Here is a 57671-nt window from a genome sequence, read left to right on the forward strand (position 1 = left end):
CCAAGACTTGAGGTGATAGGTATTGAATCTGATTTTCTAATAATTAAAGGATTATTTTCTATAGCACCGCGCAAATTTTCTCCGATTATTTCAGCGTCTTTAAAGGAGGTGTTAGGTAATAATATAATAAATTCTTCACCACCAAAACGACCTAAAATATGATTTTTACTTAGATTTTCTAAGCAAATTTTCGAAATACGTTTTAAAACTAAGTCTCCAGTATGGTGGCCTAGGCAATCATTAATTTTTTTAAAATCGTCAATGTCAATCATAATGGATGAAATAGGTTGTAACAATAATTTAGCTTTATCAAAGCTTATATTTGCAAGCTCAAAAAAACTTCGTCTGTTATACAAATTAGTTAGAGGGTCAATGCAAGCTAGCTTTTTAGCTTTGCCATGCAAGGTAGCATTTTCTATAGCCATTCCTGCATGGTGGGAAAAGGATAAGGCTATGTCACAGTGATTCTTAGTATAAATGTTTTTTTGAACTGAATCTAATGTTAAGATGCCAATAATTTTATTTTTAAAGATTATAGGTATGCCCATCCAACTTTCAATATTGGGTAGACCTATATAGTGCGTAAAACGAGGATCTTGTTTAACATTAGAAACTAATAAAATAGTATTAGTTTCATATATTTCTTTAAATAGCTTATCATCTTTTTTATTGATGTGAATTTTGTGTATCTCATTTATGTTTTTGAAACCAGTTCCCGCCATAATATTGAAATGGTTGTTTTCTTCCATGAAAAATGATGCGCTATCATAAGGCACTAATTTTTTTAAACCTTTTAATAATTTATCTAAAACTTCGTCTAAATTCAAGGTTGAATTTAGAAGAAAGGTAGATTCTCTAAGCTTTTCTCTTAAAAGACATTCTTCGTTTTCCTTGGATAAATTCTCGATTTTTCTATATGCTTTAGAATGATTCATTGCCAATATAAAAGCATTTAAAAGTATGATAATGAAGAATCCTAATAAAGAATAGTCATTTAAATTATTTATACCTAGATAATGTAGTATGGATATAGCGCATATTGCGATAGTTATTAAGTAAGCAATTGTAAGAATTAAGAGCCTTTGTTTTTTGCTATGATATGATTTTAATATAGCAAAAATAGTATACGTAATGGTTAACAAAGTGAATATTTGAAATATCCTAACGAGCTTTGAAGCAATTAGTGGGGAAATAAAAACAGTAGTAACTATAAAGAATAGGAAAAAAAAGTTATAGCTTCTTATAATTTTTTTTGAGTAATTTTGTTTGAAAACTACACATGTGTAAATTATTATAAAATAAACTGCCGCATAGAAAGTTAAGTAATCCAGTTTAAGAGCTAGGCTATAACTTACGTTATCATATAAGGTTAAAAAATACTTGTTACCAACAGTTAAGGCCCTTAAAGATACAATGATGCAAAGAGAACCAAAATAAAGCTTAGAAGTATCATCTATTCTAAAAGCATATAACCATAAGTGATATAATCCCATTATAAGCAGTATACCAAAGTAAAAAATTTCAAGTGCAATTGATGCTTCTTCTTTATTCGCCATTTGGGACTGCAATCCTAGATAAATATTGTCGCGGGTACCTCCATATCTAAAGTTATGATTTGAAATTTGAAGTACTAAATGTATTTTGTCATTATTATTCATAAAATAACTGGTAATTGGAAGAGATTTAGGAAGCTCGGTAGAACTACTTTTGCCAACAATACCATTAGATGAAAAGAGCTGTCCATTCACCCATAATTTATATGAAGATAATATGGGAGGAACACTTATACCTAAAAGTGTATCTTTATATTTTGAATTTAAATTTATGGTTAAACTATATGTAGCATAACCATTAGAATCATAATTTTTATTATATTTATTCCAAGGCATTGGCATTTCTATATAAGTGGGAACGGGAGAACTATTAGTAAAATCTTCTGGCGATAATAATTGCTGCCAGTAAAATTCCCATTGCCCTTCAAGGGCAGTATATCCATCTTTATGAAAATCCCAATTTGAAAGTTCCAATACACCTTTTTGCGAAGGGATATTTGAAGATGTATTGGGCGTAGCCAATTTATTTAAGGAGAAAATCACATATAATAATGCTACTAAAATAATAATGGAGAGAGTGATAATCAATGGTTTTTCTTTTTTTAGCATTATATATATAACCTCCTTTTAAGTGTAAGTATCTTATTTTACATATTATAGTTACTATATTACCTTAGTATAGTAAAAATGTCATTATTTTATCTATAACTTAACTGTATGATATGTTGAGATTCATAATAAATATATGAATTTAATATTTAAGAATAGAAAATCACCGAAAAATTTATAAAGACTGAAATCCATTACTTATAAAATTCTATGGTATACTTAAATTGTTTCTAAGAAATGTTTTTAACACGGAGGTAATGAATGTATAAATTAATAGCACTAGATATGGATGGAACATTATTAAATGATAAAAAACAAATTTCCCAAGTGAATTTTGATGCAATACAACAAGCAAGAAAAAATGGAGTAAAAGTTGTACTAGCATCAGGAAGACCTTTAGTTGGGTTTAAAAGATATTTAGAAGAACTTAACTTAATTTCAGAGGATAATTATGCAGTAGCATTTAATGGAGCTTTAGTTCAAAGTACTGAAGGCAACAAAACTATAGCTAAAACAACATTAACTATCGAAGATTATAAATATTTGTACGAATTAAGCAAAGAGTTAAAGGTGAATATACATGCATTAACAGAGACTACGGTGATTTCGCCTAAAGATACTAAATACACTAGAAATGAAGCAGAAATGAACCATATTTCTAATGAGGTAATACCTGTTGAGGATGTAGAAGAAGGTACTACTATAGTTAAGGTTATGTTTGTTGATGAGCCAGATATTATAGAGGAAATAATGCAAAGGATTCCGGAAGAGGTAAGCAGTAAGTATACAATAGTTAGAAGTGCACCTTTCTATTTAGAGTTTCTTCATAAATCAGTTAATAAAGGAGCAGGGGTAGCGGCTCTAGCAGAAAAGCTAAATATTAAGCAAGAAGAGGTTATATGCATAGGAGATGCAGGTAATGATATTCATATGATTAAATATGCTGGCTTAGGAGTTGCCATGGGGAATGCATTCCCAGAGGTTAAAAGAATTGCAAATTTTATAACTAAAACTAATGAGCAAGATGGGGTTGCACATATTATTAATAAGTTCATTATAAATGGCGAAGAAGAATTTGCAGTATAAAAATATTAATTAATAATAGTTATTGACGAGTAATTGAAATTAATATATAATAACACTATAGAAACTTCTAATACATATAGCATTAATAATCTTTATCCCCCAAGAAAGAGACTGAATTAATGCTAGAACCCAATCCCTTTATTTAAACAAATATAAAAAAGCTAGCAAAATTTAATTTTGCTAGCTTTTTATTTTTTTGTATTGGATATTCTTTCAGTTTTTTCTCTTGCCTTACTGACCTTTTCTAATGATGCAATATTATAGTGCTAGTTAAGGCATCGCTCGGTTCTAGTAGGACTTTTTCTAAGTTTTGGAGATCCTCTATTTTATTAGCTTTTTCTATTTTATCACGGTCTTCATCGTAATATATATTGTCTTTGTGTGGCATTAAAATTCCTCCTTTTTAAAATTTGATTATTAATGTTATTATCTTAGGCTTTTTAGCTCGTCGTAATACTATGAAATTTTTGGAATATAATGTACAAAACATAACGGTGAATATATTATGTATACTTTGGATTTAAATTGAAAATAGAGTTAGTAGTTCTTAGCGAAGTGCATGTATTAATAGTGATATATAGTTTTTTATTTTTTATTTTAGCTATTAATCTGATATAATTATGGTTATGTTAATAATAAATGGGGAAATAAGCAATAATATTTTTTGTTGTATCCGGAGAAAGGCTGGGGGATTTAAAATGTTAAAAAAGAAAAAAATAATATTAGCGTTCATGTGTTTAGCTATTTTGTGTGGTGCATTATACAGTAAAGACTACACCAGGAAAAAAGATGAAAAATCTGTACAAGCTATGAAGATTAAAGAAGAGGCGTTAACTAAAGATAAAGAAGAAAAATTAGCGAAAGAAGAAGCAGCGCTAAAAGTGAAAGAAGAAGCATTAGATAAGGCCAAAAAAGAGGAATTAGCTAAGGCGAAAAAAGAAGAATTAGCGAAAGAAGAAGCAAAAGCAAAAGCTTTGATAGAGAAGAAATCACAGGTTAAAACTGATGAAGATAAGAAAGGCTCAACTGGAAGTTCTCAAAAAGTTGTTGTTATAGATCCAGGACATGGCAGTGTTACTAGTAGTAAAAAAGAGCAACAAGATCCAGGTTCAAGTATAATGAAAATAATTGAACCAGGTGGTGCTCAGGGCGTTACTACAAGAACTCCTGAATACGTGGTTAATATGGCGGTAGCAGTTAAACTCAAAAGTGCACTACAGGAAAAAGGATATACTGTAAAAATGACTAAAACGCAGAATAACATAGTTATGGGAAGTAAGGCAAGAGCTGAGTTCAGCAATGATAATCAGGCGGATTTAGTTATAAGAATCCATGCGGATGGAAATGATAATTCATCTGTTAAAGGAGCATCAATGCTTGTACCTGCAGATACTAAAAATACAAATGCCATATATAAAACAAGTAAAAAATATGGAGAGATAGTTTTTAACAGTTTAATTAATAAGGTTGGTATGAATGATAGAGGCGTTGTGGAAAGAGACGATATGACAGGGTTTAATTGGTCTAAGGTACCTGTTATTTTAGTGGAAATGGGTTTTCAATCTAATGTGAGCGAGGACAAACTTCTTGCAAGTGACTCTTACCAAGATAAGATAGCGAAGGCATTGGCAGCGGGGATTGATCAGGCGTTAAAGTAAAGAAAGATATACAATTCTCCATAGTGCATTGCAATATGAGCTCGAAATGTGAAATTTTATTAAGGAATTCTAATCTTTTGCGAATATAAAATCCTCTGTCGCTCACATTCGGCTTCCTGCCCCAGGTTCGCTAGCCTGACGTCCTGTCAGGCTTACGAGGATTTTACATTGGCAAAAGAAGAATTTCTAAATGGAATTTCAATGTTTTTTCGCTTCTTATTGCAAGGCACCCTGGAGAAAAACTATACTCATTATTTAACTAAGAAAGAGGTAAAACAGAAGGCAAAGTAGAAGATGCAACAAATCTATTTAAATTAGGAGTTAGTATAGATATAATAATTAAAGCTACAGGTCTTTCTGAGGAAAAGGTGAAACAGATAAAGAAAGTCCTCAAGTGATTGAAAATCAATCATTTGAGGACTTTTTAAAGTTGAAAAACATTTATACGAATTATAGCTTTAACTCCCACTTATAGAAGTGGGAGACTTTCATTCTGAAATGTCGTTAAATTAAATTTTCCTTTAGTACTTCACCTAGTGATTTTGACTCTTCAATGTCACTTATTAGTTTGGCGGAGGATTTGTTGTCTCCAATTATAATTCCACCGGTTAGGATGTCTTTATTGAAGAATAATTTTTTGTATAGGTTGTTTTCACTATCTTTCGAGCTAATAGCTTTAAATTGATTCTTTGAAATCTCACCTACAGATAATAGTTCTAGGCCCATGGCGTTAAAGGATATAACACCAAGTGCGTGCACATAGGCTTTATTATCTCCTACTGCGTTTATACCTGCAATCTTACCCATGTCTACAGCGGCAGGCCAATTTCCATATACGGTGCCTTCAAATTCTGCAATGTCACCGCAGGCATATATGCCACTAATATTAGTTTCCATATTTTCATTGACTAGTATGCCTCTGTTAGTTTTTATATTAGTGTTATCAGCTATGTTTTTATTTGGTGCAATACCTGTTGAAAATAGTACTAAGTCTGCATCTATTGTTTTTCCACTTTTGAGTGTAACTGATGTAACACCGTTTTCACCGTTTATAAGATTTACTGAATCCCCCAATATAACTTCAATATTTTCGTTTTCAACTGCAGATTTAAGTATAAGGCTACCTTCATTATCCAATTGCTTAACAAGTAGGGAATCACTAAATTCCACTACGGAAACTTTGAGACCAGCCTTTTTTATTTCATATGCAGCTTCAAGACCTAAAAGTCCACCACCTACAATAACTGCGCTTTTGGAGGTCTTCATCTTATTCTTAATAGATTCTAAATCCTTTAGACTTCGCAGCGTGAATACTCCTTGTTTATCTACTCCTTCTACAGGAATCATATGGTTTTTACTCCCATTTGCTAATATTAGTTTATCGTAACTTATAGCGGTACCACCCTCAAGTAATATTTGCTTTTCTTCAGGGTTTAAGCTTTGAACTTGCACTCCTAAGGTAAGTCTTATATTGTTATCCACATACCATTCTTTTGGAGAGAGGTAGAAAGTATCATCTTTAAGGTCTTCACTTATGCCATCGGAAATGGAAGGTCTGTAATAGGTTAATTGTGATTCATTTGAAATCATTTCTATTTCACATTGTTTGTTTCTTTTTCTTATGGCATCAGCAGCATAATATCCAGCGGCACCGTTACCAATAATTAAATATTTTTCTTCTTTATCAGAACTAAAGGTAATTACATCTTCTGATACTTGGATAAATTGATCAGCACTTGCACCACAAGCAGGACATATTTCAGGTGGTTTTTCTCCATCAAATTCTTCGCCACAAACGATGCATTTCCATCGTTTCTCTGTAGAAGGTTTAGCTGGACTTTTTTTTATTTTAATTTTTTCAGCTATTTTCTCCGCAAAACTTTCTCCAAATTTAAAGGCAAAGTTTAAATCTTTTTCAGAAGGTTTAAATTTAAATTTCATAGAAGGATATAAATCTAGATTAATTTGTTTTAATCTATCCTCTATATTTGAAACAGCTTCACCACTCCAACCATAAGAACCAAATGCGGAAGCTACTTTTCCACCATGAACTATAGGATTTAAATTTACTAAAATATCCCATATTGGTTTTAGAGCGTCTCCATTTATGGTAGGAGAACCAAAAATTACTCCCACAGATTTATCTATGCTTTTTAAAATATCATTCATATCATGATAGATAACATCATACATGTTAACTTTGAAATTACTATTAGATTTTATACCTTCTTCTATTTTTTTAGCTACAGTTTCAGTATAGCCATAAGCTGAAACGTAGCATAAGGTAACCTGTGCTTCGCCTTGGGCTGATTTTTCTGGAAGGCTCCACTGTTTGTATTGATTTACTATACTTAAGGGGTCTTCTCTTAAAATGGGACCATGACCTGGGCATATTATATCTATTGGAAGGTCCTTTATTTTATCTATAGCTTTTAACACATAAGGTTTAAAGGGTCCCATAATAGAGTCAAAGTAATATTTTAAGGCTTCGCAATAATCTTCTTGGTTTCGGTTTAAATCATTATACATCGCATCACTTGCGTAGTGACTTCCAAAGGAATCACAAGTGATAAGTAGCTTGTCTTGTGAAACATAGGTATAAATTGAATCTGGCCAGTGAAGAAAAGGTGCTGAAATAAAAGATAAGGTTTTATTTCCAAGACTTATACTATCTCCATCCCCTACAGTTATATATTCAAAATCTCTATTTATGATTTCTTTAAGAAATTCAATTGCTGCAGGTGATCCTACTACTTTAGCGTTTTTAGCAATTTCTAAAAGTTTTCCTACTGAGCCTGCATGGTCTGGCTCAGTATGATCTACTACTATATAGTCAATGTTTTCTATATTAATGTGTAAAGATTTTAATCTTTCCAGATATTCATCAAAAAATTTCTCTTTTACCGTTTCAAATACTGCAGTTTTTTCACTACCTTTAACTACATAAGAGTTATAAGTAGTACCAAAAGGGGTATACATAATTATATCAAAAATTCTAAGATTGGGGTCTAGTGCGCCTACCCAGTAAATATTCTTTGTCACTTCTAATGCATTCATTTATATCACTCCTTTAATAACTATTCGAAAATAATAGTTATTGTTTAAAGTATAGTATAGGAATATTTAGAAAGCAATAACAAATTACCCAAACTGTGCAATTTTATTTTACAGTAAACGCTTTTTATGCTATAGTTTCTAAAGGATTGTGTAACAAATTTGAAGAATTATAAAGAAAAATAGCAAAACATTTTTTTATGTTAAAAAGATGTATTTTCCTTCTGAAAGGTTGCCACAATAAGATTAATATAAAACGTAGGAGGAATGCAAATGAGAGATTTTGTTATTATGACAGATTCTTGCTGTGATTTGCCCAAGGAATATATTTACGGTAATAATATCCCTTTTGCTATGTTGTCATTTAGTTACAATGGTAGAGAGTACTTAGATGATTTAGGACAAAGCCTAAGTCATAAACAATTTTTTGATGACCTTCGTGATGGAGCATTACCTAATACCTCTCAAGCAAATTCTGAAAGCTTCTATAAAATTTTCAAATCAGCTGTAGAAAATGGTAAGGATGTAATTTATATTGGAGTGTCTTCAGGTCTTAGTGGTACTTATAACAGTGCTAATATTGGTAAAACTGCTATATTAGAAGAGTTCCCTAATGCTTGTATACATATTATTGATGTGTTAACAGCGTCACTGGGTCAAGGACTTATGGTTATGAAAGCTGTGGAAATGAAAAATGAAGGATTTAGCGTGGAAAAGATTGCATGCGAAATAGAAGAAAACATACAAAATTTAAATACTTACATAACTGTGCAGGATTTGAATTTTTTAAAAAGAGGTGGAAGGATATCTAATGTAGCGGCTACTCTAGGGCTAGTACTACATATAAAGCCTATACTTACTATTAACCAGGTCGGACGTGTAATGCCAGTACTCAAGGTTCGCGGGCGTAAAAAATCTCTAACTAAACTTGCAGAAATAGTGAAGGAGAAGATTAAAAATCCTGAAACTCAAACTATAGCTATCTGCCATGCAGATTGTTATGATGAAGCTGTAAGACTTAAAGAGGAAATACTCTCAAAGGTTGTGGTTAAAGAAGTAATTATTCATTATATCGGACCAGTGGTTGGAAGATTTAGTGGTCCAGGGGCTTTGGCAGTGTTTTTCATTGGTGAGAGCAGACAACATCATGTAATAGATATTTAAAATTTTGAAAAATAATTACGTAGATAATTTATAAATAAGGAGAGTTTATATGAATTGGTTAAAAGTATTATTGCTAGCGGCAGTACCTCTTATTGAACAGAAAGGATCTATACCGCTTGGAATAAATGTGTATCATATTAATCCAATGGCAGTATTCCTACTAAGCTTTTTTGGAAGTTTGCTTCCGGTTCCTTTTGTGTTGATATGCTTTAATAAAATATTTGAATGGCTAGGAAAATATAAGTTATTTAGTGGAATATATAATTTAATCCAAAGAAAGATAAATAAGAATAAGTCTAAATTTGAAAAGTTTGAAGAAATAGCACTTATAACTTTTATTGCAATACCTCTTCCTACCACAGGAGTTTGGACAGGGACCGCGATAGCTGCTTTTTTAAAGTTGGATTTTAAAAAATCCGTCATGTGCGCTGTTGTAGGATCTTTTCTATGTGGACTTATTATTACAGGATTATCTGTAGCCTTCCCAGCTTTTTTAAAGATGATATAAGTTATGACCTCTTACATAAAGGTAAGGGGTTATTTATTTTAACGACATTTCAGAAGGAAAGTCTCCTACTTCTATAAGTGAGAGTTACATGCCCTAACAAATAGAAAGCTTCAGTGGGATTAGAAATTTCCTTCTGAAGTCGTTAATTTATCTTCTGCGAAGCTGTGCAGCTCCGCAGGAGATGATTTCATTGAGGATTATGTTAAAAATTCACAAAAAACATGATGACATTAAAGAATAGGGAAAATAGTGAATAGAATATATGATTATCATGACAAAAATTTACAATAAAATCATAATTTTCATAATGTGAAGGTATCTATAAAGAATATTTCTAATTTGTTAAAAAATATTCAATATTATATTCAATACTTTTATCTATATTTATTTTAATTTCGACATAATAATCTAGTGCATATATATGCAGGTGGTTTACTATTCTTTATTAATCGTGGCATTATGGGTGGAAAGGGTTTAAGTTGTCACTTTAAAGAGATAATATATGTGAAACGAATTTCATAAAGTGACAGATTATTTTGAAAAGTAATGTTAATGTATTCTCATAACATAAGTATAGGGGGAAAACATATATGGTAGTTATAGAGAATTTATTAAGAAAAGTAACAAATGGTGATGTAAATCATAGCTATTTTTATAGGTTAGTAAAAAGTCAAATTTCCGTTTCAATGTATGGTGAACTTACTGAAATACAAGCTTATGGTATTGAAATAGAAAGACAAGACATAGTTGATGGATCAGTTGTAGGGATACAAAGAGATTGCGTAGAAAACATAAGTCCACAAAGACATAAAGTTAAGAATCTTTTAAAAATGCTATATGACAATACGGTATCACCTATTCACATGATTGACATATTGGGTGATTATATTGATGAATATACTAGTGATTTTGATGAGATGTTAAAAAATATAGCTAATTGTTAATATTGTGAATTAGTCTAACATATCGAGGAGACTGAACCTCTTCCTGGGGAGAATGCTCCTCTTTTTGGTTTACAATGGAAAGGTAGTATAATAAATAATCAAAATTTTATTATATTATTGTAGTAGGAGTAGTATTATATATAGATATCTAATGATAAAATTAACAGCTGTGTTTTACGAAATACAAAAATTAAACTTATAATATAGATCAATAAGTAGGAGTGATAGTTATGATTCTTGGTGTAGGTACTGATATTGTTGAAATACGACGAATAAAAAAGGCTATGGAGAGCAATGAGAAGTTTTTAGAGAAGATTTTCACAACAATTGAATTAGAATATCTTAAAAGCAGAAATTTAAGGGCTGAATATGTGGCTGGAAGGTTTGCTGCTAAAGAGGCAGTAGCAAAAGCTTTAGGGACAGGATTTAGAGGATTTGATTTTAAAGATATTGAAATTGACAGGACAACTCTTGGAAAACCAGTAGTTAGTTTAAAAGGGAAAGCAAAGTTAATAGCTAAAAAAGAAGGAGAATACAATGTTCATCTTAGTATATCTCATGGAGAAGATAGTGCTGTGGCTTATGCTATAGTGGAAGCTACAAAAAAGATTGAAGAAGTTTGTGAATAGTGAGGTAAACTGATTTATTGTAATTAGTTATTTTAGTAATAGTATGCAGCTATTAGTAATAGATTAGTAGTAGAATATTTTGTTAGATATCTAACAATTGAGAATTCTTTTGCATCTCTAGAGAAATGCTAGGAGGATAACAATGAAAAGAAATTCACTATTAATTTTAAGTTTTTTGCTAATTTTAAGCTCCCTATTATTAACTTCATGCCATAAGAAACCAGAGGATACTAATGATATTGCAACCTTTTTAAAAAACATGGAAAGTTATACTACAGAAATGAATATGGATGTAAAGAATGATAAACAGACAATTAATTATAAGGCAAAACAATCCTATATAAGGGGAGGCGGATACAAGCTAGAGCTAAACAAAAACAGAGTGTTTATTTTTAAAACAGATGATAAAATCTATATTAGTGACAAAAACAATGGAACAAAGTATGTACAGAGCAAAGATTTTGATGAAGTCCTTAAATCAAGTTTTATTGGCGAATACATAGGATTATTATATACTAATGAGAAAATAGAATATGATATAAAAACCATTAACGGTATTGAATACACAGTAATTAATTTATTTATTCCTGGTAATAATAAAAACATTAATAAGGCATTGCTTTATGTTAATACTAAAAGTATGCTACCAGCTAGAATGATTATTTACGATATTAATGGTAAAGAAAAAATTGAGATAACATATACTAATTTCCTTCCTAACGTAAAAATTGAACAGTCAGAGCTTTCAGTTCCGTAGTACTAATTAAATTGAAATAACAAATGAGGTGAAGGCATGTTTAAACATTTAAGACCCGTGTGGGCAGAAATTGACTTAGATAAATTAGCCCATAATATGAGAGAAATTAGGCGGATCGCTAGAAGCGAGAATATTATAGCGGTTGTAAAGGCAGATGCCTATGGGCATGGAGCTATAGACGTAGCTCCAGTGCTCCTTAAAAACGGTGCCAATAGATTAGCAGTAGCAGAGCAAAGTGAAGCGGTGGAACTTAGACGATCAGGTATAGAATGCCCAATAATGATTTTGGGGTTTACACCACCAAATTTAATTGATAATTTATTGAAATATGATATTGAACAAACGGTATTCTCTTATAAATTTGCAATCAAACTGTCAAGGATGGCTCAAAAGAAAAATAAGGTAGCTAGAATTCACATAGCAGTAGACACAGGTATGGGGAGGATAGGCTATCTACCAAATGAGGAAAGCGCTGAAGAGGTATATAATATCAGCAAGCTACCCAACATAATCATAGAAGGGGTATTTTGTCATTTTTCTACAGCGGATGAAAAAGATAAGACCTATACTTATGATCAAGTAAAAAAATACGACGCTTTTTATGAAAAGTTAAAAGAGAAAAAAGTGTACATAAAAATGAGGCATATTGCTAATAGTGCTGCTATCATAGATTTGCCAGAAACTCATTATGAGGCAGTGCGGCCAGGGATAATAGTATATGGCTATTATCCGTCAGGCGAGGTAAATAAGGAAAACATAAGTTTAAAACCTGTAATGACATTAAAAACAAATGTAGTGCACATAAAAAAACTACCTGCTGGAGAATATGTGAGTTACGGAAGAAAGTATAAAACAGAGAAGGAAAGTATTATAGCTACACTTCCAATTGGATATGCTGATGGGTATACAAGGCTCTTATTTCAAAAGGGAAAGGTTATATTGAGGGGGAAATTCGCTCCAGTAATAGGTAAGATTTGTATGGACCAGTGCATGATTGATGTTACTGAAATTGATGGAGCAAAAATTGGTGATGAGGTAATACTAATAGGTGAGGATGAAAATAATAAATTTACAGCAGACATAGTAGCAGAATTAATAGGGACGATAAGCTACGAAGTAGTTTGCATGATTGGCAAAAGAGTTCCAAGAGTTTATGTTAGTAAAGGTAAGGTTGTAAAAATAAAAACATATGTATGATATTCATGTATTATATGTAGAATAAACCATTTAAGCATAAAATTACTTGTCGAAAAAAAACGAAAATACGAATAATTTCTTTGACAGATTGACATAGGTTGAATTATAATATATTCATACATATTGTTGCTTTACTTATTAGGAGGTATTAAATTTTCTATGTCAACTTCAAAGAAATTAGTAATAAACCTCTCAAAAAAACTTTACATTGAATTTAATACGATACTTGCGAAAGATTGTAAAAAAAGAAGTGAATTTATTCGGGAAGCTATAATACTATATATTGAGGGAAAGAAAAATCTTAAATATATAGATAAAATGAAACAAGGATATTTAGAAATGGCGGAGTTAAATTTAGAAATGGCTAATATGGGTTTTGAAATTGATATTAAAGATTTTAAAGAATACGAAGTTAAGCTTTCGGAGAGTGATTTGTCAAATGACAACAATAGTAAAAAGAGGAGATATATTTTATGCTGATTTGAGTCCGGTTGTAGGCTCAGAGCAAGGCGGGATTAGACCTGTAATTATACTTCAAAATGATATTGGTAACAAGTATAGTCCCACTATTATTATTGCAGCTATTACTTCCCAGATAAATAAGGCAAAACTCCCTACTCATGTTGAAATTTCTTCAGAAGAGTATGGATTAAATAAAGATTCTGTAGTTTTGCTAGAACAAATAAGAACATTAGATAAAAAAAGATTAAAAGAAAAAATTGGTCATATGACTGATGGAGATATGAAAAAAGTAGATACTGCACTTTTAATTAGTGTAGGGTTATAAATAGGTAAGGGCATTTATTGCCCTTATTTTTATTGTATTTTATAAAAGGTTTAAAAATTATGTTATAATAATTAAATAAGATAAATAGGAATACAGGTAGATAACAATTATTGGTTCTTATCTACACCAAAGCAATATTAGGAGGAGACACATGGAGAAAACATTAGAACAATTAAAAGCAATTGCTAAAGAAGTTAGGAAAGATATCGTAACTATGATTACAAAGTCAGCGTCTGGGCACCCAGGTGGATCGTTATCTGCTGTAGAAATTATAACTGCTTTATATTTTAATGAGATGAATGCAAGTCCAGAAAATAAGAATGATCTAGACAGAGATAGGTTTGTACTTTCAAAGGGACATGCCGCACCAGCATTATATAGCGTGCTTGCTAGAAAGGGATACTTTGATAAAAGTGAATTAATGGGACTAAGAAAGCTCGGATCAATGCTTCAAGGACATCCTAATATGAATACTGTTCCCGGAGTAGATATGTCTACAGGTTCTTTAGGCCAAGGAATTTCTGCTGCAGTAGGAATGGCATTAGCTGGTAAACTTGATAAAAAAGGATACAGAGTGTATTCACTACTTGGAGATGGCGAACTTGCAGAAGGTCAAGTATGGGAAGCAACTATGTCAGCTGCACACTACAAGCTTGATAATCTAACCGCTTTTGTAGATCATAATAGACTACAAATAGATGGTAAGGTTTCGGAAGTTATGGGTTCTGATCCAATAGATGCTAAATTTGCAGCTTTTGGATGGAACGTTATTTCTATCGATGGACATGATTTTGATTCAATTAAAAGTGCTTTAGAAGAAGCTAAAAAAACAAAAGGAAAACCAACAGTTATAATTTGCGAAACTATAAAGGGTAAAGGTGTATCCTTCATGGAAAATGAAGCTAGTTGGCATGGTAGCGCTCCAAGTAAAGAACAATGCCAAGAAGCAATAGACGAAATTGGAGGTACTGTATAATGGGTAAAGTAGCAACAAGAGAAGCTTATGGTAAGGCCTTAGCCAAATTAGGATTAGAAAATGAAAATATAGTTGTTTTAGATGCGGATTTATCTAAATCCACTAAAACTGCAGATTTTAAAAAAGTGGCTCCAGAAAGATTTATTAATATGGGTATTGCTGAAGGAAATATGATGTCCGTAGCTGCAGGACTTGCTAGTTGCGGAAAAATTCCTTTTGCAAGTACTTTTGCTATATTTGCAGCAGGAAGAGCTTTTGAACAAATAAGAAACTCCATTTGTTATCCAAAATTAAATGTTAAAATTTGTGCAACACACGCAGGCTTAACAGTAGGAGAAGATGGAGCATCTCATCAAGCAATAGAAGATATAGCTTTAATGAGAAGTATACCAAATATGGTGGTTATAAGCCCTAGTGATGATGTTGAAACGGAAGCTGCTATAAAAGCTATTATAAAGTACCACGGACCTTGCTATGTAAGGCTCGGAAGATCAGGTGTTTGCACAATAAATAATAATCCTGAGTATAAATTCGAATTGGGAAAAGCTGTAATGCTTAGAAAAGGCCATGATGCAACTATAATAGCTACGGGTATTATGGTAGATGCTGCTTTGGAAGCTTATAACATTTTAGCTGAAGAAGGAATAAAGGTTAGGGTGATTAATATACACACTATTAAACCTATTGATGAAGAGGCAATTATTGTTGCAGCTAGAGAAACTGGATTAATTGTTACCGCTGAAGAACATAGCATTATAGGCGGACTTGGCTCAGCAGTTGCTGAGGTTGTTACGTCTAACCATCCAGTACCAGTTATGAGAGTTGGAGTTAAAGATACCTTTGGTGAGAGTGGTAAGCCAGAAGAACTTTTAAAAGCTTATGGATTAACTGCAGATGAAATAGTTAAAGCTCTTAAAAAGGGCCTTTCCTTAAAATAAATTTAGAGGCTTTTATGCGTGTATGTATGAAAGCCTTTAAATAGTTTATACAATAATATTGCTTTAAACTATAATAATTTTTGTTTTTTAGGAAATCATAAAGAGAAATTTATTTAATATAATATTCACGGAAATTTTATATTAAAAATTATTACAGGCTTAATCATTATGTTATAATGTTGTTAATGATTTTACTGAAATAAATTACATAAGTATAGTAAGGAGAGTTTAATATGATACAATTAAAAAAAGTAACTAAGATTTATGATAATAATGTTATAGCTTTGTCGAATATTGACATAACTATTGAAAAAGGGGAATTTATATTCATTGTAGGTCCTAGTGGAGCAGGGAAATCTACTTTTGTTAAAATACTTTTAAAAGAGATCGAACCAACTACAGGAAATGTTATTATAAATGATACAGATATAACAAAATTACCTAGAAGAAAGGTACCTTATTATAGAAGAAAAATTGGAGTAGTTTTTCAAGATTTTAGATTAATTGATTCTTTAAATGTTTATGAAAATGTGGCGTTTGCACTAAGGGCTACAGAATGTTCTGCAAAGGACATCAAGAAAAAAGTACCTTCGGTATTAGATTTAGTTGGATTATCAAAAAAACATATGGCTTTTCCTCATGAGATTTCAGGTGGAGAGAAACAAAGAGTTTCCCTTGCTAGAGCTATAGTAAATAATCCTACTTTGCTAATAGCAGATGAACCAACAGGAAACTTAGATCCTGAAACTGCATTAGGTATTATGGATATTTTAAATGATATTAATAAGTCTGGTACCACAGTAGTTATGGCAACGCATGCAAAGAATATAGTAGACTCTATGAAGAAGAGGGTAATAGCTATAGAAAAAGGTGTCATAGTTAGAGATGAGCAAAGGGGAAGATACGGTTATGAAGATTAGTACAGTTAAATATTTTGTTGTAGATGCTTTAAAAAGCTTAAAAAGAAATAGAACAGTTAGTATAGCGTCAGTGGCTACAGTGGCCGCTACTCTATTTATTTTAGGGGTGTTCCTATTAATTGTTTTTAATGTTAATGCAGGAGTCCAAGAACTAGGAGCTAAGTTAGAAGTGAAAATTTATCTTAAGGATGATATAACAATAGCAGATAAATCAGCTATTGAAAATGCCTTAAGCAAAGTACAGGGAGTAACAGATGTTAAATTTGAAGATAAGGGCGATGCACTAGAAAAAGTAAAGAAACAATTCGGAAAAGATAGTCAATCCTTATTACAAGGAATGGAAAAGAATAACCCTTATCCGACTGCATACGTTGTAAGCGTAACAAAACCTGAAGTGGTAAATAGTGTAGTTAAATCTGCTGAAAAACTAAAAGGTGTAGATGAGATTAAAGATGTTAGAGAAATTGTTGACAAAATTATAAAGATAACAAATACTCTTAAAATAATAGGAATTGCATTATTTGCAATTTTAATAAGTGTTTCTTTATTCTTAATAGGAAACACAATTAAACTTACAGTTTACTCTAGAAAAAAAGAAGTAGGTATTATGAAATTTGTTGGTGCTACGGATTGGTTTATAAGATGGCCATTTATTATCGAAGGCATGGTTTTAGGTTTATCAGGAGCACTTATTTCTACTGGAGTACTATATTATGCTTATAAATTAGCTTTCTTAAAGGTTACTAATGGATTATTAGGAGTTACTCTTATAAACCCTCATATGATATTAAGTACTACTTTATGGCAATTTATGTTGGGTGGCTTAGTTATTGGAGCCATAGGAAGTGCTATATCCATAAGAAAATTCTTGATTGTATAGTATAAAAGCATCTCCTGCGGAGCTGAAATAGCTCCGCAGGAGATGCTTTGACGACTTCAGAAGGAGATTTATACTTTCACTGAATTTCTGTATTTATTATAGTGTGTAACATATACTTATAGAAGTGGGAGACTTTCCTTCTGAAATGTCGTTAAATTTATTTATTTTCTTATTAGTGTTATAAATTTATTATATTTACATAAATAATATATAGATAATATATAGATAATATATAATAATATATAGATTATAGTAAAGAGGTGTATAAAATGGGCGATGAAAATAAGCCTGAAAAATTTAGAACTTTAGAAAATGGTAGTGAAAAACCTAAAGCAAAGAAAATTAAGTGTATTATATGGATTATAGTTTTAGTGCTTATTACTAATACCATAACTTTATTTGTCTCAACTCAAATTTCATTAGGTATTCCTAATGGAAAAGTAGCTATTGGAAGAGAAGCTTATGACCAGGTACTAAAGTTTCAAAAACTATTTTTAGTCAGAAATAAATTGTATGAGTATTATGATGGCAAAATTAGTGACGATGTTTTAGTTGAAGGAGCTATAAAGGGCATGACTGATTCCCTAAAGGATCCTTATACAACTTTTATGAACAAAAAAGAGTTTTCAGACTTTAATTCTCAAACAGAAGGAGCTTATGTTGGTCTTGGAATACAAGTGGGAGTTAAAGACGATAAGATAGTTGTAATTGCACCCTTTGACGGATCACCAGCTAAAAAAGCAGGATTAATTTCTGGAGATATTATAGAGAAGGTTAATTCAACAGAAGTGCCTGGAAAAGAACTAGAAAAAGCTGTTACAATGATGAAGGGCAAGGCAAATGAGTCAGTTACCTTAACTATTAATCGAAAAGGAAAAGGTAGTTTTGACGTTAGTATGAAACGTGCTAAGATCGATTTGATAACAGTTAAAGGTGAAATGCTAGAAGATAAAGTTGGGTATATTCAACTTACAATGTTTGATGAAAATACTGCTAAGAATTTTGAAAAGAAATTATCAGAATTACAAGGCAAGGGTATGAAAAGTCTAATAGTAGATGTAAGAGGAAACCCTGGCGGACTTTTAGATCAGGTTGTAGATTTAACATCTAACTTTGTACCTAAAGGAAAGGTTATTGTATCTACAATAGATAAGAATAAGAAAAAAACTGAAGATAAATCTAAGGGAGGCCTCGCAATAGGCATGCCATTAACAGTATTAACAGATGAAGGTTCAGCAAGTGCTTCAGAAATTTTTGCAGGTGCTATAAGGGACTATAAAGTTGGTACTTTAGTGGGAGAAAAGACCTTTGGTAAAGGCATAGTTCAAAGGATGTTTTACAGAAGCGTTGATGGTTTTGATGATGGTACAGCATTAAAAATTACTATATCAAAATATTATACTCCAAGTGGTGAGAATATACATCATATTGGAATAAAGCCAGAAGTGCCGGTTGTGTATCCACAAGAACTTAAGGAAAAAGCGTATGATAGAACTTTGGATCCACAGTTTAAGAAAGCTTTAGAGATAGCTAAAGATAAAATCAAGTAATAATATAAGAAAATTTATTTAAGTATCTACCAATAGATTTGGTAGATACTTGGTTTTTAACGACATTTCAGAAGGGAAGTCTCGTACTTCTATAATCGTAAGTTATATAATATAACAAAGAGAAGTTCAGTGGGAATATAAATCACCTTCTGGAGTCGTTAATATTGAGCACCGCAGGTGATGATTTGACGACATTTTAATAGCTTATAATATTACGTGTTTCATAGTGATATGAAAGGAGAATTTTAATCAATGGAAATTGCAATACATACTTTAAGAGCAGTTGCTTTTGCAATTGTTGACCCTTCAAATGCTTTTATTTTAATAATGATTGCAGTAATTTTTTATAATAAAAATAAGAAGACTGCAGCTATGCAGAAAATGATAATGGGAGAAAGTTTAGATTCGCCTTTTGAACTAACTATATCTCAAATTGTAATAGGAATTATTGCCGGTGCTGTGGCAAGTCTATTATTTACATTTTCAGGATTAGTTTTTGATGAAAATTCAAATATTTATTTATTGTTTATGGTGTCGTTATTTTTTATGGCATTTAAGCCTAGATTTATTTGCTTTTCTTATTCTGGTGCAGTTCTGGGCATGGCGAGCCTGGTGTTTAAATATGCAGCAAGTACATTACATATGCCACAATTGAATATTATAAACATAGATATTCTTACATTAATGACACTGGTTGGAATATTACATATTATAGAGGGGATTTTAGTAATGATAGACGGCTCAAGAGGAGCTATTCCTGTGTTTACTAATAGAGATCAAAAAATTGTTGGTGGGTTCGCCTTAAAGAGATATTGGGCACTACCAATTGCTTTACTTATACTTTTAAGTGCGAATTCAGCAGAATTAGTTCTTGTACAGAACGTCATGATGCCTGAGTGGATGGGGATAATAAAAGGGGATATAGTCAATAAAATTGTAAAAAATTCGGTTATAGCTTCTATGGCTTTGTATGGAGTTATTGGATATAGCAGTATTACATTTACAAAGCTTAAGAAAAAGAAGGCGCTTACTTCGGGAGCCTTAGTATTGACTTATGGTATAGCACTAACAGCTGTATCACAATTAGCAGTATTAGGGGTAGCTTTTCAATTATTTATTTTGATATTTGCGGCTACATTGCATGAGGCAATGTTACGACTAGAAAAGTACATGGAGCTCACTTTAAAACCAAGATTTATGAGTAGTGAAGAGGGAATTATGGTGCTGGAAGTAGCGCCTAACTCTCCTGCTTTTGAAATGGGGATTAAAAGTGGAGATTTAATAGTGCAGATTAATGAGAAGAAAATAGAGGATGAACAAGAAATTGTTAATATAATTAAAGGAAAATTTAATGCAATATCTCTTAAAATTAAAAAACCTTCCGGAGAACTAAATGACACCAGTTATAGCAATATGGCTGCTAACAAAAGACTAGGTATAGTAATTGTACCAAGGGAGCTACCAAAAGATACTGCTATAGTAAAGGTGGATAACGAAACCTTTAAAGATGTGATGAACAAAATGAGCGGTAAAGAAAAGGACAATAAATAAAGAGAAGTATGAAATTTATCCGGCGTGACTTGCAATAAGAGTTTGAAACGAGAGATTTTATTAAGGAATTCTAATCTTTTGCGAATATTAAATTCTCTAGCACTCACATTCGGCGTCCTGCCTCAGGTTCGCTAGCCTGTCGTCCTGACAGGCTCACGAGAATTTTATATTGGCAAAAGAAGAATTTCTAAATGAAATTTTAATGTTTCTGCACTTCTTATTACGAGTCAATTCGGAGAAATTTATACTTATTATTTTATTTCTTAGTAAAATCCGAACGATAAAAAAGATCTCAAAAGAGTGATATAGTCGTTTGTATTTATTAAATTCACTCTACATCCATATGGGCGTAGCCCTTAAGAAGTAATGAGAGTGCTATTGATTAACTAGTTGCCATTGGTAACTAGTATTTTTTTTTTTATTTGTGTTACATAAAATAGGATTGATATCCCTGTCTTAATAGCTAAATTTAATTATAAGCACTGGAGCAATAGTATTAGTTTCTGTAATTCTAAAAACATAAAAATACATATCTATTAAAACTGTTATGAGCCTATTTGCGCTATGATAATTTAAGGAGTATATACCATTTTTACCTTTATGGGTATATGTTTTTGTTGAAGTGAATTTTAACATATTGTAACAATTTCATCATTGAATAAATACTTTGAATATGTTAAAATTAGTAAGAATTAAATTGATTTATGCGGCTATAATCGTTAACAGATACTAATTTTAGTGAGGTGGCTATGAAAAAAAAATATTATTTTGAAAGAATCAGCACAATAGTATGTTTATCGTTAATTTTATTTTCCACCTGGCAACAATTTCGATATAACCATACTTCTTTAATTGTTGCATTCGTAATTGTGTATTCGTTACTAAAAAATAAATTTTTTAAAAATGCAGAATATGAAAATGAAAAAGATTATATTTTTAATATAATAAATGTACTTTTACTTTTACCAACTTTATTTTTGATTATCTATATGGTGATTAATAGATAAAATTAATATCTATATTATTAGAACTGTTTTCCATACTTCTAACCACTTTAAAAAAAAGAATTTCTAATACCCCTATTCGTTTGTTTCCATCTACAAAACCATGATTTTTAACAAGTCCATGAGTAATAGCTGAAATCTTCTCCTCAACGTCCTTATACAAATCAATACCATCAAAAGTTGAATAACCTCTATTTAATCCACTCTCAATTAAGCCTAAATCTCTTATTTCTTCACTGCCACCAGTCTGCTCCACTATCTTTTTATGAAACAACAATACATTATCAATATCTATACTTTTCATTATTTGCTTAACTCCTTAAGCGCTTCATTATTTTCTATAATAACTAAATCCATCATATTTTCTAATTTTTTTTGATTCTTATTTTTTAAAAAATCAACAAAGTCTATTACTTCTATTTTTTTATCTTCCGGAAGTGTTTCAAAATCTTTTATTAGTTTTTCTGCTAAACTCATTAACTTCACCTCGCTTTATAACTCTTTATACTAATTATATACCATAGTGAAATAAAATACTCACATAATTTCTAAGTTTAAATCTACTCAAAGTTATAGTTTTCTAACAGATTAAATATAAGGTTAGATAAAAAAGTACGGAATTTATCATGAGTGCCTAGAAAATTTAGATGATTAAAGACTTTTACCATCGCGTAAAAATAACCAAACAAGATATCCTCCGCCTATTTCAAATATACCTGCTAGCACAAAATAAAAAACTGACTTTATAATTTCCAAGTGTAGATCCCCTTACCTATTTTTGATTTTAAGACACATTTAAATATTATATCATGAAGAGATACATGTTTAATTATAATAATATTGGAAATATCTATTAAAATTCGATATAATGTAGCAAGATGTAATAGCATATTAAGAAAAATTAAGGAAGACGGAGGGGAGTATATGTCTAAACAAGTAATAATTGTTTTAATTCTTACGGTTATCATTTCCATAATTTCAACACTGGCCTATTCTGTAAGAATTGTTGGTGTACGAACGGGAAGAATAGCGGTATCTTTTGCGGTATTTAATATTTTTTCGTTAATTTCTAGAACTGCAAATACAGTACAAGCACCATTACTAGCTAAAAGGATTGAAGAGACTATAAAAGCCGGGGACCCTCAAAGTTTATTATCTACATTTAGATGGATTCTATTTTCTACAACAATAGCAACAATTATTGGCGCAGCACTCATGCCAACATTTATAAAAATTTTTGGAAAACTTGTAGAATCATTTAGTTATAATCGTTCTATAGCTAAATTGTTATTACACTCGTTTTCAAAATCAGGAATAGAGCAGTTTAAAAGTAGTGTTACAAAACCTAGAAAAGAAAATTTGGGACAATTTAAAAGTTTTAAAATGATACCTAAGAAAATAGTTTTAATTAACACCATAGCCTTTTCAATATTAACTGTTGGTGTTTTAGCATCATTGTATGCAGGATGTTTAAATCCAGAACTAAGAAGTACATGCAGTACATTATCAGGTGTGATAACGGGCATGGCAGCAATACTTATGGTTATATTCGTAGATCCATATATATCGATTCTGACAGACGATGTAATAAAAGGAGAATGTAGTCAATTGCAATTTGATAGATGTATAATTTTTATTGTTGGAGGATTGATAGTAGGTACGATTTTTGCACAGTTTTTATTAGTTCCAGCAGCACATATAATATCTTTTATAGCTAAAATAATTTAAAATAAAATTTAAAAACACGAATCAACAATTCTTATTTATAAAAAAATGACAAGTGTGTTGTTTTGATGAGGGAAGAGTATGTATGATATAAAGGCATACTTTATGTTATAATTAAAACTCAATTGTAACTTAATATATCATAATATTAAAAAAAAAATTTTGTTTAGATTCTAAAATATAAAATATAATTTGTATGAAAGGTGAAATTCTAATGAAGAAAAAGCATCTATTAATAATAGCTTTAATAATTAGTTTACTGTTCGGAACTTATAATTTTCTTGGGTTAAAGCAGCGAGAAAAAACTGCAACTGAATTATTTATATTTAGTTTAAATGAAGCACAATCTTGTTTTGGGTCGGACTATAGTAAATTGGATGAAAATACTAAGATTAATTATTATATCAAGGCATCATCTAACTTGTATATAGCTTTAAATATATTAAATTCGACTTCATATGCTAATATTGAAAATCGAAATGAATTATCTAATGCAATACGTGAACTTCATTCCTGTATATCAGAAATTAATACAACTAATAGTAGGTGGAGAGCTGTTACTGAAAAGCGTGAACTTATATATAATTATTTGCATTGTATAATTATAAATCCTAATGATAAAAATAATTGTGAAGCACTTTCTAAACTTGCGAGTAATTTACTTTTAAACGTTGAAAATGTCTTGATTAATTATGAAGGCAAGAGTCCCAATTGGGATGTAGGCTATAAAATTGATGGTACTGAGAACTCACATGATACTTATTATACATTCAAGTACATTGGGAAAGCTGGCGACTCAGTAAAGGATGTAAAATACTCAATAGATACAAGGAATGAAGGAGAAAGTGGTGAATTTAAAATTGACAATACTAAGGTTTATACTGGCAAACTAATAATAACTGCAGGGCTTCCCAAACCTACTGATAGAGATATGATAGTAAAGATAGAATGGAATGGGAAAAAAGAGTCGTTAATATTAAAAAAGTCTAAATAAGGGTTGAGCTATAGAGTAAAAAAGAAATATAGAAAGGAAGTGAATATTTAGTGGGTTTTAGTACTTATTGTACACTTTCTCACTAATGATAAATTATGTTAAATGAAATGGATAGACAATATATTAAAATGGCAGAGAAAATTATTAAAAAAGGATATTATGACCAAAATCGTACAGGGGTTGCAACTTTAAAGCTTCCTCACCAAATTATGCAATTTGATTTGGAAGAAGAATTTCCAATATTAACAACTAAATTTGTTGCATTTAAAACTGCAGTAAAAGAATTGCTTTGGATTTTCAAAGACCAATCTAATGATGTCAAAAAACTTCAAGAACAAAATGTACATATATGGGACGAATGGGAGTTAGAAGATGGCACGATAGGGAAGGCGTATGGGTTTCAAATAGCTAAGTATCACCAAATTGATACACTTATTGATGCTTTAAAAAATAATCCTCAAGACAGAAGAATGATGATGAACTTATGGAATATAGAAGATCTTCCTGAAATGGCGCTTCAACCTTGCTGTTTTTTAACTATGTGGGATGTAACTGATGGAAGGCTGAATTGTATGTTAATACAAAGGTCTGGAGATACGGCCTTGGGAATTCCATTTAACACAAGCCAATATGCAGCATTAGTTCATATGATTGCACAAGTTACAGGACTCAAAGCAGGATTATTTACTCATGTTATAAATAATGCACATGTATATGAAAATCATATTGAAGGTTTAAAATTACAGATTTCAAGAAAAGAAGAAGCTTTAGAAGCACCTAAGATTTGGATTAATCCAGAAATTAAAAACTTTTATGACTTTACACCTGAAGATGTTAAACTAATAGATTATAAACACCTTGGGAAAATAAATATGGGGAGTGTGGCTGTATAATGCTTACGTGTATTGTTGCTATTGGAGAAAATTTTGCTATAGGGAAAAATAATAAATTACTTTGGCACTTTTCAAAAGATCTAAAAAGGTTCAAACAGATTACAAGTGGAAATACTATTATAATGGGAAGAAAGACATTTGAGTCTCTTCCGGGTATTCTTCCTCAAAGACACCATATAGTCATTACTCAAAATAAGGATTTTGTAGTAAATGATGAACGAGTTACTGTTTTAAATTCTAAGGAAGAATTATTAGAATCTTTAGAAGATAGTAAAGAATATTTTGTTATAGGGGGAGGAGAGATTTATAAGTTATTATTGCCTTATTGTAATAAAATACACTTAACAAAAGTGCATAAGGAATATGATGCTGAGATATTCTTCCCAGAGCTAAATTATTTGGAGTGGAATATTAGAGAAGAAGAAACTGGTTATATTGATGATGATAAAACAACACCATACAGTTTTTTAACATTGGAACGTATTACTTTAGTAAAATAATAGTTTATAAAATAACAAAATGACTTAGAGAAATCTAAGGTATTTTGTTATAATGTTTTCGATTACATTATATATTAGCTACATAGCCATTAATAGGTAATCACATAAATGAGTATAAAAGGAAGAAGGTGAATATATGGAGATAAAAGAAATAAAGGGAAATACATTTTGTATTGATACTGGAATGACATACATACCTTTTTATAAAATTAATCATGAAGAAATCATTATGTTGGATTCAGGATGGGCACAAGGAGAAAGAGAAGGAATAGAGGAGCTTCTTTTAAAAAACAACTTTAAGGTAGTCGCCATAATTTGCAGCCATGCTCATATAGACCATGTAGGAAATAATGCATATTTGAAGGGAAAATATAACTGTATTATTGCTATGCCATCCTATGAAGCTCTTATTTGCAGTTCAACGATAGATCTCAAGCTTTATTATAGTAGCCAAACATTAGCCGATGTTACAGAGCATTTTGGAGAGATGGTTTGTGAAACAGATATTATGATTTTGGATAACCAAGATAGCATAACGGTATGCGGTGTTAAATTTAAAATTATTCATACACCAGGTCACAGCCCTGCACATATATGCATTACTACTCCTGATGATGTTGCGTATTTAGGAGATTCACTCATAAGCTATGAAGTCATGAGGGGGGCTAAAATGCCTTACGCTTATATACTTAGTGTGGACTTGGAAAGTAAATTAAAGCTTTATGATCTAAAATATAGCAAATACGTAGTGGCACACAAAGGTATATATGACGATATTACAAAACTTATAGCTGACAATATAAGTTTTTATAAGGATAGAGCATTAAGAATATATAATGTTATAGATGGTACTATGACAATGGAGGATATCCTAAAGGCTGTTATTAAAAATTTTAATATTAATGTAAAAAGCAAATACAGATATACTACGATAGAAAGAATGTTAAAGTCCTATGTTGAATATTTAAATGAAACAGGAATGATAGTGTTAAATATGGATAAGGGGTTTCTTAAATATTCAAAAGCGGTGATTTTAGATATATAAATTTTAAAAATTTTTATTAAATACATCCCTATAACATAACTGCAGTTCATTATGGGAATATTAATAAATAGGTGATGCTTATGACTAAAAAAATAATAGCAATTATGTTCTTATTTATTATGCTTTTACATTCAACAATGGTTCGTGCTGAAGAATTAAAATATATCGAAATTTTTGATCCAAAGCAAGAAAAGGTGGTGAAAGTAGTTCAGTTAAATCCAGAAATTCATAATATGGTTGAAAGCTTTATAAAGAATGTGGATAATATCTACGGTAAAAGTAATCCTCTTACAAATGATGGGTATGCAATTAGAATCCCGCTTTACCCGGCTGTTAAGGTACAAAGAGAATGTTTAAATGCACTTGTATATGAAGTCTATATAATAATACCTGAAAAGGATCCACCATTTTTTATGATTTTTGAAGATGAAAACAAACTACTTTGTTTCCCATTTAAAGGAGATATAAATTCGTTGTCAAAAATTTTAGATTTTAAACTAAGAGGCAAATAAGGGTCTAGTTAGGATTACTGTAAAAGTAGAATAATAAAATCTATAATTGTTTAGCACTGGCTGAAGCTGGTGCTATCTTTTTATTAATAGATTTATAAAACCCACAGCAATATGAATGTTAGAAAATATTATTGACTTGTCTTAAATGAACAAGTCAATTTTTATAGGATTATACCCTTAAATTTATAGAAAATATTATCGTTTCTTTAATCCATCATTTAAGCTATTTATTTTCTGTGAAACCTTACTGAAATCCACAATTTCTGAGTTTGAAATTCGCACAAATGATTCATTTGGAGGATTTTCCTCAATCTCATATAAACGGTTTTTTAACTTAAATAATCCTCGCGAGGACCGTGCAAGTATTTTTGTGTTTTCAGTAGAAATACTGAATACATCATTAGGGTTAATAATAAATATTTTTTTGTCATCAAATCCAAGTAGTAACTTAGAATCATTATTTGAAAGTTTCTTTACGATTTCTGATATTTGGTTTGTAATTTCACTTGTATAAATCACAAGTTTAGGAATTTTGAAATTTGAATCTAGTTTAATTTCAACATCCAAAACAGTCACCTCCTTAAATTTATTTTGGATTTAATGTATGAATATAGTATATTTGTTTAAATATTAAATTTCATTATCATCTATATTGGCAATTTTTCTATACCCAATTTAAGACTTATGGTAGGGGCAATATTAGCTTGTATATATGTAAATTGCGTGCCATTTATTTTTGTGAAAAGTAAGTAGTAATCTTTGCTTGGAAAGATAGTGAAATGTTACTTAAAGCGTTGATTTATACGTGTTGTTAAGCGGTTAGTTAAATTTAACTATATTTAACTGGATTTAATTAAACTTAACTAGATTTAACTAAATTTAATTAAATTTAATTAAGCAATTATGCTTTTGCATGTATTGTTCTATGTGGTATAGATGATGCGGATTTAGCCTAATTTAGAGGGACATATATGACTTTAAAGATAATAAAGTAAGGTAACCGCGTAAAAGTGGATACCTTACTTTTATATTCTAGCCATTTTCACGTGACTTAGTATAAATAAATTCAAAATGATGGTATCACTCATAGCAATATATATGAATTAAAATGTAATATATAGTTTGCATTTAGAAATATATATGTTATGATAAGCAACGTAAGGAGGTTTTGTGATTGAAGAATAAACGTATGAAAATTGCTCGCGTAGAGTGCGAGTTGTCACAGGAACAACTGTCGGAAAAGGTAGGAGTTACAAGGCAGACGATTGGTATGATAGAGGCAGGAAAGTACAATCCATCACTTAATCTTTGCATTGCCATATGTAATGCATTAAATAAAACATTAAATGATTTATTTTGGGGGGAATCAAAATGAAAAATAAGAACATTAAGGACGAGAGGGTTATTGAACAACAGCATAAAATAGTTAGCGGTGCGTTTCAATTAGTTTCTATATTTTTATTGATTTCTGTGTTGTATAAGCAATTCATTTTAAATGCACCTTTTAAAGCTTATATGACGGAATTTATTGCATTTTTCGGTGGTTCATTATATGTTATTTTGGGAAATTTCATGAAAGGTAATGACGTATACAGTAGTTATCATGTTGGTACAAAAAATCATAGAATAAGACGCTATCTAATAAACAATTTGGGTATAAGTTCAGGAATTACATTTGGTCAAATAATGCAAAATCATTCAAGAGATTCACAAACTCCAGTAGAAATACTCATCATGTTTTTAATCACATTTGCTTTTTCGATTTTGGGGTCTTCAGGATTAATCTGGTTTTCAAAAAAACGTACAGATAAAATCGTTAAACAATATGAAGAACGCGAGGATAACTAGAGATATCATAAGTAACAGTGGTGAATAATGATACGACGAATATTTTAGAAAATATGAGCAAACTATAATCAAAAAAGGAGCATGCTAGGAATACCCTTGGCAAGCCCCTTTTCTATTATATAGGAAACAACTTGTGGTAAATAATGTGGATAACTTTTTTTTATGCCCTTCGGTTTCATCCCACCTGTGGATATAGATATATGATTTTTGTTACAGCATAATTTAAGAAAAAATTCGTAATTTAAAATTTATGGGTTACCTCATATTGAGTGAATTTTTAAAGCAAACTATGTAACGCTCTAGTCTGGTATAGGTGTAGTTGCTTCAGTATAATTTTATCGGCTTGAGCCTGAGTTATAGTCCCATTACTTACAAGGGATGTTAAAGGATTTATATGAGTTATCTTGTTACTATCCATATATAGTTTACTTCCTTGAGTAGTAATAGCTTTAGTTTTTTCTGAACCTTCAGATCTATTTAGTACAGCTTTAATTTTATTCGCCTCAGTTTGAGTTATAGTATTAGCAGTTACAAGGTTTTCAACATTTGCGCCTAAACCCTGGTTTATTTTAGTGTCTATTTTTTTACATTCATTTGTGAAAGGTGCTTTTCTACCAATATTTAATGGGTTAGAAGTTGCTGCGAAAGTTGTACTGGCAGATGATAAAAGTATTCCAACTGTTAGTGAGCCAGATAGAATTTTGGTTTTTATAGATATAATTTTCATTTTAATATCTCCCTCATTAATTTATTTTTATCGATTCTATCTTTTAATCATAGCAATTGCGAGTGTCAACGAGGTGTCAATATGATGTCTATTTTGTTTGTTTTGTGTATTTTCCATAAATTTTGCATCAAATCATCTCCTGCGGAGCTGTAATTAACGACTTCAGAAGGAGATTTAGGCTCCCACTGAAGTTTTATTTTTGTTGTAGTATGTGATCCCCACTTATAGAAGTTGGAGACTTTCCTTTTGAAATGTCGTTAAATTCCTTCATAAGATAATCCCAACTTACCAGGCTTGCTAACAAATATTTTTAAGCGAAAAAAGGTATATATTACTTATAATGAATTAATAAGTAATATATACTTTATTTCTTTTTTATTATATAGGAAACAGCTCGCGAAAAATAATGTGGATAACTTAGATATGCCACAAGCGAATATCTAGAGACTGTGTTAGCCAACCTAGGACGATAGGTCTCAGATTTTCCCTGAACTGTTTTTAGAAATTCATGTTTTTTCGCCCGACAATATAGTACCATGGTAGCATAAGAGTCACATCTGTGGATATAGCTATGCATAATAGTATGAACTTTCTCCGGAAGTGATTTGAAATAAGAAGTGCAGAAACATTGAAAGTTGATTTAGAAATTCTTGTTTTGCTAATATAAAATTCTCGTGAGCCTGACTGGAAGGAAGGCTAGCGAACCGGCTGTAAGACGAATGTGAGTGCTAGAGGATTTTATATTTGCAAAACACTAGAATTTCTTAATCAACTTTCACGTTTCAAACTCTTATTTCAAATTACGCAGGAGAAAGTACATAATTAACCTTTTGATAATTCATCATTTCCTTTTTCATTAAAGGTCTCCTTCCACTCTTTATTGGCATAAGGTGTGAAAGCATTTGCAACCTTGTCAATATTTTCATGGAATTCTTTGTCGTTAAGCATAACATCTCCAGCAGCATCAGTTGGTTTAGCACCAACCTTTTGACATACATCTTTTATTACATTAGTATTATCTATCATCATACATGGTCTTAACATATTTTTGTTGTATGGCTGTCTATGTCTTAATTCTTTAAAGAAAGGATCCCTAAAAGCATCAATTAGTGGTCTTCCCTTTAAATTAACTGTTGAGAAATGTGCAAATATGCATGGTTCTGCATCCTCTTTTGAATTGATATGAAAGAAGTATTTACCAGCTATACACCCACCTACTAGTGGAGCGTCATTAAAGAAATCAATTGTAAAATATGGTTTTGTTGTTCTTATTTCATTAGTTCTTCTTCCAAGTCTTATTCTCTGCTCTGGTGTAAGCATCATATCAAACTGTGGATGTGAACTTACCGGCATAAACAAGAAATACCAACTTAATTTAGAACCTTTTTCAATTAGCATATCAGTAAATTTATCAGATAACACATCATCTATGTTAGTTCTTGTAACACATGTTGAAACTCCGAATAAAACTCCTCTTTCTTTAAGCAGATCCATAGCATGTATAACTTTTGCGAATGTACCCTTTCCTCTTCTTGCTTCTGTATCTTCTTCAAAGCCCTCAATCGAGAGCATTGGGAATACATTTGAACATTTTTGTATCCTATTGGCAATTTCGTCAGTTATAAGAATGCCACTAGTAAACGGGGAGAACATCATGTCATCAAATTTTTCATATATATCGAGTAGATAGTCATTATAGAAAGGTTCACCCCCAAGTATTATTATCCAGTATATTCCCAAATCTCTTGCTTCTTTAATTAATCTCTCTACTTCTACAGGTGGAATATCAGTATCTTTACTATAATTAGATGCATAGCAGCCAACGCAGTGTAAAGGACATCTCATAGATGGACTGATTAGCAAAACAAGTGGTATTTTTGTATCTTCGTCGGTTAAAAATTTGTTGCGTTTTGCACCAGCATACCAATTTGCATTTGCAAAGAAATTAGTAACCAATTTCTTAAGACAATTTGTGTCTGTATTAGTTAATATATTTTGTATATAATCATGTGTTGGTGGGTTGTTCTTGTAATAACTATAGACAAAATCTATTTGTTTTAGTTGAGATTCATCTTTTATTAGTTTACTTACATTCTCAAAAATTTTGTCAACATTTCTTTCTGGGTTCTTATCTAGATAATTAAGTAAAGTCTCCATGATTTTAGATTTCACACCTTTTTCTAAAGAATTCATAATACTCACAACAATTCCTCCATTTAAAATATTTTTTTATGCAGTATATTATTATTTAATGAGAATCAACTAAAATTAATCGTTAATTTTGTTTATATGCATATAGGTGATTATATATATATAGTATCTATTTCTGTAATTTAGAATAAAATGTAACCAATGAAAATTTTTAACGGTAAATTAGCTAGAACTATTGTTGAAAGAACTATGAATGGTGTTAATTATAATCTTTAAATTTTTTTAATTTATAGCAGTTGAATAGTTTTTGTGAATTAGTATAGGATATATTGACATATGGAAAATTTATAGTTAAAATGGAGGTAACGAACAAATGTTCAGAAAAAGGAATACAAGGCGGTGATTTTATGCATGAGTTTAAGTTACATTCAAAGTTTAAACCTACTGGAGATCAACCACGGGCAATTGATAGCATTGTGTGCGGAATTGAAGAAGGTAAAAAGTTTCAAACTCTTAAAGGAGTAACGGGGTCAGGTAAGACTTTTACCATGGCTAATATTATTGAGAGGGTTCAAAAGCCTACATTGGTGCTTGCTCATAATAAGATCTTAGCAGCACAGCTTTGCTCAGAGTTTAGAGAATTTTTTCCTGATAACTGTGTTGAGTATTTTGTTTCATATTATGATTATTATCAGCCAGAGGCTTATATTGCACAGACGGATACATTTATAGAAAAAGATTCATCTGTTAACGATGATATTGATAAATTAAGACATTCAGCTACATCGGCATTACTAGAGCGTAACGATGTTATTGTGGTGGCTTCGGTTTCATGTATATATGGACTTGGTAACCCCGAGGAGTATAAAAAGCTTACAGTGTCATTAAGGGTTGGCATGGAAAAGGATAGAAATGAAGTAATAAGACATTTAGTAGATATACAGTATGAAAGAAATGATATTAATTTTATTCGTGGAACCTTTAGAGTGAGAGGTGACACTATAGATATATTTCCTGCTTCGTCGTCAAGTGAAGGAATTAGAGTAGAGTTTTTTGGAGATGAAATAGAAAGGATTAGATCATTTGATTCTCTTACAGGAGAAATTATTGGAACCCTAAAACATGTATCCATTTTCCCGGCTTCCCATTTTGCTACATCCAAAGATAAATTAGAACAAGGCATAGCTCAAATAGAGCAGGAGCTTGAGGAGAGGTTAAAGGAGCTTACTTCAGAGGACAAAGCTTTAGAGGCACAAAGACTTAAGCAAAGAACAAACTATGATATTGAAATGATGAGAGAGGTTGGCTACTGTACTGGTATAGAGAACTATTCTAGAATTTTAGATGGTAGGGCTGCTGGAACGGCACCTCAAACATTGATGCATTATTTCCCTAAGGATTTCTTAATGTTTATAGATGAGAGCCATGTAACTCTTCCGCAGGTTAGAGCAATGTTTGGTGGGGATAAATCAAGAAAGACTAATTTAATTGAATATGGATTTAGACTTCCATCAGCATATGATAATAGACCGCTAACTTTTCAGGAGTTTGAGGGTACTATGAATGAAACGATTTTTGTAAGTGCAACTCCAAACGTTTATGAAGCAGAACATAGTGAGAATGTGGCAGAACAAGTAATAAGACCTACGGGATTATTGGATCCTGAAATAGTTATAAGGCCAGTTAAGGGGCAAATAGATGATTTATATGCAAGAATTCAGGAAACAATAAAAAGAGGCTTTAGGGTTTTAGTTACAACCCTTACAAAAAAAATGTCAGAAGATTTGACTAAATACTTTAAAGAAATGAATATGAAAATTACATATTTACATTCGGATATTGATACCATAGAAAGAATGAAAATTATCCAAGATCTTAGGCTAGGTACTTTTGATGTGCTAGTAGGTATAAATCTTTTGAGAGAAGGATTAGATATTCCAGAAGTAGCTCTTGTTGCAATACTCGATGCAGATAAAGAAGGGTTTTTACGTTCTGAAACCTCATTAATTCAAACAATAGGAAGAGCTGCAAGAAATTCAGAGAGCAAGGTACTAATGTATGCAGACAAAATTACAAAGTCTATGAAAAAGGCTATGGATGAAACTACAAGGCGTAGAGGAATTCAGATGGAATATAATGAAGAACATGATATAGTGCCAACCACTATTGTAAAAGATATTAGGGAAGTAATCGGATCTATAACAGTTGCGGAGGATAAAGAGGTATATGAAACCCTTGAAGCTGCAATGGATGCGAATTACGATGAAACTAAAAAGTTAATGGATAAGTATGAAAATGAGATGAAGCAAGCAGCTAAGGATTTACATTTTGAAAGAGCGGCGCAACTCCGCGATATAATTTATAAACTCAAGAAGCAGATTAAAAATATATAATTGTGTTGTAACAGAGGAGGAAAACATGAGGGATAAAATTTTTATAAAGGGTGCTAAGGTTCACAATTTAAAAAATGTTGATTTGGAGATACCGAGAGATAAATTTGTAGTGTTTACTGGACTTTCAGGGTCTGGTAAATCTTCACTTGCTTTTGATACATTATATGCAGAGGGACAAAGAAGGTATGTGGAGTCATTATCTGCATATGCAAGGCAGTTTTTAGGTAATATGGATAAGCCAGATGTTGAGTACATAGAGGGGTTATCTCCTGCTATTTCTATAGATCAGAAAACTACTAACAGAAATCCACGTTCCACAGTGGGTACTGTGACTGAAATTTATGATTATTTGAGACTTCTTTATGCTAAAGTAGGGATGCCTCATTGTCCTAAATGTGGTAAGGAGATTTCTCAGCAAACTGTAGACCAGATGGTGGATAGAATAATGGATATGCCAGAGAAAACTAAGATTTCAATTTTATCTCCTGTGATAAGGGGAAAAAAAGGTGAACATGTCAAGATAATAGAAAATATTAAAAAAAATGGTTTTGTTCGAGCTAGGATAGATGGTAATACAGTAGAGCTTATGGAAGAAGAAATAAAACTCGCAAAGACTAAGAAACATAATATAGAGATAGTAATAGACAGAATTTCCGTAAAAGAAGAAGTACGCGCAAGGCTTTCTGAATCTTTAGAGAGTGCATTAAAACTAGCAGAGGGGACTGCAATTGCTAGCATTTCTGGCGGTGAAGATATTCTTTTTAGTGAGCATTTTGCCTGTATTGATTGCGGCATTAGCCTTGGAGAATTGGCTCCTAGGATGTTTTCGTTTAATTCTCCATATGGTAAGTGCGACACTTGCGACGGCCTTGGTACTCTTATGGAAATTGAAGAGGATTTAATAATACCAGATAAAAGTAAGAGTATTAAAGGTGGCGCCATTTTGTCTTTTGGGGAAGGTAGTCTTAAGGAGGATTCCTGGACTTTTTCTGTGCTTCGGGCAATAAGTGAAAAATATAAGTTTAGCTTAGATACGCCTATAGAAGACTATGAACCAGAAATTCTTAAAATATTACTGTACGGAACTAATGGAGAGAAAGTTAAGGTGGAGTATGTTAAGGAGTTTAGATCAGGTACTTTTAATCATTCTTATGAAGGAATTATAAACAATTTAAAAAGACGATATTTTGAAACCTCGTCAGATTATATAAAAAGAGAAATTGAACAATATATGGGTGATAATGCATGCCCTAAGTGCAAGGGAGCAAGGTTAAGCCCAGAGGCACTAGCCGTAACTGTTGGGGATAAGAATATAAGCGAGTTTTGTCAATTGTCTATTGTAGATGAAGTTATATTTTTAAAAGATATCAAATTATCAGAGAAAAATAAGATTATATCTAATCAAATTTTTAAGGAAATAAATGATAGACTTAATTTTTTAAAGGATGTAGGACTTGATTATTTGAATTTAGCTAGAGCGGCAGGTACATTGTCTGGTGGAGAAGCGCAGAGAATAAGGCTAGCTACTCAGATAGGATCAAGCCTAATGGGAGTTTTATATATTTTAGATGAACCTAGTATTGGTCTTCATCAAAGGGATAATGCAAAACTTATAAAGACATTAAAGCATTTAAGGGATATAGGTAATACATTAATTGTGGTGGAGCATGATGAAGATACCATGAAGGCGGCAGATTTTATTGTAGATGTTGGGCCAGCAGCTGGCGAACATGGTGGAGAAATTGTGGCTACCGGAACAATTGAGGATATAAAAAACTGTGAAAGGTCAATTACAGGTCAATATTTAAGTGGTGAAAAGAAGATAGATGTCCCGAAGGTGACGAGAGTATCTAATGGAAATAGTATAAAAATACTTAATGCAAGGCAAAATAACCTTAAAAATGTTAGCGTGGACTTTCCGCTAGGTGTATTCACTGCAGTCACTGGTGTTTCAGGTTCTGGAAAGAGTACTTTAGTTAATGAAATTCTATACAAAGGTCTTAACAAAAAGGTAAATAAGTCTAAAAAGAATCCAGGGCTTCATAAAGATATAATAGGCGCAGAGAATATAGATAAAATCATAAATATTGACCAAGGGCCTATAGGGCGTACTCCAAGATCTAATCCAGCTACATATACAGGAGTATTTGATATCATTCGAGATGTTTTCTCAATGAGTCCAGAAGCTAAGATGCGGGGTTATAAGCCAGGTAGATTTAGCTTTAATGTAAAGGGCGGAAGATGTGAGGCTTGCAAGGGTGATGGAATAATTAAAATAGAAATGCAATTTTTATCTGATGTATATGTGCCTTGTGAGGTTTGCAAAGGAAAGAGATATAATAGAGAAACTTTAGAGGTTAAGTATAAAGGGAAAAATATTGATGAAATTTTAAATATGACTGTTGAGGAAGCTGTAAAGTTCTTTGAAAATATTCCTAGAATTTCTAGCAAATTTAAAACACTGATGGATGTTGGACTCGGATATGTAAGGCTAGGTCAACCATCAACACAATTGTCTGGTGGTGAGGCTCAAAGAATTAAACTTGCTTCTGAATTATCTAAGAGAAGTACTGGCAAGACCTTTTATATTTTAGATGAGCCTACTACAGGACTTCATATTGATGATGTTAGTAAACTTATTAAAATACTTCAAAGACTTGTAAATTCAGGAAATACAGTAGTTGTAATTGAGCATAATTTAGATGTTATAAAGTGTGCGGACTATGTTATAGACTTGGGTCCTGAGGGCGGAGATAAGGGAGGCAGCATTTTGTGCAGTGGGACCCCAAAAGAAATATCCTTAAATCTAAATTCATATACAGGACAATATCTTAAAAAAATGTTATAATTCATATAAGGCTAGCTTACTAAATTAATGCTAGTCTTTGATTATGAGTTAAAGAGGAGAAAGTGAGTTATGGCTAATATAAGCTTGTTTTTGAGATATGCAATTATAGCGATTATTTACATTATAATAATATTTGCTTTGAAAATAATGTATAAAGACATAAAAGGCGGTGCAAAGAAGAAGCCAATTATTAAGAAAACTATGGGGCTTGAGGTTATAGAAAGAGGAGAAAATTTTAATTTAAGAATCGGCGCGGTTATCCCTCTAAATGATGTGCTTACCATAGGCAGAAAGGGAGATAATCTTTTAATCTTGGGGGACAAATACGTGTCATCTCAGCATGCAAGAATATATCTTAAAAACACGGATTATATTTTGCAGGATCTGAGAAGTACTAATGGAACCCTTAAAAACAACAAAAAAGTAACGGACAAGGTAGGAATAAAAAAGGGCGATGAAATTAAAATAGGAACTTCAATTTTTAAAGTTATAGGATAAATTATGAGTGCGAGCGAGGTGATAGTATGGAAAAGATAAAGGAAGAGAGGAAGCTTCTAAGGTATACTTATCTTTTATGCATAGTTTTATTTGCTAATATGTTTTTTATTGGTAAAAATGGATTTGATAAAGGCGCAATAATAATGGGAGCGATAATATGCTTGATGTTTGCGTATTCTCATTTTATAATAAGAAGATTTTTCCCTGATGGTGACAAATATATTTTACTGTTTTCAAATGTTTTAGCGGTTATAGGTATGGCGATGTTATATAGGTTAGACTCATCTCTTGCACTTAAACAACTTATTTTTTATGCAGTTGGAATTGCCATTTTCATTTTAGTGGTAGTGCTTTTTCCTAGCTTATCTAAGTTTGGAAAGTACAAATATGTTTATATGATATGTACAATTATACTTATGGCATTGGGAAGTATATTTGGAGCAGAAGTTTATGGAGCTAAAAACTGGATATCTATTGGTGGATTTAGTTTCCAACCATCAGAATTTGCTAAATTATCTTTGGTAGCATATTTAGCAGCAGCGTTACAGAATTATGGAGAAAATTCCAAAAAAAAGCCAGAGTTTATGGAAATTAAGGGCTTAATTGAGCCTGGAATTGTAGTTATGATATCCCTTGGGTTAATGGTAAAGCAAACTGATTTAGGATCAGCACTTTTATTTTTTGCTATTTCAGTGACCATGTTATACATTGCTACTTCAAATTTTAAATATGTTCTAGTATGTTTAGGACTTTTTATTATAGGCGGATTTATAAGCTATAAACTTTTTGGACATGTTCGTGTAAGGTTTATGACCTGGAATGACCCATGGAAATATGCTAACAGTGGAGGACATCAGGTGGTACAATCTTTAATTTCTATAGCCTCCGGTGGTCTTTTTGGAGCAGGTCTTGGGCTTGGGCACCCTGGAATGGTTCCTGTAGTTACTACAGATTTTATTTTTTCGGCTATTTCTGAGGAGATGGGCCTTCTTACTGGGTTTGCTATCCTTATTTTATATTTTTTACTGTTTTATAGATGCATGAGGGTACCTGTTTATAGTAAAGATAGATTTACAAGGTTACTTGCAGTGGGTTATAGCACGATGATAGCTGCCCAAGTATTGGTCATAGTAGGTGGGGTAGTTGGAGCTATTCCACTAACGGGTATAACGCTGCCATTAGTTAGTTCGGGTGGTAGTTCTATGTTAATAACTTTCTTTTCGCTAGGTATACTTCAAAAAATTTCGGAGGACGGTCAAAGTTATGAATGATTTTGTGGATAATATAAAAAAGGTCATGTTGGTGTTTTTAATACTTTTTATTGCATTAATTTCCTACATAACTTATTCATATATGTTTAGGAGTGAAGAGATATTAGATAGTGCATTTAACAGGAGGACTTCGGCTGAGAGAAATAAGGTATTAAGGGGAACGATTTACGATAAAGATATGAAAGCTTTAACAAAAAGTACGAAAACAGGTGAAACGTCTCAAAAACTAGAATATTTGCAAGGGCCAGTTTTTGCCCATGCTATAGGGTATATGGATACTGTATATAATCTTGCTGGTCTTGAAAAAAAATACGATAAAGAACTTATGGGGGTTGGAGACACGGCAATTCCAAAGTTTGTTTTCTTTAGTAAAGATACTGAAGGGAAGGTTGGAAATGGATTAAGAACTACTCTTGATTCAAAGCTTCAAAATAAAGCTTATGAACTTTTAAAGAATACAGAATGTAAAGGTGCGGTAGTGGCGATGAATCCAAAAACTGGCGAAGTTTTAGCTATGGTATCTAATCCATCTTATGACCCAAATAATTTAGAAAGAGATATGAAAGCTTTAAATGCAGATAAAGAAGGGACACCGCTACTTAACAGAGCAACATCTGGGCTATATCCACCAGGGTCTGTATTTAAAACTATTCCGGCGATAAGCGCTTTAGAAAATATCACTAATGCTTATAATAAGGGATACCAGGATAATGGCAAATTAGTTGTCAATGGAACACAACTATTGACAAATTATAATGGCGAAGTTTTAGGAAATTTAAATCTTAAATCTGCTTATGTGCATTCTAGTAATGTGTTTTTTGGGTCTTTAGGTATTGATTTAGGAAATAATGCACTAAAGGAAACCGCAGAAAAGTTTTATTTTAACAAGAACATCCCATCTGAAGGGTTAACTATAGAGAATAGTAGATTTCCAAGCTATAAAAGCTATGAGAAAGGTAATATTGCTCAAAGTGCTATAGGTCAGGCGGGGGTTTTAGTTACTCCTATTCAAATGGCATTAGTTGCAAGCGCTGTTGCTAATGATGGTATTATGATGCAACCAATGCTTGTTAAAGAAATATTGGATAGCAAGGGTAAATCTTTAAAAAAAATAGAACCGAAGCAACTAGGAGAAGTGACATCAAAGGAAAATGCTAGTACCATGAAGGATTTAATGAGAGGCGTTGTAACTGAAGGTACAGGCGGTAATGCAGCTGTGTCAGGCATTGAGGTTAGTGGAAAAACTGGTACTGCAGATCATAAAGCTGATGCTGGTGCGCAAAGGGCTGCTCATTCCTGGTTTACTGGATTTGCACCCTATGATAATCCTGAAATTGTCATATCGGTAATTGTAGAAGAGGGTGGAGTTGGTGGTAAAAAAGCTGCCCAAGTAACTAGAGATCTTATTGAAAGTTATCTAAAATAAAGCATTAACATTGCAGCTCCGCAGGATATGAGTTAATGGTGTAAAACATGAAAATATTTGTGCATAATAGTAAAGAAAGTCAGATATTGAAATAATATCTGACTTTCTTATTAGAAATAAGATAGCTACATGATATATGGAGCAATTTGTAATACATTGCCCAGGAAATTTAACGACAGGTCAGAAGGGGGTGCTCTAATGTGTTTGATTTTGAATATCAACTAAAGATTCTTCCAGATGCACCAGGAGTGTATCTTATGAGAAATCATCTTGGTGAAATAATATATGTGGGCAAGGCTAAAATATTAAAAAATAGAGTAAGACAATATTTTAAGGGTTCAAAAAATCATTCTGTAAAAGTAAGGGCTATGGTGAAAAATATATCTGAGTTTGAATATATAGTAACGGATTCAGAAATGGAGGCACTTATTTTAGAGTGTAATCTTATTAAAAGATATAGCCCAAGATATAATATTTTGCTTAAGGATGATAAACACTATCCCTTTATAAAGATAACTATAAATGAGGAATTTCCACGGGTTTTTGTAACTAGAAACATTGCAAATGATGGCGGAAAATATTTTGGACCGTATACAGATTCAGCAGCTGTATATAGCACTATTGAACTTATAAAACAAATATACCCACTTAGGACGTGTAGGCGGACTATTAAAGAGGGACTGCCCCCTACACGGCCTTGCTTGAACTATCATATTGGGCTGTGCAAAGCCCCTTGTGCAGGGCTTATTAGTAAAGAAGATTATGGGAAAATTATAAAAGGTACAATGGACCTACTGACAGGAAAAGACAAAAATATAAAAGATGAGCTAAAGCGAAAAATGGAAAGTGCATCGGAAGATTTAGAATTTGAAAAAGCTGTGGTGTTTCGCGATAAAATCATGGCCATAGATAAAATAAATGAGAAGCAAAAGATTATAATAGGAAATTGCGAGAATGAAGATTTTATTAATCTATATGTTGATGAAAAAGATGTTTGCCTTCAGGTATTTTTTCTTCGAGATGGTAAGATAGTAGGGCGTGAACATTTTATTTTAAATGATGAAGCGGATCAGGTAGGTTATGAGCTTATAGAAGAATTTATAAAGAGATTTTATGGAGGGGCAGCCTTTATTCCTAAAATAATATACGTGCCTTTCATAAATGAGGGAGAGATTCTAGAGCAGTGGCTTAGCTCAAAAAAAGAATCAAAAGTTATGATTAAGGTTCCTCAAAAGGGAGAAAAGAAAAAGACATTAGAGATGGTAGAAAATAATGCTAAGATAACCCTTGAACAATTTAAATTAAAGGATATGCAGGATAAGGAAATTCACAAAATGGCACTGGGGGAGCTTACAGACTTATTGGAATTAGATGAAATACCTGAAAGAATTGAGTCCTATGATATCTCAAATATAATGGGTGTGGATTCTGTAGGTAGCATGGTAGTTTTTGAAGATGGAAAGCCTAAAAGCAGTGATTATAGAAGGTTTAAAATAAAATCAGTAATAGGAGCTAACGATTATGATAGTATGCGAGAAATACTAGAGAGAAGGTTTATTCGTGGACTAGATGAAGTGGAAAAAATAAAAGAAAGAAATTTAGAATTAAGTAAAGGAAAGTTTTGTATATTTCCAGATTTAATTCTTATGGATGGTGGAAAAGGTCAGGTCAATGTGGCCCTGGAGGTTTTAAATAGTCTTAATATTAATATACCTGTATGCGGAATGGTTAAGGATGATAAGCACAAAACTAGAGGTTTAATATATAATAATGTAGAGCGAGTTATGAGAGGTAATTCTCAAAGCATGCACTTGATTACTAGAATACAGGATGAGGTGCATAGATTCGCTATTACTTATCACAGAACTTTAAGAGATAAAAGAACTCTGTATTCTATATTAGATAATATACCTAATATAGGGGAAAAGAGAAGAAGAGAGCTATTAAAGAAATTTGGTAGCATTGATAAGATAAAAAGTGCAAGTTTTAAGGAACTAATGGAGACTCCCTCTATGGACAGTAAGGCTTCAGAATGTGTTTTAGAATATTTTAAAAAGGGTAAATTGTGAATATTGAAATAATAATCAAATATGTCAGAGAAATTAACAATGAATAATGATTAGTTAAATCGTTGAAATATCTCAGTAAAAAGGGTAAAATAAAAGCACTATATAATTCCAGAGCATAAATTATAGGATTTATGATCTATAAAGCATAAAACATATGCTTTATGCTCTGGAAGTACATAAATATATTAATATTTTCAAGGAGTAGAATATGAAAAAATATGAGGAACTAATTAAACAAATAGATAAAGTGACTGGAAGATCAAACATAAAGATAGATGAACCTATGAAAAACCATACTTCTTTCAAAGTAGGTGGACCAGCTGATATTTTAGTGACCCCAGAAGATGTGATGGAAGCTCAGGCAATAATAAAAATTTGTAAAGAAAATAAAGTGAATTATTATTTAATAGGAAATGGTTCTAATTTACTTGTACGTGACGGTGGAATTCGCGGAGTAGTTATAAAGCTATGTAAGCTTAATAAAATTGAGGTAAAAGGAAATAAGGTAATCGCTCAAAGTGGAGCAAGTTTATATGATGTTACCATGGTGGCACTCGGTGAAGGACTTAAAGGAATGGAATTTGCAAATGGAATTCCAGGTAGCATCGGTGGGGCGGCAGCTATGAATGCAGGAGCATATAATGGTGAAATGTCTATGGTTCTCGAGAGTATATTAGCTCTTGATAATAATGGGGAATTATTAACTTTAACTAAAGGCGAAATGGAGCTTTCTTATAGGAGTAGCGCAATTCTAAAACATGGATATGCGGTAATAAGTGTTACTCTTAATCTCAATGAAGGAGATAAGGAGATTATAAAAGCAAGGATGGACGACCTTGCAAAAAAAAGAAGTGATAAACAACCTTTAGAATACCCATCGGCGGGTAGTACATTTAAAAGACCGGAGGGTCATTATGCAAGTGTGCTTATACAAGATTGTGCTTTAAAGGGGACTTCTGTTGGGGATGCTCAAGTGTCTCAGAAACATTCGGGTTTTATTATTAATAGAAAAAATGCTAGTGCTAAGGACATTTTGGATTTGATAAAGCTTGTGCAGCATGAAGTTTATGAAAAATTTGGGGTAAAGCTTACTACTGAAGTAAAGATATGGGGAGAAGACAAATGAACCTCTAAAGGAGATTCATCTTCTAAGGAGGATTAAATGTAATTATATAGGGGGAAATTATGGAATACATGGTACGGAAAGAAATTTTGGGTTTAAGTAGTTATAAGTCAGGTAAGCCTATAAGTGAAGTTAAGAGAGAATTGGGGCTTGATGAGGTTGTAAAGCTTGCGTCTAATGAGAATGCACTAGGATGTTCGCCAAAGGTAAAAAAAGCATTAAGAGAATTAGTAGATGAAACTCATATGTACCCAGATGCATCAAACCACGAATTGAAGGATGTAATAAGCGCAAAATTAGGGGTGAATCCTCAACAGATTGTGTGCAGTACAGGCTCTGATTCATTGGTCAGAGTAATCGCAAACACTTTCTTAGAACCAGGAGATGAATCTATAATGGCGGAGGTTACCTTCTCTAGATATGGGGATGCAACAAAGCTTATGGGAGCTACTAGTGTCATAATACCTATGGATAATAATGCGATACATATAGAAAAAATGGTAGATGCAATAACTGAGAAAACAAAACTTATATGGTTTTGTAACCCTAATAATCCTACAGGAACTATATTTACTAAAGCACAATTTGCGAGAGTAATAAACAAAATACCAGACCATGTATTAATAATTATGGATGAGGCTTACGGTGAATATGTAATTTCAGAAGACTTCCCAAATTCTTTAGAATATTTAAATGATTATCCTAATATGATTATTCTAAGAACTTTTTCTAAATATTACGGATTAGCATCTCTAAGATGTGGATACGGAATAGCTAGTGAGGAATTATGTTCGTACCTTAACAGAGTTATTGGACCTTTTGATGTTAATTTATATGCACAAAAAGCAGCGATAGCAGCACTTAAGGATGAAGAGTTTTTAAAACTAGTATTTGAAACAAATGTAGTTGGAAAAAAGTATTTATATAAGCAATTTGAGTTAATGGATCTGCAGTACATAGAAACAAACACTAATTTTCTTATGGTGGATACAAAAATTGATGATAAGGAAGTTTTTGATAAGTTACTTTTAAAAGGTATTATTGTAAGACCAGGACATTTATTAGGTATGCCAGGATGGCTTAGAGTTACAATTGGTACACTAAAACAAAATGAGTTATTTATAAAAGCTTTAAAAGAGATTTTATAAATAAATAATAAATATTTTTATGCGCAAAAAAAAGTATATATTACGTATAATGCATTGAAGCGAACTTTAGAACTTCTTATTTTATTTTTAATTAAGATGCGTTAAGAAAAACATATGTTTGAGCGATAGCGAATTTATATATTGCGACAGTGAGTTTATGTTTTTTAGCAGATTAATTAAAAATAAAATTAGTAGTTCTTAGCGAAGTGAATGCATTAATAGTAATATATACTTTTTTCTTTTTTATGTTTACCTTTCTATAAACGCTCCATGTGTTATAATAAAAAATGAGAAGGTATTAGTACAATGCAGTAAATGAGCCTCTAAAGTGAATTTATTAGTAATATTAAAATATTAGTAGTTGTAGTAATTATTATTTTTTTTATATAGGGGGGTTTTTAAATGAGATTTGTTATATTGACAGGGTTATCAGGCGCTGGAAAAACACAGACAATACGAAATCTTGAGGATTTAGGATTTTTTTGTGTAGACAATTTGCCACCTATAATAATTCCGAAATTTGCGGAGGCATGTTATCAATCTAACGGTAATATAGATAGAATTGCTTTAGTTATAGATATTCGTGGTGGAAAGTTTTTTGATGATTTATTTGAAAGCTTAACCTTTTTAAAAGAACAAGAATATAAATATGAAATTTTGTTTTTAGAGGCAACAGATGAAGTACTTGTTAAAAGGTATAAAGAGACAAGGAGAAAACATCCGCTAGCACCAGCGGGAAGAGTTTTAAATGGAATTGCTACTGAAAGAAAAAAACTTAAAGATATACGTGAGCGTGCTGACCATATAATTAATACTACTAAACTTTCAGCAAGAGAGCTTAAGGAAGAAATAAGTAATATTTATGAAGAGGAAGGCCAGATAGAAACTAAACTTATTATAACTGTACTTTCTTTTGGATTTAAATATGGAATACCTGTGGATTCAGATTTAGTATTTGATGTTAGGTTTTTGCCAAATCCATATTATATTCCAGAGCTTAAGCAGTATTCAGGTAATGATCAACCTGTTAGGGATTATGTGCTAGAGTTTGAGGGGACTAAAATATTTATAGAGAAGCTTCGAGATATGCTAGAATTTCTCATCCCAAATTATAAAAAAGAGGGAAAAAGGCAACTTATAGTTTCTATAGGATGTACAGGGGGAAGACACCGATCTGTAGCTATAGCAAATAAAATTCATGAAATGTTAGATCAGGATGGTTATAACGCTAATATAGATCACAGGGATATAAATGAAGATGTGAATAGAGGTGGCGGGAAGTTATGATGCCTAGTGATTTGCTGAAGCCTGGAATTAATTTAAAAAGGTGGATTCTTCTAGGAATTGTAGGTGGCTTGTTATTAGTTTTTGGGATTGTTGAACTTATAAATGAAGAATATTTTTCTGTAAGAAATATAAGTTTTACGATACTTTTCATAGTGCTTGGATCTTTGATGATATATGTAGCTATAATACAAATTGTTAAATATTTTACTATGTTAATAAATACAGGAAAGCTAGATGTCGCTTTAAGTTCAAAAAGCTTAGGGGATTTAATATATGAAAAGAAGGTACTTATAAAAGGACCTAAAATTGTAGTAATCGGAGGAGGTACTGGTTTATCAACTATGCTCCGAGGATTAAAGAAATATACCAATAATATAACTGCAATAGTTACAGTAGCAGATGATGGTGGGGGATCAGGTGTTTTAAGAGAAGATTTAGGCATTCTCCCACCAGGGGATATTAGGAATTGTATGTTAGCATTAGCAGATACGGAACCATTAATGGATGAATTATTGCGCTATAGATTTAAAGATGGAAGATTAAAGGACCAAAACTTTGGTAATTTATTTTTAGCAGCAATGGATGGGATTTCAAATAATTTCGAAGAAGCTGTGCAGAAAATGAGTTCAGTCCTGGCTGTAACTGGAAGGGTTATCCCAGTTACTTTAGATAATATGATTTTAAAAGCAAAACTTAAGAATGGAATGATAATTGACGGAGAATCAAATATACCAAAAGGCGTTCTTGAAAATAATAGTGCTATTGATGAGGTTTTTATAGAACCTAAAGACGCGAAAGCAATTAAGGAAGCATTAGTTGCTATAAATGAAGCGGATGCGGTAATACTCGGACCAGGAAGTCTATATACTAGCATTATTCCCAATCTATTAGTACGGGAAATAAGAAATGCATTAGATAAAACAAGAGCCATAAGAATTTATGTGGCAAATATTATGACTCAGCCAGGGGAAAGTGATAACTTTGGTGTGAAAGACCATATAGAGGCTATACATCAACATGCTAAATGCAAGATTATTGATTGCGTTTTAGTAAACATAGGGAAAATAGGTAGCGATTTAGAACAAAAATATCTTAATGAAAATTCCAATATGGTTAATATAAATGAAGATGAAATCACAAAGCAAGGCATAGAGGTAATTAAGAGCGATTTTGTTAAAATTGGAAAAGGATATATAAGACATGATGAAGATAAGCTTGCAACCATTTTGGTAGAAACAATTATGGAGAAAAAGCTATTTAATGATAAAAAGAAAATAGTAGAGTATGTTTATTTATCACAAAGGCTTAAAGAAAATAAACGCAGTAAGGGGTAGTATAATGTCATTTTCGTCTAAGGTTAAAAATGAAATTTGTAGATTTACAGAAATGAGTAAGGAAGAAGCCGTGTCTGAGCTGGCTGCTATAATGAAGGTTAGTGGAACTATTGGACTTGGTTCAAATAAACAAGTTAATTTCCAAATAACTACTGAGAATCCTGCAATAGCAAGACTTATATTTAAATTATTAAAGGAACATTTTAATATTCATCCTAGATTACTAGTTAAGAGAAGTAATTCACTTAAGAAAAAGAATGTTTATGTGGTTATAATTACCGAAGAAATGGGAGTTAAAGAGTTATTAAAGCAAGTGGCGGTCCTCGAGGATGAGAACTTTTTTTCAATAGATTATACTATACCTGAAAGGCTAATTGATGCGGAAGAGTGCAAGCGTAAATATATAAGAGGGGCTTTTCTAGGTGGCGGAAGTATTAGTAATCCAGAGAAAAATTACCATGTAGAGTTTGTTACACATGATAATGACTATGCAGAGGAGCTGTGCACTCTTATTAATAGCTATGGACTATTATCAAAAATAATACAAAGAAAAAGCAGTTACGTAATTTATATTAAAGAGGGTGAGCAGATTGTAGACCTCCTTAATATAATTGGCGCACATAACTCATTATTATTTCTAGAGAATGTAAGAATAATGAAGGAAATGAGAAACAATGTAAATAGGCTTGTGAACTGCGAAACGGCAAATCTTAGTAAAACAGTAAATGCGTCAGTAAGACAAGTGGAAAGTATTAAATTAATACAAATGGAAATAGGGCTTCAAAGATTGCCTAAAAATTTAAGGGAAATTGCGGAGTTAAGACTAGAATACCCAGATGAATCACTAAAGGAACTTGGTGCAATACTTGAGCCGCCAGTAGGTAAATCTGGGATTAACCATAGATTAAGAAGAATAGAGAAAATTGCTGAAGAATTAAGGAAAGAAGGAAGGTAAAATATATAATGTCAAAGCATGAAGAAGTTATTAATTATATTCTTTCCCTTTCGATTGGAACTAAAATCTCAGTAAGAGGTGTCGGTTGTAAATTAGGGATTAGCGAGGGTACAGCTTATAGAGCTATAAAAGAAGCTGAAACCCTAGGAATTGTTAATACCGTGCCAAGGGTCGGAACCGTAAGAGTTGAAAAGGTAAATAAAAAAAATATTGAAACATTGACTTATGCTGAAGTTATAAGCATCCTTGATGCAACGATTGTAGGCGGAAAAGAAGGCATAAATAGAAGTTTAAACAAATTTGTAATAGGGGCAATGGATGTTGAATCAATAAGTAAATATATAAGCCCAGGCTACTTGCTTATTGTTGGAAACCGCGAAGAAGCACAACAGCTCGCCCTTGAGAATGAGACCGCGGTACTAATTACTGGAGGGTTTGCTTGCAGTGAAAAAATAAAGGCCTTGGCAAATGAAAAAGGTATTCCTGTATTATCTTCAACATATGATACATTTACAGTAGCAAGCATGATAAATAAAGCTATTTATGAAAGCATGATTAAAAAAGAAATTATTTTAGTTGAAGATGTAATGGAAGTTGATGTTAAGTATTTAAAGGGCACCGATACTATTGCTACCTGGAGAAAATTAATGTTTGAAACTAATCATGAGAGGTATCCCGTTGTAGATGAGAATATGAAACTTATTGGTATAGTTACTTTAAGAGATTTGCAAGGACATGATGATGAAAATGAACTAATACATAAAGTTATGAATAAGAATACTATAAGTGTAACGCCCAAAACAGCTGTGGCTTATGCTGCTCATATTATGGGGCGGGATGGTATAAAGATTTGCCCTGTACTTAATAAGAAGAAGCTAGTAGGAGTTCTAAGTATAGAAGATGTTATAAAGGTGATAGAGTTTGCATTAAGGCAGCCACAAGTTGCGGAAACTATAGAAGATCTTATTTTAAGAAATTTCAAATGTTTACATGAGGGTGATGATTTACACTTTAATGGCCAGATTATTCCTCAAATGCTAGATCCTTTTGGTACTGCTTCTTGGAGTTCGCTTAATATGCTATTATCAACAATGGGTATAATGGCATTAAGACAGAATAATAATATTAATATTTCAGTAGATAGTATTATGGCATATTTTACGAAGCCTGTACAAATGGGTAGTGATATTGATATATATGCAAAAATTGTGGATAAAGGAAGATACTTTTCTAAGGTTGAAATTAGTATGTACAATGCATTTAAGGAACCTGTGGCAAAGGCTATGATTTCTGCAAGGGTATTTTGTAAATAATTAAATAGTTGAAGGGAAGTGAAAAATGTGAACCCAGAACTTAAGATAAAAGAAAAAGAAGACTTAGGAAGTTTCGTGCATCTTCATGTGCATACAGAGTATAGCCTGCTGGATGGTTCGGGAAAGATTAAAGATCTTATTTCTAAAACCAAGAAGCAAGGTATGAAGAGTATCGCTATAACAGACCATGGAGTAATGTATGGATGTGTGGAATTTTATAAGCAGGCAAAAGAGCAGGGGATTAAGCCTATTATTGGTTGCGAAATATATGTAGCAGCTAAATCTATGAATATTAAAGAAGCTGATAGGGAAAATAGTACTCATCATTTAGTACTTTTAGTCAAGAATTTATTGGGGTATGATAATTTGATGCAGATAGTATCGGCTGCCTCCATTAAAGGTTTTTATTATAAACCAAGGGTTGATTATGAATTTTTATCAAAGCATAGCGAAGGATTAATTGCAAGTAGCGCTTGTCTTGGTGGTGAAATTCAAAGCCTTCTTCTAAAAGATAATTATGAAAAAGCAAAGGTTATAGCGTTAAAATATAGTGAAATATTCAAAGATGGTTTCTACTTAGAATTACAATATCATGGTATGCAGGAACAGTTTAAGGTAAATGAGCTTTTAGTTAAGTTGTCAAAAGACACCGGAATTCCATTAATTTGTACTAATGATACTCATTATATTGAGCAAGAGGATTCTAAGGCCCATGATGTGCTCCTCTGCATTCAAACATCGAAAACTGTTGATGATGAAAACAGAATGAGATACCCTTCAGATCAATTTTATTTAAAATCTCCAGGGGAAATGAAAAAGACCTTTGCCTATGTTCCAGAAGCTCTTAGTAATACAGTCAAAATTGCAGAGCAGTGTAACTTTGATTATGAATTTCATGTATCAAAACTTCCCAAATTTCCGTTACCTCCCGGGGTAGACCCGTATGAATTTCTAAGAGAAAACTGCTACAAAGGTATGGCGCCGCGGTATAAGATATTTAGTGACGTAATGATTAATGGTTTTTCTATAGAAGGTATAAATAAAATAGCCGATGGAAATTCATTCGCTAAAGTGCACGTAGATAGACTTGAATATGAACTTAATATAATAAAACAAATGGGGTACGTAGATTATTTTCTTATAGTATGGGATTTTATAAAGTTTGCAGTGGAACATAATATTCCAACAGGCCCTGGTAGGGGATCGGCTGCAGGTTCAATAGTTGCTTATACCTTGGATATAACTAAGATAGACCCTATTAAATATAATCTTATTTTTGAGAGATTTTTGAATCCTGAAAGAGTTTCAATGCCAGATATAGATTCGGATTTCTGTTACGAGGGGCGCCAAGCAGTAATTGACTATGTTGTGCAAAAGTATGGATCTACGAACGTATCACAAATCATAACCTTTGGAACAATGGCTCCTAGAGCATGCATAAGAGATGTAGGAAGGGCAATGAGCTATTCCTATGCAGAGGTAGATAGAATTGCTAAGATGATTCCAACTGTGCTTAATATAACTATAGATAAAGCTATTGAGATGAATGCAGAACTACGAGTATTATATGAAGATGATAATCGCGTTGAAGCACTTATAAATATAGCTAAAGCGTTAGAGGGACTTCCAAGACATAGTTCAACTCACGCAGCAGGAGTAGTTATTGCGTCAAAACCTCTAGTAAGTTATGTTCCTCTACAAAAAAATGATGAAATGATAGTAACGCAATTTCCTATGGGTACCCTTGAGGAACTTGGTCTTTTAAAAATGGATTTTCTGGGACTTCGTACGCTTACAGTTATGAGAGATTGTGTAGACTTCGTTAAAGAAAATAGGAATGTAAGTATAGATATAGATGATTTAGACATTGAGGACCACAAGGTCTACAAGATGATCGGAGAAGGAAAGACTGTAGGGATATTTCAACTTGAATCTGCAGGAATGACTAGCTTTATGAAGGAACTAAAGCCAGACAATTTAGAAGATATTATTGCGGGTATAAGTTTATACAGGCCGGGACCAATGGCTGAAATTCCACGTTATATAAGAAATAAAAATAGCATGGATAAGGTGGAATATGAAACGGTGCAATTAGAAGAAATCCTAGGCGTTACATATGGTGTAATGGTATATCAAGAACAAGTTATGGAAATTGTTAGAAAGCTTGCTGGGTATTCAATGGGAAGATCTGATCTTGTCCGTCGTGCAATGTCTAAAAAGAAGCACAAAGTTATGGAAGAGGAGCGTTATAATTTCATCCATGGGATAGTGGACGAGGCTGGAAATATAGAAGTTGAGGGTTGTCTTCGAAATGGTATAACAGAAGCTGCAGCAAATCGCATATTTGATCAAATGATGGATTTTGCGTCCTACGCTTTTAATAAATCTCATGCGGCAGCCTATGCAGTTGTAGGATATGAAACAGCATATTTAATGTGTTATTATCCAACAGAATTTATAGCTGCTATGCTGAATAGTGTAAAGGGTAATAGTGAGAAAATAGCCTTCTATACTAGATATGCAGTGCAAATTAACATTGGAGTGCTGCCTCCTAGTATAAATGAAAGCTTTGCGGGTTTTACTGTAAAAGGTGATACTATAAGATTTGGTCTTACAGCTTTAAAAAATGTAGGGGTAAATGTGATAGATAGCATTGTGCAAAACAGAGAAGAAAAAGGCTATTTTACCGGTTTTATGGATTTTTGCAATAAAATAGATACTTCCTGCGTAAGCAAAAGAGCAGTAGAAAGCCTTATAAAGGCAGGAGCATTTGATGATTTCAAAATTCACAGGTCACAACTACTAGCAATCTATGAAAAAGTATTAGATGGAGTAAATAATGACAGGAAGAGAAATATCGAGGGTCAAATAAATTTATTTTTAGATTTCGAAAATACTTATAATAATTTCGAAATAGAGTATCCTAATATTAAAGAATTTAAAAAGAAACATCTTTTAGCTATGGAAAAAGAAATGACAGGGATATATTTATCTGGTCATCCACTGGATGAATATGAAGAGACACTTAAAATACAAACTAATACAAGAATTTCTGATATTGTTGCAGAGGAAAGCCTTGAAGAAAGCGATGACATGTTAGGTGAAAGCTTTAAACTTAAAGATGGTGATAAAGTTATTATTGGTGGTATAATATCATCTGTTAATAAGAAAGTTACGAAGAATAATGATATGATGGCTTTTATTAATTTAGAGGATTTATACGCAAGTGTGGAAGTAATAGTTTTCCCGAGGACATTTGAAAAATATAAATCATTAATGGAAGAGGATGAAATAGTAATACTAAAAGGTAGAGTTAGCATTCGCGAAGAAGAACAGCCAAAGATATTATGTGAAGATATTAAACCACTTTTAAAGATTAATAGTGAAAAAATTTATATCCTTATAGAAGATGAACTTATGATGAAGGATGCACTAAAAAAATTAAAACAGAATTTGTCTATTTATAGAGGGAATACTCCTGTATATCTTTGTACAAAAGAGCCAAGAAAAATGTACGCTGTAGATAAAGGGTTGTGGCTAAGTGAAGAAACAGATACTATGGAAGTTCTAAGAAGTATATTTGGAGAAAACAACATAAAAATGCAATAAATATTCCATATAATAGTAAAAAATGGGAGCGATATTTTTTTCTCCCGTTTTTATTCAATAAAAGGTTTACAATGTGTTAATACTATACCATGCGTTAAAAAAATATTTTTTTTTATATAAAATGTTGAATATTTCGAGAAATTTGTATAATATTAGACTATAAAGCTATTTTAAAATTAGTAATAATGTTTTTGTTTGGAAACATAAATATATTATAACTATAGTGGGACAATACTTGTCCCTCTGGTACAATAAGGTAACAATCAACAGTTGTTAGCTTAAACAGAGAACAACGAGGAGGTTATTTTTATGAAAACAATTGCGGTATTAACAAGTGGAGGCGACGCACCAGGCATGAATGCAGCCATTAGAGCAGTAGTTAGAATGGGTATATTTAAAGGCATAAGAGTTATGGGCGTAAAAAGAGGATATAGTGGCCTTATAAACGGTGAAATTTTTGATATGGATAGACATTCTGTTTCGGATATAATACATAGAGGTGGAACTATTCTTAGAACTGCCCGTTGTGAAGAATTTAAAACTGAAGCTGGAAGAGCAAAGGCAGTTAATGTATTAAGAGTATTTGGTATTGATGGACTGGTAGTAATTGGAGGAGATGGTTCTTTCAAGGGGGCACAACTTTTATCAGAAATGGGTATTGCAACTGTTGGTATACCTGGAACTATAGATAATGATTTGCCTTATAGTGAATATTCTATAGGATTTGATACAGCACTCAATACAGTACTCGATGCTATAAATAAAATAAGAGATACATCAAGTTCTCATGAAAGAATTAGTATAGTCGAAGTAATGGGAAGAAATTGTGGAGATATAGCCTTATACGCTGGTATTGGTGGAGGGGCTGAAGAAGTTATTATTCCTGAAAAAGGGTATGAAATAGATGGTTTATGTAAAACTATATTTGAAGGTAAACTAAGAGGCAAAATGCACAATCTAATAATCCTTGCTGAAGGTGTAGGTGGAGCAAATGAGCTTGCGAAGCAAGTTGAAGAAATAACAGGAATTGAATCAAGAGCTACAATACTCGGCCATATTCAAAGAGGTGGAAGCCCAAGCGCCTTTGATAGAATGCTTGCTTCAAGAATGGGTGTAGCAGCTGTAGAGGTTCTTATGGAAGGTAAGTCAGGAAGAGTAATTGGTATGAAAGATGGCAAAATAATGGATGAAGACATCAATGAAGCATTAGAAATACCAAGGAAATTTAATGAAAAATTTTATCACATTTCAAAAATTCTTTCTTACTAATCATCTCTTTCAGAGCTGTAATCATCTCTTTCAGAGCTGCGCATCTGCTAAGGGATTTAAATATAAGACAACTTAATAATGTATTAAATACAAAAAAATTAACAATAAAAGGAGTAGTTTATGAAAAAAACTAAAATTATCTGTACAGTAGGACCAGCAAGTGACAATAGTGAAACTATAAAAAGCTTAATCAATGCGGGAATGGATGCTTCAAGGCATAATTTTTCTCACGGAGATCATGCAGAACATAAGATAAGAATGGACTTAGTAAAGCAGTTAAGAACAGAACTTAATAAACATATTGCTATAATACTAGACACTAAGGGACCAGAAATCAGAACAGGAGATTTCGCAGCTGGTAAAGTTGAATTAAAGGAAGGCGCAAAATTTACTGTTGTTTGTGGTGAAGAAGTTATTGGAGATGAAACTATTTGTTCAGTAACATACAATAAATTATATGAGGATGTTAAACCTAATGATACTATACTAATAGATGACGGTTTAGTGGGACTTATTGTACAAGAAATAAAAGGTAAAAGAATACATTGCAAGGTTGCAAATACTGGTATGATAGGTAACCATAAAGGAATTAATGTACCTGGTGTTTCAATAAACTTACCTGCACTTACAGAACAAGATATGAGTGATTTAAAATTTGGAGCTGAGCAAGGTGTTGATTTTGTTGCAGCATCTTTTATAAGAAAAGCGTCAGATGTACTTGATATAAGATGTGTACTTAACGAAAATGGTGGCGGAGATATACAAATTTTCTCTAAGATTGAAAATAGAGAAGGAGTTAATAATATTGATGATATTATTAAATTCTCTGATGGTATTATGGTTGCAAGGGGAGATTTAGGAGTTGAAATTCCTACTGAAGAAGTTCCAATAGTTCAAAAAATGATTATCCAAAAGTGTAATGCTGCTGGAAAGGCAGTTATAACAGCTACTCAAATGTTAGATTCTATGATGAGAAACCCAAGACCAACTAGAGCCGAGTCATCAGATGTTGCGAATGCAATATTCGATGGTACAGATGCTATAATGCTCAGTGGTGAAACTGCCAATGGTAAATACCCTGTAGAAGCAGTAACGATAATGTCTAAAATAGCAGAAGCTGCTGAAAATGCTCTTAATTATGAAGAAAGTTTAAATAATAAGAGAAAATCTCATATTCCTAATGTACCAAATGCTATTAGTTTAGCTACTTGCAATACAGCTATGGAACTTAAGGCTTCAGCTATTATTACTGCAACCCAAAGTGGTAGTACAGCTAAAAAAGTTTCAGCTTATAGACCAGAATGTCCCGTTATAGCTGTTACTCCTTATGAAAAGATAGCTAGAAGCTTAGCACTAAACTGGGGTGTAGTTGCAATATGTGCAGAGAAGGTAGAATCTACCGATGAACTTATAGATAAATCTGTAAATATTGCTTTAAAAGCAGGTTATGTAGAAAAGGGAGACTTAGTAGTTATTGCTGCTGGAATTCCAGCAAATTATGTAGGTAGTACAAATATGATGAAAGTTCATATTGTTGGTGATATATTACTTCAAGGTAAGGGGAATATAAGTGCTTCAGCTTGTGGTACAGCTTATTATGTAAAAAGTGCAAAAGAAGCTAAAGACACTATGCGAGATGGAGATATTTTAGTAATGAAAACATTAAATAGAGAATATATTGACATATTAGATAGAGTTTCAGGAATTATTGTAGAAGAAGATGAATTAAGTTCAAGTGTTGTTATTGAATGTACATCAAGAGAAATTCCAATAATATATAATGCAATAGGAGCAGAAGAAGTTATTAAAACTGGTTCATTTATAACAATGGATGCAGCTAGAGGCATTGTGTATAGCGGTAGGGCTAATGTAAAAAACTAAAAAAAAGCGAGCTTATAGCTCAAAAGATTGTCAGGTAACTGGCAATCTTTTTTTAAAATTTCAATATACATGTATATTGAAAATAAATATGGGCATGATTACAAATATAAACAAAACAACATGGCAACTGATTTTTTTATGGCACCTATATGGTGCTTTTTTTTATCTATATTCTTCAAAAGTATTTAAATCATAGAAATATGAAATTTACTATTTTTCTTTTTCTTTTCTATAGTATAATAAAAGCAAAAGATGCAGATTATAATTAAAAATAAGTGGGAGGTATAAACATGAGCGGAACTTTAAGTTGCAGCGCAACAAGTTGTGTTAACAATATGTCAGGGATATGCTCAGCGAGGACTATCAATATTTTGGGGTCAAATGCCCATAGTAGTGAGGCGACACAGTGCGAAACATTTGCTGAAAAGGGATTAAAGAATTCATTAACTAATGTGCTTAACATGAATGTGGTTGGTGAATTTAAACAAGTATTTAATAGTGATTCTATAGAGATGAGTCCAGGTATTAGATGTGAAGCTACAAAATGTATGTATAATGAAAAAAAAATATGCGTTGCAGATAATATTATGGTGAATGGGATAGGAGCTTTAAGTAGTGAAAAAACAGAATGTGAGACGTTTAAAGAATAATAGGATTTTTCAAAATGTGAAGTGAGTGTTTTTTCAAGAATTATAAAATTAATAGGCACCTGGGGATAAATATACGAGCATAACTTGATTGCTATTTATTTTCATGTGCTTTAGTATAGAAAGATAGCTATAGGTAGAATTAGGGAGGAAGAACAATGAAAAGTAAGAGAAAGTTTGATAATTATATTATACCTGTTAAAAAAAATGAGGATTATATAATGACAATAGATAATATGGGATACGAGGGCGAAGGAGTAGGTAAAATAGATAATTTTACCGTTTTTGTAGCTGGCGCAATTATAGGCGAAAAGGTAAAAATAAAAATTGTTAAGGTTTCTAAAAACTTTGCTTTTGGTAAATTATTAGAGATAATTGAGGAATCAGCAAGTAGAATAGATCCAGTTTGCAGTATATATAAGAACTGTGGAGGCTGTAAC

At 32.0% G+C, this 57671-nt stretch carries 49 protein-coding genes and 1 pseudogene (2 of these 50 only partly in view); 41 read left to right on the forward strand and 9 right to left on the reverse strand.

Annotated elements, in window-relative coordinates; genetic code table 11:
- A protein-coding gene (locus tag ACWJJ7_RS14430) for a diguanylate cyclase (RefSeq protein WP_462962702.1) crosses the window boundary here: on the reverse strand, positions 1-2162 show its 5' portion. The gene continues 136 nt to the left of window position 1, outside the view; 2162 of the gene's 2298 nt are visible here — the first part of the coding sequence; its start codon is at positions 2160-2162; the stop codon falls past the left edge of the window.
- 261 nt (positions 2163-2423) lie between these two features.
- Here ACWJJ7_RS14430 and yidA point away from each other — a divergent pair, with 261 nt between their 5' ends.
- Positions 2424-3248 (forward strand): sugar-phosphatase, encoded by an 825-nt coding sequence (gene yidA, locus ACWJJ7_RS14435; RefSeq protein ID WP_462962703.1) that lies wholly within the window; start codon positions 2424-2426, stop codon positions 3246-3248.
- A gap of 244 nt (positions 3249-3492) precedes the next feature.
- Here yidA and ACWJJ7_RS14440 read toward each other — a convergent pair whose 3' ends face one another.
- Entirely contained in the window at positions 3493-3636 is a 144-nt protein-coding gene (locus ACWJJ7_RS14440; protein ID WP_462962704.1) for a hypothetical protein, read from the reverse strand.
- Positions 3637-3946: 310 nt separating this feature from the next.
- On the opposite strand from ACWJJ7_RS14440, the gene ACWJJ7_RS14445 reads away from it, so the two are divergent.
- Positions 3947-4906: an N-acetylmuramoyl-L-alanine amidase family protein gene (locus tag ACWJJ7_RS14445; protein WP_462962705.1), complete on the forward strand. Its 960-nt coding sequence runs from the start codon at positions 3947-3949 to the stop codon at positions 4904-4906.
- A 504-nt stretch (positions 4907-5410) separates the two neighbouring features.
- Here the strand turns inward: ACWJJ7_RS14445 and ACWJJ7_RS14450 are convergent.
- Entirely contained in the window at positions 5411-7963 is a 2553-nt protein-coding gene (locus ACWJJ7_RS14450; protein WP_462962706.1) for an FAD-dependent oxidoreductase, read from the reverse strand.
- A 270-nt stretch (positions 7964-8233) separates the two neighbouring features.
- On the opposite strand from ACWJJ7_RS14450, the gene ACWJJ7_RS14455 reads away from it, so the two are divergent.
- The 14 genes from ACWJJ7_RS14455 to ACWJJ7_RS14520 all read left to right on the forward strand — a co-directional run bounded on the left by ACWJJ7_RS14455 (position 8234) and on the right by ACWJJ7_RS14520 (position 20761).
- On the forward strand, positions 8234-9124 hold the full coding sequence (locus tag ACWJJ7_RS14455) for a DegV family protein (RefSeq protein WP_462962707.1): 891 nt from the start codon (positions 8234-8236) through the stop codon (positions 9122-9124).
- Between the two features lie 49 nt (positions 9125-9173).
- Positions 9174-9632, forward strand: a complete 459-nt coding sequence (locus ACWJJ7_RS14460) for a COG2426 family protein (RefSeq protein ID WP_462962708.1) — start codon at positions 9174-9176, stop codon at positions 9630-9632.
- A 590-nt stretch (positions 9633-10222) separates the two neighbouring features.
- A complete protein-coding gene (locus ACWJJ7_RS14465) occupies positions 10223-10576 on the forward strand; it encodes a DUF6514 family protein (RefSeq protein WP_462962709.1) in 354 nt (117 codons plus the stop codon).
- Positions 10577-10806: 230 nt separating this feature from the next.
- Positions 10807-11205 carry a holo-ACP synthase gene (acpS, locus tag ACWJJ7_RS14470; protein WP_462962710.1) on the forward strand — a complete coding sequence of 133 codons (399 nt, stop codon included), beginning with the start codon at positions 10807-10809 and terminating at the stop codon, positions 11203-11205.
- Positions 11206-11347: 142 nt separating this feature from the next.
- Complete coding sequence (locus ACWJJ7_RS14475; RefSeq protein ID WP_462962711.1) at positions 11348-11962, forward strand: germination lipoprotein GerS-related protein; 615 nt, start codon at positions 11348-11350, stop codon at positions 11960-11962.
- Between the two features lie 36 nt (positions 11963-11998).
- A complete protein-coding gene (gene alr / locus ACWJJ7_RS14480) occupies positions 11999-13159 on the forward strand; it encodes an alanine racemase (RefSeq protein ID WP_462962712.1) in 1161 nt (386 codons plus the stop codon).
- Between the two features lie 159 nt (positions 13160-13318).
- Positions 13319-13639: a CopG family transcriptional regulator gene (locus ACWJJ7_RS14485; protein WP_462962713.1), complete on the forward strand. Its 321-nt coding sequence runs from the start codon at positions 13319-13321 to the stop codon at positions 13637-13639.
- Positions 13599-13946 carry a type II toxin-antitoxin system PemK/MazF family toxin gene (locus ACWJJ7_RS14490; RefSeq protein ID WP_071614469.1) on the forward strand — a complete coding sequence of 116 codons (348 nt, stop codon included), beginning with the start codon at positions 13599-13601 and terminating at the stop codon, positions 13944-13946. The genes ACWJJ7_RS14485 and ACWJJ7_RS14490 overlap by 41 nt, the downstream gene beginning before the upstream one ends.
- Positions 13947-14097: 151 nt before the next feature.
- Complete coding sequence (locus ACWJJ7_RS14495) at positions 14098-14922, forward strand: transketolase (RefSeq protein WP_462962714.1); 825 nt, start codon at positions 14098-14100, stop codon at positions 14920-14922.
- A complete protein-coding gene (locus ACWJJ7_RS14500) occupies positions 14922-15860 on the forward strand; it encodes a transketolase family protein (RefSeq protein WP_462962715.1) in 939 nt (312 codons plus the stop codon). Before ACWJJ7_RS14495 ends, ACWJJ7_RS14500 begins: the two co-directional genes overlap by 1 nt.
- A 233-nt stretch (positions 15861-16093) precedes the next feature.
- Complete coding sequence (ftsE, locus tag ACWJJ7_RS14505; RefSeq protein ID WP_462962716.1) at positions 16094-16780, forward strand: cell division ATP-binding protein FtsE; 687 nt, start codon at positions 16094-16096, stop codon at positions 16778-16780.
- Positions 16770-17660 carry a permease-like cell division protein FtsX gene (gene ftsX, locus ACWJJ7_RS14510; protein ID WP_462962717.1) on the forward strand — a complete coding sequence of 297 codons (891 nt, stop codon included), beginning with the start codon at positions 16770-16772 and terminating at the stop codon, positions 17658-17660. Before ftsE ends, ftsX begins: the two co-directional genes overlap by 11 nt.
- A gap of 269 nt (positions 17661-17929) precedes the next feature.
- Positions 17930-19210, forward strand: coding sequence for a S41 family peptidase (locus tag ACWJJ7_RS14515; protein ID WP_462962718.1), 1281 nt, complete (start codon positions 17930-17932; stop codon positions 19208-19210).
- Between the two features lie 252 nt (positions 19211-19462).
- A complete protein-coding gene (locus ACWJJ7_RS14520; protein ID WP_462962719.1) occupies positions 19463-20761 on the forward strand; it encodes a PDZ domain-containing protein in 1299 nt (432 codons plus the stop codon).
- A 996-nt stretch (positions 20762-21757) separates the two neighbouring features.
- Here ACWJJ7_RS14520 and ACWJJ7_RS14525 read toward each other — a convergent pair.
- From ACWJJ7_RS14525 to ACWJJ7_RS14535, 3 genes and pseudogenes are all read right to left on the reverse strand, one after another.
- On the reverse strand, positions 21758-22069 hold the full coding sequence (locus ACWJJ7_RS14525; protein ID WP_462962720.1) for a type II toxin-antitoxin system death-on-curing family toxin: 312 nt from the start codon (positions 22067-22069) through the stop codon (positions 21758-21760).
- Positions 22069-22242: a DUF2281 domain-containing protein gene (locus ACWJJ7_RS14530; protein ID WP_165412533.1), complete on the reverse strand. Its 174-nt coding sequence runs from the start codon at positions 22240-22242 to the stop codon at positions 22069-22071. Before ACWJJ7_RS14530 ends, ACWJJ7_RS14525 begins: the two co-directional genes overlap by 1 nt.
- A 180-nt stretch (positions 22243-22422) precedes the next feature.
- Positions 22423-22521: pseudogene (locus ACWJJ7_RS14535) on the reverse strand (YnfA family protein); the annotation flags it as partial.
- A 168-nt stretch (positions 22522-22689) separates the two neighbouring features.
- Here ACWJJ7_RS14535 and ACWJJ7_RS14540 point away from each other — a divergent pair.
- The 6 genes from ACWJJ7_RS14540 to ACWJJ7_RS14565 all read left to right on the forward strand — a co-directional run bounded on the left by ACWJJ7_RS14540 (position 22690) and on the right by ACWJJ7_RS14565 (position 27434).
- Positions 22690-23493 (forward strand): lipid II flippase Amj family protein, encoded by an 804-nt coding sequence (locus ACWJJ7_RS14540; protein ID WP_165412535.1) that lies wholly within the window; start codon positions 22690-22692, stop codon positions 23491-23493.
- 211 nt (positions 23494-23704) lie between these two features.
- Entirely contained in the window at positions 23705-24484 is a 780-nt protein-coding gene (locus tag ACWJJ7_RS14545; RefSeq protein ID WP_462962721.1) for a hypothetical protein, read from the forward strand.
- A 107-nt stretch (positions 24485-24591) separates the two neighbouring features.
- Positions 24592-25377, forward strand: coding sequence for a thymidylate synthase (locus ACWJJ7_RS14550; RefSeq protein ID WP_462965002.1), 786 nt, complete (start codon positions 24592-24594; stop codon positions 25375-25377).
- Positions 25377-25877, forward strand: a complete 501-nt coding sequence (locus ACWJJ7_RS14555) for a dihydrofolate reductase (protein ID WP_462962722.1) — start codon at positions 25377-25379, stop codon at positions 25875-25877. Before ACWJJ7_RS14550 ends, ACWJJ7_RS14555 begins: the two co-directional genes overlap by 1 nt.
- Positions 25878-26013: 136 nt before the next feature.
- Positions 26014-26922 carry an MBL fold metallo-hydrolase gene (locus ACWJJ7_RS14560; protein WP_462962723.1) on the forward strand — a complete coding sequence of 303 codons (909 nt, stop codon included), beginning with the start codon at positions 26014-26016 and terminating at the stop codon, positions 26920-26922.
- Between the two features lie 80 nt (positions 26923-27002).
- Positions 27003-27434: a hypothetical protein gene (locus ACWJJ7_RS14565; protein WP_462962724.1), complete on the forward strand. Its 432-nt coding sequence runs from the start codon at positions 27003-27005 to the stop codon at positions 27432-27434.
- Between the two features lie 195 nt (positions 27435-27629).
- Here the strand turns inward: ACWJJ7_RS14565 and ACWJJ7_RS14570 are convergent, their stop codons facing one another.
- Positions 27630-28001: a LytTR family DNA-binding domain-containing protein gene (locus tag ACWJJ7_RS14570; protein ID WP_462962725.1), complete on the reverse strand. Its 372-nt coding sequence runs from the start codon at positions 27999-28001 to the stop codon at positions 27630-27632.
- Between the two features lie 607 nt (positions 28002-28608).
- On the opposite strand from ACWJJ7_RS14570, the gene ACWJJ7_RS14575 reads away from it, so the two are divergent.
- A complete protein-coding gene (locus ACWJJ7_RS14575; protein ID WP_165412411.1) occupies positions 28609-28809 on the forward strand; it encodes a helix-turn-helix transcriptional regulator in 201 nt (66 codons plus the stop codon).
- Positions 28806-29282, forward strand: coding sequence for a DUF6773 family protein (locus ACWJJ7_RS14580; RefSeq protein WP_462962726.1), 477 nt, complete (start codon positions 28806-28808; stop codon positions 29280-29282). The genes ACWJJ7_RS14575 and ACWJJ7_RS14580 overlap by 4 nt, the downstream gene beginning before the upstream one ends.
- 277 nt (positions 29283-29559) lie before the next feature.
- Here ACWJJ7_RS14580 and ACWJJ7_RS14585 read toward each other — a convergent pair whose 3' ends face one another.
- Together ACWJJ7_RS14585 and ACWJJ7_RS14590 are read right to left on the reverse strand one after the other, a co-directional pair.
- The gene (locus ACWJJ7_RS14585) at positions 29560-30009 is read right to left on the reverse strand and encodes a hypothetical protein (protein ID WP_462962727.1); all 450 of its coding nucleotides are present in this window, start codon (positions 30007-30009) and stop codon (positions 29560-29562) included.
- A gap of 822 nt (positions 30010-30831) precedes the next feature.
- Positions 30832-32211 carry a radical SAM protein gene (locus tag ACWJJ7_RS14590; RefSeq protein WP_462962728.1) on the reverse strand — a complete coding sequence of 460 codons (1380 nt, stop codon included), beginning with the start codon at positions 32209-32211 and terminating at the stop codon, positions 30832-30834.
- A 356-nt stretch (positions 32212-32567) separates the two neighbouring features.
- Between ACWJJ7_RS14590 and uvrB the strand changes: the two genes are divergently transcribed.
- From uvrB to rlmD, 17 genes are all read left to right on the forward strand, one after another.
- Positions 32568-34553: an excinuclease ABC subunit UvrB gene (uvrB, locus tag ACWJJ7_RS14595; protein WP_462965003.1), complete on the forward strand. Its 1986-nt coding sequence runs from the start codon at positions 32568-32570 to the stop codon at positions 34551-34553.
- A gap of 25 nt (positions 34554-34578) precedes the next feature.
- Complete coding sequence (gene uvrA, locus ACWJJ7_RS14600; RefSeq protein WP_462962729.1) at positions 34579-37401, forward strand: excinuclease ABC subunit UvrA; 2823 nt, start codon at positions 34579-34581, stop codon at positions 37399-37401.
- 69 nt (positions 37402-37470) lie between these two features.
- Positions 37471-37899 (forward strand): FHA domain-containing protein, encoded by a 429-nt coding sequence (locus tag ACWJJ7_RS14605; RefSeq protein WP_462962730.1) that lies wholly within the window; start codon positions 37471-37473, stop codon positions 37897-37899.
- 26 nt (positions 37900-37925) lie between these two features.
- Positions 37926-39170 (forward strand): FtsW/RodA/SpoVE family cell cycle protein, encoded by a 1245-nt coding sequence (locus ACWJJ7_RS14610; RefSeq protein ID WP_462962731.1) that lies wholly within the window; start codon positions 37926-37928, stop codon positions 39168-39170.
- Positions 39163-40596 carry a peptidoglycan D,D-transpeptidase FtsI family protein gene (locus ACWJJ7_RS14615; RefSeq protein ID WP_462962732.1) on the forward strand — a complete coding sequence of 478 codons (1434 nt, stop codon included), beginning with the start codon at positions 39163-39165 and terminating at the stop codon, positions 40594-40596. Before ACWJJ7_RS14610 ends, ACWJJ7_RS14615 begins: the two co-directional genes overlap by 8 nt.
- 200 nt (positions 40597-40796) lie before the next feature.
- A complete protein-coding gene (uvrC, locus tag ACWJJ7_RS14620; protein WP_462962733.1) occupies positions 40797-42665 on the forward strand; it encodes an excinuclease ABC subunit UvrC in 1869 nt (622 codons plus the stop codon).
- Positions 42666-42873: 208 nt separating this feature from the next.
- On the forward strand, positions 42874-43791 hold the full coding sequence (murB, locus tag ACWJJ7_RS14625; RefSeq protein WP_462962734.1) for a UDP-N-acetylmuramate dehydrogenase: 918 nt from the start codon (positions 42874-42876) through the stop codon (positions 43789-43791).
- A gap of 59 nt (positions 43792-43850) precedes the next feature.
- Complete coding sequence (hisC, locus tag ACWJJ7_RS14630) at positions 43851-44936, forward strand: histidinol-phosphate transaminase (protein ID WP_462962735.1); 1086 nt, start codon at positions 43851-43853, stop codon at positions 44934-44936.
- 402 nt (positions 44937-45338) lie between these two features.
- Complete coding sequence (rapZ, locus tag ACWJJ7_RS14635) at positions 45339-46223, forward strand: RNase adapter RapZ (RefSeq protein ID WP_462962736.1); 885 nt, start codon at positions 45339-45341, stop codon at positions 46221-46223.
- The gene (locus tag ACWJJ7_RS14640; RefSeq protein WP_462962737.1) at positions 46220-47557 is read left to right on the forward strand and encodes a gluconeogenesis factor YvcK family protein; all 1338 of its coding nucleotides are present in this window, start codon (positions 46220-46222) and stop codon (positions 47555-47557) included. The genes rapZ and ACWJJ7_RS14640 overlap by 4 nt, the downstream gene beginning before the upstream one ends.
- A 4-nt stretch (positions 47558-47561) precedes the next feature.
- Entirely contained in the window at positions 47562-48512 is a 951-nt protein-coding gene (gene whiA / locus ACWJJ7_RS14645) for a DNA-binding protein WhiA (RefSeq protein WP_462962738.1), read from the forward strand.
- 8 nt (positions 48513-48520) lie between these two features.
- Positions 48521-49825 (forward strand): DRTGG domain-containing protein, encoded by a 1305-nt coding sequence (locus tag ACWJJ7_RS14650; RefSeq protein WP_462962739.1) that lies wholly within the window; start codon positions 48521-48523, stop codon positions 49823-49825.
- A gap of 45 nt (positions 49826-49870) precedes the next feature.
- Complete coding sequence (locus tag ACWJJ7_RS14655; protein WP_462965004.1) at positions 49871-53434, forward strand: DNA polymerase III subunit alpha; 3564 nt, start codon at positions 49871-49873, stop codon at positions 53432-53434.
- Between the two features lie 309 nt (positions 53435-53743).
- The gene (pfkA, locus tag ACWJJ7_RS14660) at positions 53744-54703 is read left to right on the forward strand and encodes a 6-phosphofructokinase (protein ID WP_462962740.1); all 960 of its coding nucleotides are present in this window, start codon (positions 53744-53746) and stop codon (positions 54701-54703) included.
- Positions 54704-54823: 120 nt separating this feature from the next.
- Positions 54824-56584 carry a pyruvate kinase gene (gene pyk / locus ACWJJ7_RS14665; RefSeq protein WP_462962741.1) on the forward strand — a complete coding sequence of 587 codons (1761 nt, stop codon included), beginning with the start codon at positions 54824-54826 and terminating at the stop codon, positions 56582-56584.
- A gap of 290 nt (positions 56585-56874) precedes the next feature.
- On the forward strand, positions 56875-57234 hold the full coding sequence (locus tag ACWJJ7_RS14670; protein WP_462962742.1) for a DUF1540 domain-containing protein: 360 nt from the start codon (positions 56875-56877) through the stop codon (positions 57232-57234).
- Positions 57235-57389: 155 nt separating this feature from the next.
- Positions 57390-57671, forward strand: partial view of a 23S rRNA (uracil(1939)-C(5))-methyltransferase RlmD gene (rlmD, locus tag ACWJJ7_RS14675; RefSeq protein WP_462962743.1) — the start only. The gene runs 1110 nt beyond the window's last position; the window shows 282 of its 1392 coding nt (coding positions 1-282); its start codon is at positions 57390-57392; its stop codon lies off the right edge, out of view.

Source organism: Clostridium sp. CM042, from assembly GCF_055080995.1.

Excerpts from the sequence above, each read along its gene's own strand:
- yidA (WP_462962703.1), top strand. The coding sequence starts at position 2,424 with ATGTATAAATTAATAGCACTAGATATGGATGGAACATTATTAAATGAT.
- ACWJJ7_RS14440 (WP_462962704.1), bottom strand. The coding sequence starts at position 3,636 with ATGCCACACAAAGACAATATATATTACGATGAAGACCGTGATAAAATA.
- ACWJJ7_RS14445 (WP_462962705.1), top strand. The coding sequence starts at position 3,947 with ATGTTAAAAAAGAAAAAAATAATATTAGCGTTCATGTGTTTAGCTATT.
- ACWJJ7_RS14450 (WP_462962706.1), bottom strand. The coding sequence starts at position 7,963 with ATGAATGCATTAGAAGTGACAAAGAATATTTACTGGGTAGGCGCACTA.
- ACWJJ7_RS14455 (WP_462962707.1), top strand. The coding sequence starts at position 8,234 with ATGAGAGATTTTGTTATTATGACAGATTCTTGCTGTGATTTGCCCAAG.
- ACWJJ7_RS14460 (WP_462962708.1), top strand. The coding sequence starts at position 9,174 with ATGAATTGGTTAAAAGTATTATTGCTAGCGGCAGTACCTCTTATTGAA.
- ACWJJ7_RS14465 (WP_462962709.1), top strand. The coding sequence starts at position 10,223 with ATGGTAGTTATAGAGAATTTATTAAGAAAAGTAACAAATGGTGATGTA.
- acpS (WP_462962710.1), top strand. The coding sequence starts at position 10,807 with ATGATTCTTGGTGTAGGTACTGATATTGTTGAAATACGACGAATAAAA.
- ACWJJ7_RS14475 (WP_462962711.1), top strand. The coding sequence starts at position 11,348 with ATGAAAAGAAATTCACTATTAATTTTAAGTTTTTTGCTAATTTTAAGC.
- alr (WP_462962712.1), top strand. The coding sequence starts at position 11,999 with ATGTTTAAACATTTAAGACCCGTGTGGGCAGAAATTGACTTAGATAAA.
- ACWJJ7_RS14485 (WP_462962713.1), top strand. The coding sequence starts at position 13,319 with ATGTCAACTTCAAAGAAATTAGTAATAAACCTCTCAAAAAAACTTTAC.
- ACWJJ7_RS14490 (WP_071614469.1), top strand. The coding sequence starts at position 13,599 with ATGACAACAATAGTAAAAAGAGGAGATATATTTTATGCTGATTTGAGT.
- ACWJJ7_RS14495 (WP_462962714.1), top strand. The coding sequence starts at position 14,098 with ATGGAGAAAACATTAGAACAATTAAAAGCAATTGCTAAAGAAGTTAGG.
- ACWJJ7_RS14500 (WP_462962715.1), top strand. The coding sequence starts at position 14,922 with ATGGGTAAAGTAGCAACAAGAGAAGCTTATGGTAAGGCCTTAGCCAAA.
- ftsE (WP_462962716.1), top strand. The coding sequence starts at position 16,094 with ATGATACAATTAAAAAAAGTAACTAAGATTTATGATAATAATGTTATA.
- ftsX (WP_462962717.1), top strand. The coding sequence starts at position 16,770 with ATGAAGATTAGTACAGTTAAATATTTTGTTGTAGATGCTTTAAAAAGC.
- ACWJJ7_RS14515 (WP_462962718.1), top strand. The coding sequence starts at position 17,930 with ATGGGCGATGAAAATAAGCCTGAAAAATTTAGAACTTTAGAAAATGGT.
- ACWJJ7_RS14520 (WP_462962719.1), top strand. The coding sequence starts at position 19,463 with ATGGAAATTGCAATACATACTTTAAGAGCAGTTGCTTTTGCAATTGTT.
- ACWJJ7_RS14525 (WP_462962720.1), bottom strand. The coding sequence starts at position 22,069 with ATGAAAAGTATAGATATTGATAATGTATTGTTGTTTCATAAAAAGATA.
- ACWJJ7_RS14530 (WP_165412533.1), bottom strand. The coding sequence starts at position 22,242 with ATGAGTTTAGCAGAAAAACTAATAAAAGATTTTGAAACACTTCCGGAA.
- ACWJJ7_RS14540 (WP_165412535.1), top strand. The coding sequence starts at position 22,690 with ATGTCTAAACAAGTAATAATTGTTTTAATTCTTACGGTTATCATTTCC.
- ACWJJ7_RS14545 (WP_462962721.1), top strand. The coding sequence starts at position 23,705 with ATGAAGAAAAAGCATCTATTAATAATAGCTTTAATAATTAGTTTACTG.
- ACWJJ7_RS14550 (WP_462965002.1), top strand. The coding sequence starts at position 24,592 with ATGGATAGACAATATATTAAAATGGCAGAGAAAATTATTAAAAAAGGA.
- ACWJJ7_RS14555 (WP_462962722.1), top strand. The coding sequence starts at position 25,377 with ATGCTTACGTGTATTGTTGCTATTGGAGAAAATTTTGCTATAGGGAAA.
- ACWJJ7_RS14560 (WP_462962723.1), top strand. The coding sequence starts at position 26,014 with ATGGAGATAAAAGAAATAAAGGGAAATACATTTTGTATTGATACTGGA.
- ACWJJ7_RS14565 (WP_462962724.1), top strand. The coding sequence starts at position 27,003 with ATGACTAAAAAAATAATAGCAATTATGTTCTTATTTATTATGCTTTTA.
- ACWJJ7_RS14580 (WP_462962726.1), top strand. The coding sequence starts at position 28,806 with ATGAAAAATAAGAACATTAAGGACGAGAGGGTTATTGAACAACAGCAT.
- ACWJJ7_RS14585 (WP_462962727.1), bottom strand. The coding sequence starts at position 30,009 with ATGAAAATTATATCTATAAAAACCAAAATTCTATCTGGCTCACTAACA.
- uvrB (WP_462965003.1), top strand. The coding sequence starts at position 32,568 with ATGCATGAGTTTAAGTTACATTCAAAGTTTAAACCTACTGGAGATCAA.
- uvrA (WP_462962729.1), top strand. The coding sequence starts at position 34,579 with ATGAGGGATAAAATTTTTATAAAGGGTGCTAAGGTTCACAATTTAAAA.
- ACWJJ7_RS14605 (WP_462962730.1), top strand. The coding sequence starts at position 37,471 with ATGGCTAATATAAGCTTGTTTTTGAGATATGCAATTATAGCGATTATT.
- ACWJJ7_RS14610 (WP_462962731.1), top strand. The coding sequence starts at position 37,926 with ATGGAAAAGATAAAGGAAGAGAGGAAGCTTCTAAGGTATACTTATCTT.
- ACWJJ7_RS14615 (WP_462962732.1), top strand. The coding sequence starts at position 39,163 with ATGAATGATTTTGTGGATAATATAAAAAAGGTCATGTTGGTGTTTTTA.
- murB (WP_462962734.1), top strand. The coding sequence starts at position 42,874 with ATGAAAAAATATGAGGAACTAATTAAACAAATAGATAAAGTGACTGGA.
- hisC (WP_462962735.1), top strand. The coding sequence starts at position 43,851 with ATGGAATACATGGTACGGAAAGAAATTTTGGGTTTAAGTAGTTATAAG.
- rapZ (WP_462962736.1), top strand. The coding sequence starts at position 45,339 with ATGAGATTTGTTATATTGACAGGGTTATCAGGCGCTGGAAAAACACAG.
- ACWJJ7_RS14640 (WP_462962737.1), top strand. The coding sequence starts at position 46,220 with ATGATGCCTAGTGATTTGCTGAAGCCTGGAATTAATTTAAAAAGGTGG.
- whiA (WP_462962738.1), top strand. The coding sequence starts at position 47,562 with ATGTCATTTTCGTCTAAGGTTAAAAATGAAATTTGTAGATTTACAGAA.
- ACWJJ7_RS14650 (WP_462962739.1), top strand. The coding sequence starts at position 48,521 with ATGTCAAAGCATGAAGAAGTTATTAATTATATTCTTTCCCTTTCGATT.
- pfkA (WP_462962740.1), top strand. The coding sequence starts at position 53,744 with ATGAAAACAATTGCGGTATTAACAAGTGGAGGCGACGCACCAGGCATG.
- pyk (WP_462962741.1), top strand. The coding sequence starts at position 54,824 with ATGAAAAAAACTAAAATTATCTGTACAGTAGGACCAGCAAGTGACAAT.
- ACWJJ7_RS14670 (WP_462962742.1), top strand. The coding sequence starts at position 56,875 with ATGAGCGGAACTTTAAGTTGCAGCGCAACAAGTTGTGTTAACAATATG.